This window comes from Bacillus sp. BPN334 (genome assembly GCF_008368885.1).
Lineage (GTDB): Bacteria > Bacillota > Bacilli > Bacillales > Bacillaceae_G > Bacillus_A > Bacillus_A wiedmannii.
The window spans coordinates 1-44055 of sequence record NZ_QOZW01000017.1; the positions used below are offsets into that span (position 1 = coordinate 1).

At 33.3% G+C, this 44055-nt stretch carries 52 protein-coding genes and 2 pseudogenes; 15 read left to right on the top strand and 39 right to left on the bottom strand.

The window, feature by feature from the left end:
* The 11 genes and pseudogenes from DN393_RS24395 to DN393_RS24440 form a co-directional block, all read right to left on the bottom strand.
* A partial coding sequence (locus DN393_RS24395) for a hemagglutinin (RefSeq protein ID WP_149174010.1) occupies window positions 1-695 on the bottom strand: 695 nt, incomplete at its 3' end.
* A gap of 15 nt (window positions 696-710) precedes the next feature.
* Window positions 711-1796, bottom strand: a complete 1086-nt coding sequence (locus DN393_RS24400) for a hypothetical protein (RefSeq protein WP_149174011.1) — start codon at window positions 1794-1796, stop codon at window positions 711-713.
* Window positions 1797-1899: 103 nt separating this feature from the next.
* Window positions 1900-2208, bottom strand: coding sequence for a hypothetical protein (locus DN393_RS24405; protein WP_098412986.1), 309 nt, complete (start codon window positions 2206-2208; stop codon window positions 1900-1902).
* A gap of 31 nt (window positions 2209-2239) precedes the next feature.
* The gene (locus DN393_RS24410; RefSeq protein ID WP_137077194.1) at window positions 2240-2464 is read right to left on the bottom strand and encodes a hypothetical protein; all 225 of its coding nucleotides are present in this window, start codon (window positions 2462-2464) and stop codon (window positions 2240-2242) included.
* A gap of 29 nt (window positions 2465-2493) precedes the next feature.
* Window positions 2494-2937, bottom strand: coding sequence for a hypothetical protein (locus DN393_RS24415; protein ID WP_137077195.1), 444 nt, complete (start codon window positions 2935-2937; stop codon window positions 2494-2496).
* A 561-nt stretch (window positions 2938-3498) separates the two neighbouring features.
* The gene (locus tag DN393_RS24420; RefSeq protein WP_033728777.1) at window positions 3499-3747 is read right to left on the bottom strand and encodes a hypothetical protein; all 249 of its coding nucleotides are present in this window, start codon (window positions 3745-3747) and stop codon (window positions 3499-3501) included.
* A 103-nt stretch (window positions 3748-3850) separates the two neighbouring features.
* Entirely contained in the window at window positions 3851-4426 is a 576-nt protein-coding gene (locus tag DN393_RS24425; protein ID WP_149174012.1) for a TraM recognition domain-containing protein, read from the bottom strand.
* 40 nt (window positions 4427-4466) lie between these two features.
* Window positions 4467-4925 (bottom strand): type IV secretory system conjugative DNA transfer family protein, encoded by a 459-nt coding sequence (locus tag DN393_RS24430; protein WP_149174013.1) that lies wholly within the window; start codon window positions 4923-4925, stop codon window positions 4467-4469.
* Window positions 4926-4950: 25 nt separating this feature from the next.
* Window positions 4951-5082, bottom strand: a complete 132-nt coding sequence (locus tag DN393_RS32200; protein WP_255449837.1) for a hypothetical protein — start codon at window positions 5080-5082, stop codon at window positions 4951-4953.
* A gap of 18 nt (window positions 5083-5100) precedes the next feature.
* A pseudogene (locus DN393_RS32205) lies at window positions 5101-5382 on the bottom strand (SpaA isopeptide-forming pilin-related protein); the annotation flags it as partial.
* Window positions 5383-5568: 186 nt separating this feature from the next.
* Window positions 5569-5769 (bottom strand): helix-turn-helix transcriptional regulator, encoded by a 201-nt coding sequence (locus DN393_RS24440; RefSeq protein WP_149174014.1) that lies wholly within the window; start codon window positions 5767-5769, stop codon window positions 5569-5571.
* A gap of 198 nt (window positions 5770-5967) precedes the next feature.
* On the opposite strand from DN393_RS24440, the gene DN393_RS24445 reads away from it, so the two are divergent.
* Window positions 5968-6483, top strand: coding sequence for a helix-turn-helix domain-containing protein (locus tag DN393_RS24445; RefSeq protein WP_179958535.1), 516 nt, complete (start codon window positions 5968-5970; stop codon window positions 6481-6483).
* A gap of 373 nt (window positions 6484-6856) precedes the next feature.
* Window positions 6857-7798 carry a Replicase RepFR55 gene (locus tag DN393_RS24450; RefSeq protein ID WP_149174016.1) on the top strand — a complete coding sequence of 314 codons (942 nt, stop codon included), beginning with the start codon at window positions 6857-6859 and terminating at the stop codon, window positions 7796-7798.
* A gap of 470 nt (window positions 7799-8268) precedes the next feature.
* Here DN393_RS24450 and DN393_RS24455 read toward each other — a convergent pair whose 3' ends face one another.
* Complete coding sequence (locus DN393_RS24455) at window positions 8269-8889, bottom strand: DUF3967 domain-containing protein (RefSeq protein WP_149174017.1); 621 nt, start codon at window positions 8887-8889, stop codon at window positions 8269-8271.
* Between the two features lie 279 nt (window positions 8890-9168).
* On the opposite strand from DN393_RS24455, the gene DN393_RS24460 reads away from it, so the two are divergent.
* From DN393_RS24460 to DN393_RS24475, 4 genes are all read left to right on the top strand, one after another.
* Window positions 9169-10392, top strand: a complete 1224-nt coding sequence (locus DN393_RS24460; RefSeq protein ID WP_149174018.1) for a ParM/StbA family protein — start codon at window positions 9169-9171, stop codon at window positions 10390-10392.
* A gap of 21 nt (window positions 10393-10413) precedes the next feature.
* A complete protein-coding gene (locus DN393_RS24465) occupies window positions 10414-10770 on the top strand; it encodes a hypothetical protein (RefSeq protein WP_149174019.1) in 357 nt (118 codons plus the stop codon).
* 123 nt (window positions 10771-10893) lie between these two features.
* Entirely contained in the window at window positions 10894-11145 is a 252-nt protein-coding gene (locus DN393_RS24470) for a hypothetical protein (protein ID WP_106383579.1), read from the top strand.
* A 28-nt stretch (window positions 11146-11173) separates the two neighbouring features.
* A complete protein-coding gene (locus DN393_RS24475; protein WP_149174020.1) occupies window positions 11174-11377 on the top strand; it encodes a hypothetical protein in 204 nt (67 codons plus the stop codon).
* A gap of 209 nt (window positions 11378-11586) precedes the next feature.
* Here DN393_RS24475 and DN393_RS24480 read toward each other — a convergent pair whose 3' ends face one another.
* Window positions 11587-12660: a RapH N-terminal domain-containing protein gene (locus DN393_RS24480; protein ID WP_179958536.1), complete on the bottom strand. Its 1074-nt coding sequence runs from the start codon at window positions 12658-12660 to the stop codon at window positions 11587-11589.
* A 372-nt stretch (window positions 12661-13032) separates the two neighbouring features.
* On the opposite strand from DN393_RS24480, the gene DN393_RS24485 reads away from it, so the two are divergent.
* The 4 genes from DN393_RS24485 (at window position 13033) to DN393_RS24500 (ending at window position 15361) form a co-directional block, all read left to right on the top strand.
* Complete coding sequence (locus DN393_RS24485) at window positions 13033-13329, top strand: hypothetical protein (protein WP_149174021.1); 297 nt, start codon at window positions 13033-13035, stop codon at window positions 13327-13329.
* 1 nt (window position 13330) lies between these two features.
* A complete protein-coding gene (locus DN393_RS24490; protein ID WP_149174022.1) occupies window positions 13331-13516 on the top strand; it encodes a hypothetical protein in 186 nt (61 codons plus the stop codon).
* A gap of 104 nt (window positions 13517-13620) precedes the next feature.
* Window positions 13621-14805, top strand: coding sequence for an FtsK/SpoIIIE domain-containing protein (locus DN393_RS24495; protein WP_149174023.1), 1185 nt, complete (start codon window positions 13621-13623; stop codon window positions 14803-14805).
* Complete coding sequence (locus DN393_RS24500) at window positions 14744-15361, top strand: replication-relaxation family protein (RefSeq protein ID WP_149174024.1); 618 nt, start codon at window positions 14744-14746, stop codon at window positions 15359-15361. The genes DN393_RS24495 and DN393_RS24500 overlap by 62 nt, the downstream gene beginning before the upstream one ends.
* An 85-nt stretch (window positions 15362-15446) precedes the next feature.
* Here the strand turns inward: DN393_RS24500 and DN393_RS24505 are convergent, their stop codons facing one another.
* Entirely contained in the window at window positions 15447-15674 is a 228-nt protein-coding gene (locus tag DN393_RS24505; RefSeq protein WP_149174025.1) for a helix-turn-helix domain-containing protein, read from the bottom strand.
* Window positions 15675-16142: 468 nt separating this feature from the next.
* Here DN393_RS24505 and DN393_RS24510 point away from each other — a divergent pair, with 468 nt between their 5' ends.
* Window positions 16143-17414 (top strand): Y-family DNA polymerase, encoded by a 1272-nt coding sequence (locus DN393_RS24510; protein WP_149174026.1) that lies wholly within the window; start codon window positions 16143-16145, stop codon window positions 17412-17414.
* Window positions 17415-17429: 15 nt separating this feature from the next.
* Window positions 17430-17759: a YolD-like family protein gene (locus tag DN393_RS24515; RefSeq protein WP_149174027.1), complete on the top strand. Its 330-nt coding sequence runs from the start codon at window positions 17430-17432 to the stop codon at window positions 17757-17759.
* A gap of 94 nt (window positions 17760-17853) precedes the next feature.
* On the opposite strand, the gene DN393_RS24520 is transcribed toward DN393_RS24515, so the two are convergent.
* The 6 genes from DN393_RS24520 to DN393_RS24555 all read right to left on the bottom strand — a co-directional run bounded on the left by DN393_RS24520 (window position 17854) and on the right by DN393_RS24555 (window position 21562).
* Entirely contained in the window at window positions 17854-18090 is a 237-nt protein-coding gene (locus DN393_RS24520; protein WP_149174028.1) for a DUF2187 family protein, read from the bottom strand.
* A 25-nt stretch (window positions 18091-18115) separates the two neighbouring features.
* On the bottom strand, window positions 18116-18355 hold the full coding sequence (locus DN393_RS24525; RefSeq protein WP_100063597.1) for a hypothetical protein: 240 nt from the start codon (window positions 18353-18355) through the stop codon (window positions 18116-18118).
* Window positions 18356-18381: 26 nt separating this feature from the next.
* A complete protein-coding gene (locus DN393_RS24530; RefSeq protein WP_149174029.1) occupies window positions 18382-18621 on the bottom strand; it encodes a hypothetical protein in 240 nt (79 codons plus the stop codon).
* A gap of 80 nt (window positions 18622-18701) precedes the next feature.
* A complete protein-coding gene (locus tag DN393_RS24535) occupies window positions 18702-18995 on the bottom strand; it encodes a helix-turn-helix domain-containing protein (protein WP_255449839.1) in 294 nt (97 codons plus the stop codon).
* A gap of 65 nt (window positions 18996-19060) precedes the next feature.
* Complete coding sequence (locus DN393_RS32210; protein ID WP_255449840.1) at window positions 19061-20941, bottom strand: zinc-ribbon domain-containing protein; 1881 nt, start codon at window positions 20939-20941, stop codon at window positions 19061-19063.
* 48 nt (window positions 20942-20989) lie between these two features.
* Entirely contained in the window at window positions 20990-21562 is a 573-nt protein-coding gene (locus DN393_RS24555; RefSeq protein ID WP_149174030.1) for a tyrosine-type recombinase/integrase, read from the bottom strand.
* Between the two features lie 960 nt (window positions 21563-22522).
* On the opposite strand from DN393_RS24555, the gene nrdI reads away from it, so the two are divergent.
* A complete protein-coding gene (gene nrdI, locus DN393_RS24565) occupies window positions 22523-22876 on the top strand; it encodes a class Ib ribonucleoside-diphosphate reductase assembly flavoprotein NrdI (protein WP_016093919.1) in 354 nt (117 codons plus the stop codon).
* Window positions 22877-24172: 1296 nt separating this feature from the next.
* The gene (locus tag DN393_RS24575) at window positions 24173-24370 is read left to right on the top strand and encodes a hypothetical protein (protein ID WP_179958537.1); all 198 of its coding nucleotides are present in this window, start codon (window positions 24173-24175) and stop codon (window positions 24368-24370) included.
* A gap of 217 nt (window positions 24371-24587) precedes the next feature.
* Here DN393_RS24575 and DN393_RS24580 read toward each other — a convergent pair whose 3' ends face one another.
* The 3 genes from DN393_RS24580 to DN393_RS24590 all read right to left on the bottom strand — a co-directional run bounded on the left by DN393_RS24580 (window position 24588) and on the right by DN393_RS24590 (window position 26810).
* Window positions 24588-25643, bottom strand: a complete 1056-nt coding sequence (locus DN393_RS24580; RefSeq protein ID WP_149174032.1) for a hypothetical protein — start codon at window positions 25641-25643, stop codon at window positions 24588-24590.
* A 688-nt stretch (window positions 25644-26331) separates the two neighbouring features.
* Window positions 26332-26595, bottom strand: a complete 264-nt coding sequence (locus DN393_RS24585) for a hypothetical protein (RefSeq protein ID WP_149174033.1) — start codon at window positions 26593-26595, stop codon at window positions 26332-26334.
* Window positions 26596-26621: 26 nt separating this feature from the next.
* Window positions 26622-26810: a hypothetical protein gene (locus DN393_RS24590; protein ID WP_149174034.1), complete on the bottom strand. Its 189-nt coding sequence runs from the start codon at window positions 26808-26810 to the stop codon at window positions 26622-26624.
* A 115-nt stretch (window positions 26811-26925) separates the two neighbouring features.
* On the opposite strand from DN393_RS24590, the gene DN393_RS31710 reads away from it, so the two are divergent.
* Window positions 26926-27078 (top strand): ribbon-helix-helix domain-containing protein, encoded by a 153-nt coding sequence (locus tag DN393_RS31710; protein WP_000290205.1) that lies wholly within the window; start codon window positions 26926-26928, stop codon window positions 27076-27078.
* 213 nt (window positions 27079-27291) lie between these two features.
* Here the strand turns inward: DN393_RS31710 and DN393_RS24595 are convergent, their stop codons facing one another.
* The 16 genes and pseudogenes from DN393_RS24595 to DN393_RS24670 all read right to left on the bottom strand — a co-directional run.
* On the bottom strand, window positions 27292-27954 hold the full coding sequence (locus tag DN393_RS24595) for a restriction endonuclease (RefSeq protein WP_149174035.1): 663 nt from the start codon (window positions 27952-27954) through the stop codon (window positions 27292-27294).
* Complete coding sequence (locus DN393_RS24600; RefSeq protein ID WP_149174036.1) at window positions 27947-28924, bottom strand: DUF3991 and TOPRIM domain-containing protein; 978 nt, start codon at window positions 28922-28924, stop codon at window positions 27947-27949. The genes DN393_RS24595 and DN393_RS24600 overlap by 8 nt, the downstream gene beginning before the upstream one ends.
* A gap of 97 nt (window positions 28925-29021) precedes the next feature.
* On the bottom strand, window positions 29022-31679 hold the full coding sequence (locus DN393_RS24605) for a type IA DNA topoisomerase (protein WP_149174037.1): 2658 nt from the start codon (window positions 31677-31679) through the stop codon (window positions 29022-29024).
* A gap of 295 nt (window positions 31680-31974) precedes the next feature.
* Window positions 31975-35208 (bottom strand): LPD25 domain-containing protein, encoded by a 3234-nt coding sequence (locus DN393_RS24610; RefSeq protein ID WP_149174038.1) that lies wholly within the window; start codon window positions 35206-35208, stop codon window positions 31975-31977.
* Entirely contained in the window at window positions 35201-35476 is a 276-nt protein-coding gene (locus DN393_RS24615) for a hypothetical protein (protein WP_016093911.1), read from the bottom strand. The genes DN393_RS24610 and DN393_RS24615 overlap by 8 nt, the downstream gene beginning before the upstream one ends.
* Before the next feature lie 42 nt (window positions 35477-35518).
* The gene (locus DN393_RS24620) at window positions 35519-35956 is read right to left on the bottom strand and encodes a hypothetical protein (protein WP_088290975.1); all 438 of its coding nucleotides are present in this window, start codon (window positions 35954-35956) and stop codon (window positions 35519-35521) included.
* 3 nt (window positions 35957-35959) lie between these two features.
* Window positions 35960-37150: a MobP2 family relaxase gene (gene mobP2, locus DN393_RS24625; protein ID WP_149174039.1), complete on the bottom strand. Its 1191-nt coding sequence runs from the start codon at window positions 37148-37150 to the stop codon at window positions 35960-35962.
* Window positions 37143-37403, bottom strand: a complete 261-nt coding sequence (locus tag DN393_RS24630; RefSeq protein ID WP_002089984.1) for a hypothetical protein — start codon at window positions 37401-37403, stop codon at window positions 37143-37145. Before DN393_RS24630 ends, mobP2 begins: the two co-directional genes overlap by 8 nt.
* A gap of 259 nt (window positions 37404-37662) precedes the next feature.
* A complete protein-coding gene (locus DN393_RS24635; protein WP_149174040.1) occupies window positions 37663-38559 on the bottom strand; it encodes a hypothetical protein in 897 nt (298 codons plus the stop codon).
* A gap of 21 nt (window positions 38560-38580) precedes the next feature.
* Window positions 38581-39159, bottom strand: a complete 579-nt coding sequence (locus DN393_RS24640; protein ID WP_149174041.1) for a MerR family transcriptional regulator — start codon at window positions 39157-39159, stop codon at window positions 38581-38583.
* 13 nt (window positions 39160-39172) lie between these two features.
* Window positions 39173-39412, bottom strand: a complete 240-nt coding sequence (locus DN393_RS24645; RefSeq protein ID WP_179958538.1) for a hypothetical protein — start codon at window positions 39410-39412, stop codon at window positions 39173-39175.
* Between the two features lie 65 nt (window positions 39413-39477).
* Window positions 39478-40611 (bottom strand): bifunctional lytic transglycosylase/C40 family peptidase, encoded by a 1134-nt coding sequence (locus tag DN393_RS24650; protein ID WP_149174043.1) that lies wholly within the window; start codon window positions 40609-40611, stop codon window positions 39478-39480.
* A gap of 4 nt (window positions 40612-40615) precedes the next feature.
* Window positions 40616-42553: a VirB4 family type IV secretion system protein gene (locus DN393_RS24655; RefSeq protein WP_149174044.1), complete on the bottom strand. Its 1938-nt coding sequence runs from the start codon at window positions 42551-42553 to the stop codon at window positions 40616-40618.
* 15 nt (window positions 42554-42568) lie between these two features.
* Window positions 42569-43390 carry a hypothetical protein gene (locus DN393_RS24660; protein ID WP_149174045.1) on the bottom strand — a complete coding sequence of 274 codons (822 nt, stop codon included), beginning with the start codon at window positions 43388-43390 and terminating at the stop codon, window positions 42569-42571.
* Window positions 43391-43404: 14 nt separating this feature from the next.
* On the bottom strand, window positions 43405-43692 hold the full coding sequence (locus DN393_RS24665) for a DUF5592 family protein (protein ID WP_002130425.1): 288 nt from the start codon (window positions 43690-43692) through the stop codon (window positions 43405-43407).
* Window positions 43693-43739: 47 nt separating this feature from the next.
* A pseudogene (locus tag DN393_RS24670) lies at window positions 43740-44055 on the bottom strand (hypothetical protein); the annotation flags it as partial.

Genomic DNA, 44055 nt, shown 5'->3' on the forward strand with positions numbered 1-44055 from the left:
TTCTCTGGATCTGTTGGTTTACCTGGTTCTGTTGGTTTTTCCGATTCTGTCGGTTTCTCTGAATTTGTTGGTTTTTCCGGCTCTATAGGTGGCTTTGGTTTTTCTGTCCCTGTATTTTCCGTATTACCATTCTCACCCTCCGTTATAATCGGTGGGTTCACAATTGCATCTGGTTTCTTCTCTGGTGGAAGAATATCTCCTATACTCGCTACTGAAGAATCAATATTTTGATCGCCAAATGCAAAATGATCTCCATTCACGCTGACTTGTGGCTTATTATCCGTAATAGCTGCAATCACATTATCTTTTGTTGTATCTTGAAGTGATTTATCTGTCGTTTCTTTATCAAAGAGTGCTAGAACACGGGAAGTGGTTTCATCTCCATTTTGAAGATTACTTACAATAGATTTTTCTTTAAAATTAATTTTTGATTTATCCAGCTCTTCGAGTACATAAGCAACTTCATTATCCTTACTTTGAATTGCGTTCTCTGTAATTGCTTCGAAATCTTGTTTGTTCAGATTTTCTTTCTTTTCCTCCGGCTTATTCTTATCTACCTTTTTTGTAATAGCTGTTTTACTTTTTGATGATTCCTTACTTCCAAACCAACTGCAACCTGTCGTACCTAATATCAATGAACCACCAAGAAAAACAATTCCCATTTTTTTGTACAGATTCTCATAATTTAAAGGCATGTTATTCTCTCCCCCTTAGATGTTCTGTAGATCTTTATCAATTTTTTCAATCTTAGCTTTCTTTTCTTCTTCACTTATCGTAGATTGTTGAACATCTCGTTTCTCTATTTCTTTAACCTCTTTCATTACGTTTTTATTTCCTTGCGTTTTGGCAAAAGAATAACAATCTTCATATTTTTTTAGATTTACAAAAGCTTCAACAATGAGTTTTTCACGTCTACCGTCCATATTGACTTTCCCCTTAAGCTTAATTACCTCCTCATATTTCTTATTAAGCGCTGCCTTTTCAAAGTCGATTACATCATTTTTGACATCAATTTCATTGATTTTATTCATGTTGTCTATCCCAATAAAATAAGCAACCACACTTTCTGCAAATTTCGGCTCATATTGTAATGCCTTATTTGCCTTTCCATTTAATAAATAAGTAAATAAAACTGCCTTCTGACTATCTTTATCTAATTCTGTGTAATTGACCTTATCGAAGTATTTAACGGCTTCTCCATACTGTTGAATGGCTGCCTGTTGTAATCCTTTTACTACATATTGTTCAGAGCCTGCATTTGCACTCGAAACCGGTTCGGAAGAGAATAACTTAAAGGCAAATATGGCACCAGCTCCAATTAACACCACGCTTCCTATGACACTCGCAATAATCTTGAATCCTTTTCTATTTTCCTTTCCAGGCTTTATTTGTGTTTTTACTTCATCCGTTGGACTATAAGAGGCTTCTTCCTTCCTTTCTGATGATTCTTCTTGATATTCATATTCTTCATGAAAAGGAGAATCATTGATTTCTTTTTCTAATGTTTCTAACAGCTCCTTCTTTTGTTCCTCTTGTTCCGGATCTAATTGCATCACATTCATTTTTTTAGAAATGTGATCAAAAATGTGATCTGCATATCTCGAACCAAGTGATAATGTACCGTTATAAATTTCATTAGAATGACCATCTAACAAATCGAAATCAATATGTTCTTGCCGCCCTGCCTCTCTATAAACTCGTTCTAATCGTTTCGTTAAGATATAAGCTTCATGAAACGAATATTGCTTACCCGACTCAATTTCTGTTCCATTGCTACTCTTAAAAATGACAAACATAGCTTCTCCTCTCTCACATTTACTTTAAATTCCATGAAAAAAGGCAACAAAAAAAGCCATACCCTTTGCATAGCTCCCTCATTGCCTTATTTATATTTGTTCACTATTTCATCCAAAGAAACGGGAACATGATTTGACCAAATTTAACATTAGTATTTACGCTTTCTGCTAAGTATTGGCATCCCATTACAATAACGAGTCCGACTGCCCCACCAATAAACCACCAAACACATTTATGTCTTCCTCGTTCGCCGCCCCATATTAATAGATAAGCGCCAAAACAGAAAACAATTGCTGTACTAACGATTGCTCCTCTTTGCATCCATGTAATAAATGAAGTACCCGTATTAATTAGACCGTCCATCGCATCACCTAACACTAACATTTGAGATACTGTTTCCAACATTGACATATACATTCACTCCCTTTTCATTTTTAGATGCTTATACATTACTAAGCTGACTTGATTCATTCGCCTTGCTGTCTTCTTTTACTTCTGTTGGTGTTGCCTTATAAGCTTGTAAAGCTTTCATTACTAAATCTTGATTTTCTTCAATACATTTCTGATGATGTAAATGAAGCCAATGGTTATAATCTTGACCATTGGCTTTTAATAGATTTGCTACCATATCTTTTTCTTTTTTTAATTCCTTTTGTGTAATCGCCACTGTATCACCACCTTTCAATGATTATGTGATTACTTCTGATATTGTTCTTTGCAATTTTTAACAAAAAAACTAATTTCTTTTTCAAGCTCTGATGCTTTAATTTCTGACAGTTTAATATCTTTTTTCGGCTTTCCTTTTTCATAGTACGCAAGAGAACTTCGTCTTTGAGATAGCCCCCAATTATGAGGATTGCTGGTACCTGGTATATCCTCACGTTCTTCATCTAACTCGTGTACTTCAACATTTTCTTGTTTAGCTACTTTTTTTACAAAATGAAGCCAATCTTCTCGCTTTTTCTTGTCAGCACTTAACATAACAAAACCTGTGCCATCCTCACTCATGAACTTCTTCATTTCTAACGGACTAAGTTCCATTACTTCCCCTTTTCCCGAACTAAAGACAAATGTTGAACCAATACCAATTGCAATTAACAGTCCAACAACAGCGGAAATGATCCACCCTTTACGACTCATGCATGTTCCTCCCTATGTCATATTTTTATAAGCGATTTTGAAGTGTGATGAGACACATCTAAACTTCAACATCTGTCTTTATTTTATAACATTTAAAGGAAAGTGGGATAGAAAATGGAAATATCATTTATGGCTGGAATGACGAACCCTGTATTGGTATGCGTATAGAAACTAACCCCGACCTAGCTTCTATAGGCCCAATACCGCACTACGTATTTTGGCATGAACGTAGAACCTTATGTATCTACTGTTTGTATGGTTTATCGCTTCTTTAGAATGTCAAAATGGGATATTCCTCACGATCACTAGCGCAAACAGATTATTGATACAATGCATTTCCAATGGTCACAGATATGAGTTTTACGTACGCACTCTTCTAACGATAATCGTATACCTAACCCCTCTAGTGACCGTTTCAAGGGAGGCACGCATATATATTGAAAGCCGTATATCATCCTTCTACATCATTACTGAAAGGAAGATATACGCAATATATATCTAAATTGTCAAAGAGCAAATTACTTTGTGCTATGTTCTCAGCACACTTCAAAATCGCTTTTTTTATTTACACTTTTGTTTTACAGCTACTAATTCCGCTTGTTTATGTTTCCTTTTTGCGATCAAGTTTTGATGTTCGTCTCTGACAGAACGCACTTGATAATAAATTTGAGCTACATTTTCAATGCTTCCTGTGCTATTTTCAATTGCGATGGTACCTTTCAGTTCGTATGTTTTTCCATCAAAAGTTTTAACACTATGAGCTTGTGATGCGGCAATATCATAAAATGTGAGTCTTTGTTCTTTTCCCATATGATCGCCTCCTATTTTTGATTAAGAAGGGAGAAAAACGTCCCTCCCTTGTATAGTTTTCTAGCCATCTAGATAAGATGAAATAGTGAACGAGTGCTTTATATCATGCTAGGATTGTTGTGTTATACGAGGTTATGATGCGTTGTGCTGCCTCTTTTCCGTATATGTGCTGTAATGCGGATTGAGATTCAACTACGATTGAATGCTGAATGTGGTATGTTGCGCTTTCTTTTAAAAACTGCTCCATATGAGGGATTGGGTACAAATCATATTGATGAAATACCAGGTGAATCGGTCTTATATTCTTGCATTCTGTTAGATATTGAAGAAAATTTGATAATGCTTCCCCTCTCTCTTGATACGTACTCGTTTCCGTTTCTACACTGATGTACACAACGGATTTTTGTTTTAAATCCATTTGTAGTGTTTCATAACCAGTTAGTAAATCATGTTTGATGATGTGATATCCTTGTTTTCGTTTTTCTTGATGGGTATCTTCATAAAAGATGCCTTTCGGATCAAAAATGAAAATAAAATCATCTGTTGTTTTCTTCACACCTTCTATGACCGTTTTATAAGCTCCAAAACGAGCTTTTATGACACCTGCAACCTTTTCCCCTTCATTCAGTTCTTTCAACGCTCTAATCACCTTTGTATACTTCTTAGCTACGCCTAACATGTATTGCACTCCTTTCTATTTCATTTCCCTCTTCTGACTACTACTGAAACCAAAAATACTCTTTTTGTTCCTCTTGCTTTTCACGTTGATGTTTTTCAAGAATGTATAGCAAAGTGATAGCTATCGCATCCCTTGTTTCTTTTGAATAAAGACCTAGCTCATGGAAGATATGATAAGCTGGATGCTCATTCTCAAGCGAATGTACTACTTCTACCAAGTTCGCTTCACTTTCATATATTTTTTCAGTGAACTCAATAACTTTTTTCACATCTAGGTAATATAGGTTTTTATGCCGTTGATTCAGATACAAAATACTTCCTGCCAATAATTTTGTAGCGGATTCTATCCAATAATCATGTTGCTTTAATGGTTTAATTACAGTTTGAGCGATTGAAATTGCTTGCATCAATTCTTCAGGTAACCAAGCACTCTTGCGCCGCATAACGCCTTCCCCAGGTTTCCCTAAATTTTTCATTTTACCGACGTAGATTTCTGACATTTCATTTCATCTCCCTCTCGGTTTCTTATATCTTGCTCCCTATCCAAAAAACAACTGTCCAAATGGGAATTACGAGTATACATGCATTACGAAATCCAATAGCAAAACCAAGCGGATTTTCATCTGTTTTACTAAAATGAGCTTGGTATTTTGTCATATACTCTTAGTCCTTTCTTTATTGAACTTTCTTACGGTTTCTTGCTGCAAATACGGCTCCAATTAAGCCAAGTGCGACACATACATGACCAATCCATCTTATGTATGGATTTTCGGCTTTACCGCCCGTTGTTGAAAGATAAGTTTCGATTTTCTTTGGTGTTTGTTCTAGTTGTGGTGCTTCTGATTTTTGTGGTATTTGTGGTATTTGTGGTTGTTCTGGTTGTGGTGTCTCTGGTGTAGGTGGTGTCGGTTTCTTCTAATCCTTCACCGAATGCTTAATGATTTGACCATTAAATTTCGCAATGCCTTTTTAATCCGTTTTTCCTTTTACAAATTTTTACTAACAGATCCCTCAAATGATATACAGTTTTCAAAGATCCATTTTTGAATCATTAATTCTATTTGAATTACTAGTTTTTTTTACTATAATTAAACTTATATGGTTACTTTGGAACTTTATTTAGTAACTTTAACTTTTTTTAAGTTATTCACGAACTCGGTAGTACGTTGGTATAAAAAAGTATTCGACCGGTTTATTAAAAAACTTAGCAATTTTTTCTGCTCTTTCGGAATTAACACTTGTTTTTCCTTTCTCGATGGCATGAAGAACTTGAGGTTTAATATTAATTTTTTGACCGAGTTGTGTTAAAGAGTAATCTTTTGATTGCCGTTCACTTAATAGCATAAGTATTAAATACCTCCTCTCGTTTAGTATAAATTAAGTATACATCACTTTTAAAGTGAAAAACAAGTAAAATTTACTAAAAAATAAAATATTTTAGTTTCATTTACTTAAATATATACAAAACAATATGTATTTTATACTGATTTTTGGTATTTTTAACACAATAAGAATATGACTTTATATGAAAGGACTAAAAATATGAATATTTTTAGCGAGCGTTTACGGAAATTACGCCAAGAACGTAGTTGGTCAATGAAGGAGTTAGGAGAAAAATTAAGTGAAGTTGTAGGATCTTCTTTTAGTTCTGCCTCCGTATCGAATTGGGAAAAGAAAGGATCAGAGCCCCCATACAATATCTTAGCTGCAATAGCACAAATTTTTGATGTTAGCGCTGACTATTTAATAGGAATAAGTGACACACCTACTCTAAATAATGAAATAGTTACAGAAAAAATTGAGCATAAACAAGACATAATTAATAATGTAGAATTATATTTGACAATAAGCGAACATGAAAAGAAACAAGACATATATACAAAAGTAAAAGAGTTACATCAAGAAATTCTTTTGTTGCCAGATAAAAAACAAGAACAATTAGAAAAAGAACTGACTGAATACCTTAAGTTTTTTGGATATAAGTACGATCAGTTACATGTAGATTTCGTTAATTTCACGAATTACCTGCAACATGAACTACAAAAAAAAGGTCTCTAAACATTAGAGACCTTTTTTGAAGATTACACGCCATAATTTAATTCAATTAATCTATAAACAAACTGTTTAAGTAAAAAATACTAATTATTAGATTGATATTCTATCTTAATAGTTATAAAATTAATGCATAAATAAATTTATCGTTTAAATTATTACAAATAAAAAAACCCTACCACAAGCCATTTTTAATTGATCTTTCAGTTTGGCCGCTGAATCAATTAAAAATCCTAAGAGAGTAGGGGTTTTATCCATATCAAAATATATATTATCTAGAACCATTATAGCACCTAATATATATAATGTGAATAAAAACCTCTACTTTTCCAGCATTTTTCTGTTTCTTTGTGGTGGAAAAAAATAGGAGGTTTTTTCCGTGTTATTAAACAACTTTTTGCTTAGTCGAGCAAAAGCTGAATTAAGTCCTCGAATTAAACATTTATCAAAAACACCAGGAACTATTAATCAATCAATCAAGAAAGTTACTACTTATATTGATAATATTGTCCATGATAATGAAGGTGTTACCACAAAAGATTACCTTACCAAAAGACAATTTGAAGCCTTTGAGACTATCTTATCTTATTTAGTACAAGAAGGTTATACCCAAGTAAGGCAAGAACACATTTGTAAAAAATCAGGTATTTCTAAACCAATTATTAATTACGTGTTGAATTGGCTGCAAGATTTAGGAGTATGCCAACAAATAAAGGTAAGACGGCACGGAAAGATTGCTCCTTCCGTTTACATCTTGACTATACATAACAATTATTTAAAAATCATTGAATACTTCAAGGTAAAATGGGCTTTAGCTATTGATATATGCTCTACTTTTACAGAGTTTTTAAAGAAGAAAACTTCACGAGAAAAAAGTGAATCTGAAGAGGAAAATCAAATATCTGTTGCTTCTAATGGATTAGATATTTTTGATATTAAAACAGAGCGAGAAGAAGACTTAAACACTTACTTAAGTGAAGATCAGAAAAGAGCTTACCACCATATAATGAGTCAACGTGTAACAAATTTAACTGAAAATGATGCTTATGTCATTGCTTTAAGATTACCACCAGATTTAGATAACTTAGAAACGTCTGGTGAGTGGGCTTTTGAAGAATCTGTTAAATGGTTTAGAGATAACAAAGCTGATTATAGCGCTCCGGCTCATTTTATGAAAATGTTTAGTGAGAAATTAAAGTTTTATCAAAAACAAAGAATAAATGAATCTCAAAAACGTCTTGCAAATATGGGGATAGATAAAAAGAATAATAGTCCAATCCCATTCGATTTATTCAAAAAAATGCTTGTTCCGAACCCGTAAACCTTATTTTTCAAAAAATAATTATCATTTAGCCTTGCTTGAAAAAAATCACACATAGCAAGGCTATTTGTCATGTCATTATCTATCCTCCACTTTCTTCAAGTCTCTTCAAATGCTTAAAGAAAAAAATATCCGGATTTTGCATCGAGAACTTTCATTTTCCCCTTAAAATTCTAGTAAAAAAACCTTCCCATTTAAAAATGAAGATTCCAAAATTTACCCACATATTAACTTAGAAATTTACTAAGCTAAAATTCTAAATCGCTTGTAAGAGTAAGAGTCAAAGGCTATATTTTATTTCTAATGTTTTTATTGGTTTTATTTTTTCAAAACAAGATTTAATAAATAAGGTATTCTAATAAAAATTTGTAATTATTTAGCGAGGCTTATCAAACTTATAAAATACAAAGGGAAGATTGTAGGTTTATTACAATCTTCCCTAAATTTCTATACTACACTTTGAATCACAATTACTTTTTAAATAATTTAGTAAACCAGGATTTTTCCTGTTGACTAGATGCTATTAGTTTTTTTGTTTCTTGCACCTCTCGAATTAGTTCTAACAATTTTTGATCCTTACTACTTATTTTAGAATCAAAAACCTTCTGTTGTTCCTCAATTTTGGTAAGAAGTTTTTTATTCGTTCCCTCTACTTCTTTCATATGTTGAATGAGCTGTATATTTAGTGCTTCTTGATTTTGGAGATGTACAGCAACTTCTTTCATATTCTCGTACATCATTTGAAGAATGGGTTTATTCATAAGATCGTCCTGGCTAGTTTCTTCTTCAATCACAATATAGTTTACAGTACCCTTTAATACGTTCTCAATTACATCTGGTGGTTCTTGTGCATCCTTCATGTTGGCTATTAGTTTAAAAAGCTCTAGGGACTCCCTTTGGTATCTTAGAGTTCTTCCTTTTGTTCCTGGTACTGTTGCTAAGTATGGTTTGAATTGATCTCTCCAAGCTTGAATGGTTGTACGGGGTTTTTGAAGTATCCTTGCAATATCAGCAAGAGAATAAGTTTTTTTATACGCACTGTCCTGGCTGCCGTGCCACGATTCCTCTGTGTGACCTTCCCCTGTCGTCATTAGTCGTCACCACCTCGTTTTATGTCTTTAATACGTTATTTCAAGTTGGCATTTAATCGTTAATGGTTAAAATCCATGTTCGTCATGTTGTTGAATGTTCGTTATTCGTCTAATTCGATTAATAATAAGTATTTTCCTTTCAATTAAAGTTTCTAAAAATAAGTGCGACTTAAGTCGTACTTATTTTTAGAAAACGGTTGTTTTTTTGGTTAAATGTGCTAAAATAAGATTATAAGTAACACTTAAGTCGTACTTAGATACGAAAGGGAGGAATTTTTAATGAAGATTGGAAGAAAAGTAGCTGATTTCGGAAACAGTTTTAATAATTTCACAGTGGATGGTTATTACTTTGAATTAGCAACGAATGTAGTAAAAGTTTCTAAGAAAAAAGCGGAAGATTTACTTGTTGAACGTATTTCAAATCCAGAGGATTTGTTAAATAGTTTATTAATTTCAACTGAAATTGACGGAGAAGAATCTTATTATGTATTGGGACGCTTAGCTGAAGATAATCAGTTAGCAAATTCTCACGTAAATAAAATGCACGATAAAATTAAAAGCCCGATCCCTTATATAAGCTTTTTAGGAGCAATGGCATATTATCATGCACTTAATGCTGATAAAGACGATAATGAAGTTGAAATCGAATATATGAGCATGATGTTACCAATATGGTTGTTAAAACGTGAAGAGAAATTTAGCATTGCTCACAAGATGATGGAGCAAAGATTTATAGGTGAACATAAGGTTAAAGTTTTAACACCAGGTATGGAAAGAGAGTTAACTATTACTGTTAACACAGCAAAATGCCGAAATGAATCAGAAATTGCTAGACATTCATTGAAATACAAAATGGTAGCAAAAGATAAAAATTCAGATGTAATCAGTATTGAGAAACGTTTGGAAGCTGAAAAATTTGATGATTTCGAAGTTGTACTTACTGATATTGGTGGAGGATCAACGGATGCTGTACGTTTAGGAAAAGGGCTTACTACGCCTAAACACAGAGACTCATTCCAGGTAATCGATATTGAACCATTTTTAGGGTATATTGACCGATTTAGAAAAGAAAAAGTACTTCAATATTTTAAAGATTTAAGAACATTAGAAACATTTATTGTTAAGAATTATAAGGATCAAGAGTATGTATTAACAGATGAAAATACAGGTCAAGAGCATGATTTTACTTCTGAAATTGTAGAAGCACTACAAGAATATGCAAAAATTTTAGTTGCTAAAGTACTAGATGTGTTTATTCCATCAAGTACAAATACAGTCTTAAAATTCATCTATATTGGTGGAGAAGCGCCAGTTTTAGAACCATATATTAGATTGGCGTTATTAGAACATATGAACGAAACGGCTGCAAAGAATAATCATTTCTTCTTAAGTGATATCATCAAGCGTGATGAAAAAGAAATATTCGCTCCAACATCCAGAACAATTAACCTAGCTGCTTTAGAGTTAAAAGCAATTGATGAAACAAAAGAACAGTTAGCTTAGAACAAAAGGACGTGCTAATATATGGCTAAAAGGAGAAAAATGGCATTAGGTGCTGAAAACATGCCCGATGACGTATATGAAATCCTTAATGAAAAGTCTAATAGTAGGCAATTAACAAGCTATGTTGTCGAGTTAGTACAAAATGAGCAACGATATGAACAACTAATGCAAAAATTAGAAAGTGTAGAAGAGAGATTGAATCTTTTAGACACAGTTGAAAATAAATTAGATCAGTTACTTTCTAATGGGTTTGTTACTACACCAAAACAACCAGATCTTAAAGGTGAAGAACCAGATCTTAAAGAAGGTAAAATTATAAATGCTAAAGAGGTAATTGGTGGAATTGCTAAAGAAGATAATGAAGAAGCGGATTTTTAAAATTCGAAAAGCAAAAGACAACAATGCATATTAACATGGTGGAGTGCTTACTTTTTATAAAGGCACTCCATTTCTTTATATTTTAAGGAAATGAGCTACTACAACAATAAAAGAGGTGAGCAAATGGAAACTCAAGTGAATAAATCAAAAAAAAGAGCTGGATTTTTAAAGTCCGTTTGGTTTTGGATGGTACTTATCGGTATATTATATTTATGTAAAGCATTTATTTTACAAATTCTCGGTATTTTATTAATTATTGCTTTTACCTGTTTGGGATTTTATTATCTTGGTTATTTGTTGTTTGGAATAATATCTTTAATTATAGTTGTAGGTAGCGTCATATGTGCGATATGCATTTTAGGATATCTTTTATAATATCGAATTGTAAGAAGGAATGAGGATTATGGAAAAGTACCCAGTGGAATTTACAATTATATCTCCAAACAGTGAAGTGTATGAACCGGATATTGTATACATTACAGCAAATAACCCTGATGCTGCTATCAAACAAGTGGAAAAAGAGATCGAGTCCAGAATGGGAAAGTATTATACATATAAAGTTAAAATTAGTATTCAAAATGAGGAAGAGCAACTGTCCTTATTTTAAAATATTTTAATAAGGTAAATTAAATCTAAAATTTATTTTGTGTGTAAATTAAAATAGAGGGGATTATCCCCCTCCGTTTCCATGTGCATATTGAACAATCAAGTCTTTGACAACTTTGCTTACCGGAGTTTGTACACTAAATATTAAAGCCACAGCTATTAACAGTCCAATAGATTTATGATGTAGTTTCTTCATTTAAATCACCCTTTTTAAAATATATTCTTCGTTTTCCTGGACAACTCGAAATATTCGCACGATTTAAGGTAGTTCTTTTGCTCATAATACTTATGCGCTAAATGCTCTTGATATTCCTTAGTATACTCTGATATTTTTCGTTTTTCAAAATATTCAATACCTTCCAAAATGATAATTTCTAATTGTGAAGCATCTACATTATCATTTAATGCTTGTAAGATGCGAAAATGATGTAAATACTCTTCAATACCAAGATTTTTACAGATATTTATGCCTCGCTCGATCCGCTCACAAGCTACTTCTTTTTCGAGTAATTTTACGTATTCTCTTGCTTCTACGAATAAAGCTTTATAGTTGTTTAACATTTTTTTATTAACTTCTGAAAGATATTGAATTGCTAAATCTGGACGTTCCTGTTTGGCATGCATTAAAGCTATATTTTGTTTTACCATTAGTATGAAGGTTTCTTCTTTTATCGTTTCGAAAGTGTTTAATGCTAAAGTATAATGCTTATTCGCAAGTTCAAATTCATCTAACTCTGCATAAGTTAACCCCAAGAGATTATTACAAAAAGCAAGGTTAGTTTCACATTCAGCATATTTAGAAAATATTTCTTTAGCCTTTGATAATTCTTCTAAGGCTAAAAAGCCATTGTATGAATCATACAATGTATATCCTAGCATATAGTGAAATTCAGCAACCTCTAATTCGTTATTAATATATTTTAACAAAGGTTTCGCTTTATCATAGAATTTTCTTGAAGATGGATAATTACCGACTGCATTATAGTAAATCGCTTTGAAAAAATGGTAATAATATGTTAAAAAATTATCCTGTGGTATAGAAAATGTATTAATAATATCGAAACTATCCGTAGAAATGCCTAGGTTGTTAAGTAAATAATTATGACGATAATCCATGAGGTAGTAATGTAGCATCAAATTTTGGTCTTCTTTAAATTCATTTATAACTAAGTCGATCTCATCTTTTAAATAAATTGCTTCATCAAGATCTCTCGCTCGAATTTTAAAGTACCATTCATTTAAATTCTGAATCAATTGTTCATTCCCTTTCACATGAACGTTCATATCTTTCTCCCCCATCATCCCATATCTCGTAAAATAATGGGAATATTCTCATAATAAAATAATAACAGAAAAGCAATCATATATTTTATTAAAGTCTATGTTTCAATATTATTCTGAATATTCTGAGTTCGGGCGCAAGACTGTAGTGTAGTGAAATTTTTGGTTTGTTTGAACAGAATAATATAAATTTATCCAATTATAGTATAACATTTACAAAGTTTTTACAAAATGCATTTTTACATTTCGTTAATATTGAATAAAGTGAAATATTAATAATGTATTTTTGTACTTTTTTTAGGTACAAATTCAAAAAGTGGAGCTTTCATCATATTTATTAATGTTCCTAGAATTTTATATGGATGGTGAGGAAATATGAATCATTATCAAGTGTTATATAGTACTCCGTATCTTTATTCTTCAAATACGCTTAAACAAATGTATAACGAAACGAAGAAGGAAGAAAATGTTTGTGCTATAAGAGATCATATGTTGCGCCATGATGTTTACCTAGATCGGCAATACAAATATTATTATTATTTAAGTCAAAAAATCGAAGAAGATCTATATGGTGATGATTATCCAGTTTCATGGAATGAGTTGCTAGATGATTATCAATTATTTAGAGATCGTGAAGGCAAATTATCTATTAAACCGAGAGGATGGAACTAAAATGACCATCATTGGAGAATTAGGAATTGTTTATGCTGCTACTGGTGTATCAGTTTTAGCAATCAAATTATTGAAAAAGAAAGGTCTTTATCTTCCGGATTGGATGCTATATGCGGGTCTAAAATGCTTGTTGATCGGGAGCGTTTGGTATGTGCTATGTGATATTCTGGATGTATTTCTACGTTAGACTTTGACCTGGTAGTTAAGGATTGCTACTGCTATGCATATTGGTCATACTTTGTTCCTCTTCCACTTTTCCTCAACTACCTCCATATAAGGAGGTAAAGACATATGTTAGAGCTTTTAACAATTCCTATTGTTATGGTTACAACTGCTATTCTTAACAAAAATCATAAACAAAGTGATAAAAAAAAGATTGCAAGGTTTTTTGAAATCGCAAATATATGCGTAAAAGAAAAAAATAAGTTAGAGTATCCTAGGTTCAAGAGACAAGAAGAAACAGAAACAAACGTGGTCTATATATATGAGCTGCCATTAGGTGTACCATCGCAACTTATAAAAAAATTAGATGAGGTTATTGCTGAAGGATTAAATAAACCTGTTAGGATTCATTACAAATCACCATTCTTAAGGGTTCAGGTTTTTAAGGAAAACATTCCGAATAAATGGGAATGGAATCAAGATTTAATAAAGCCGGGAAGTTGGAAAGTGGCAATCGGAAAAACATTGGATAAAACTTTATATCATGATTTTGACCAAACTCCACATTTGCTTATGGGTGGTTTAACCAGAATGGGAAAAACAGTTTTTCTAAAAGTACTTGTTACCTCGTTAATCAAATCAAATCCCAATCATACTCATTTTTTTATTATAGATCTTAAAGAGGAAGGTTTAGAGTTTAGTGAATATCAAGATTTAAAGCAAGTTGTAGAGGTTGCTGATAGCCCCGAAAAAGCACATGAGGTATTAATGAAGGTTATGGCATTAATGCACCAGAGGGGCAAATACATGAAGGAAAACAGGATGAAAAATATTGTTGAAACAAAAGAAAAGGATCGCTATTTTGTAATAGTGGATGAAGGTGCGGTTTTGGCACCAGCAAAGGGCTTACCTAAACCTGTAAACAGGATGCTCGAAGAATGCCAGTATATGCTAAGTCACATATCACGAATCGGTGGAGCATTAGGTGTAAGATTAATACTGGCGACTCAATATCCAACTGTAATGTCTGTACCTTCTGTTGTGAAACAAATGAGTGATGCGAAGCTAGGTTTTCGCTTACCTACAACTGTAGCGTCACAAGTTGTGTTAGATGAGCCTGGATTGGAGAATTTGCCATCTTTACCAGGAAGAGCGTTATTTAAGACAGACCGTATATATGAATTACAAGTCCCTTATTTATCTGATGAAGTGATGAGAGAGCTTTTAAGCGAATATGAGGTGGTTAAACAGCATGAGACATCAGAAACTCAAACAGAAAGCACGACAAATCGAGATTTTATCGAGTTTAAATAAGCTGGAATTTGCTTCTAGGAGGCAATTGCAAGCTATTCATGCTTTAGGTAGTATTCGAAATGCAAATCGTATTTTGAAGGATCTACGGCAATATTGCCATGTTACCTCGCATAACCGGGAGTATGTTTATTATCTCAACAAAAAAGGTTGTGCCTTACTAGGATTAGAACCAAATGAACGAAAAAAGAAACATCAACTTGAACATATACTTTTAAGGAATGAAGCCTGGATGTGGCTTGGATTTCCCGATTGGAAAACAGAACAAGTTATAAAATTTAGATATCAAAATGAAGAAAAAGTAATTGTGCCAGATGCTTACTATCTAATAGATCAAGTACCACATTTTGTAGAAATTGATAGGCTACAGCATATGACGACCAATGAAGAAAAAATAAAATATTATGGTTTAATTGCAAAGCTATATAAAAAACAAAGTAATATCGTACCAAACATTTTATTTTTTACAATATCAGACTATCGTGAACAGAAGTTAGAGAGTTATGGAATAAAATATAATGTATATGTACGTACATTTCTCTTAAAGGAAGTTTTGTAGTTCATTCTTTGCAACTGAATTACAAAAAATATAGATTTTTGGCAACTAAATTGTTAAAAAGGACTACATAGTTTAGTAGCCCTTATTAAGTCCAGAAATCTGTATGATTAATATTTTCACCTGTTAACTTCCGTAATGTATTAATAAGCTTGTTTTGATTTTTAAATGAAGGATGAAAGGCATTCCCTTTACAAAGACGACTTAATGTACTTTTACTTACACCACTAACTTTTGAAACTTCTTCTTGCGTTAGATCATGACGATCTAAAAATTTGCCTAGCTTACTCCTGGGCTTTATAACAAACCATTCCAATTTCTTCACCTCTAGATAGGATTTTGTAGTAATAGTTTGTCCAAAAGTCCCATTGTTAAAACAGTTTCACTTTTAAGGAATGTATAGAAATATGTAAGCATAAGATATAGAAACTAATAAATTAAAAATATATGTAATAATTTCGGGGAATCTAGCATTCATATAAGTAGCTACAAGTTGCTGATACACTATTCTAATGGCAACTTGTTGCAAAGGGTATTCCTATAAAATTAAAAGCTTGAACCTATTGATACACAAGGGTTTAGGCTTTTTTAAATTTATGGAGCAATGAAAACAAGTTTAATAAATTAAGAGATATCATATTGTTGAGTCGTCGAATATTGAAGAATCATATATATAATTTCACGTACCATATTGATAATAAAAAAATATTTTCTAAATGGTTGTATAAGGCAAAACAATAGGTTTATAATAAGAACAAACGTTCTGTTCTTGGGGGCTAAAACGATGTTTGATTATTCAAAGTGTATGAATCGAATGATTTACTGCATTGATCTATGTTCATTTTTTGCTAGTTGTGCGTGTGTCATGAGAGGATTAGATCCATTAAAAGTAAAATTGGCTGTTGTTGGTGACGTAAATAGAAAAGGATCTATCGTGCTTGCTGCCACTCCCGAACTGAAAAAATTAGGCATTTCTACGGCAACCAGATTATATGAAATGCCAAAAGATCCAAATATAATTATCGTAAATGCAACAATGAGAAGATTTGTTGAAATTTCAAATCAAATCACAGAAATTTATACAAAGTATGTAGCATTAGAGGATCTACACGTTTATTCAATAGATGAATGCTTTTTAGACATGCAACAAACAGCGCACCTTTTCGGACGTGATCCAATTGTAATTGCTAAAAGAATTCAAAAAGAGATATATGATACAACGGGTATAACTGCATCTATTGGAATTGCACCAAACCTATTTCTCTCGAAGGTTGCTCTAGATGTGGAAAGTAAGCATTCAAGCTCTAGGATTGCCATGTGGTCATACGAGGATGTTTCGAAAAAATTATGGGAAATCAAGCCTCTACACAAAGTATGGGGAATCGGAACGGCTACTGAAGAGGCATTACACGGCATGGGGCTATTTTCCTTAAAGGATGTTGCAAAAACGCCTAAAGAGCATTTAATTAAGCGGTTTGGCAAAGTAAAAGGGGAAGAGTTATATCGCTTCTCATATGGTATTGATGAGAGTCGGATTGCAAATAAATACATTCCTAAAAGTACCTCTATAACAAAAGGACAAATATTGTTAGAAGACTGTTTTAGCCCCAAAAAATTAAAAATGCTTCTTCTAGAACAAATAGAAGAAACCTGTTTTCGCTTACGATCTATAGATAAATGCTGTCGTACGGTTGAGCTTTCTATAGGCTATAGCAAATACATCGGTGGAGGTTTTAAACGAGCGATTACCTTAGATCAACCGACATGTTTAACGGAGGATGTCTACGCTGCTTGTTTAAGCTTATTAAAAAAGTTTCACTCTGGTCATCCGGTGCGCCAAATACACATCACACTAAAGAATTTGACCAGGGACGATGCAATTCAAATGTCACTGTTCGAAGATACTTCCCAAAAAGATACTAAAAGGAAATTAGCAAAGACAATGGACGGAATCCGGCATAGATATGGTAAAAATTCAATTATGCGTGGGATTAGCTATATTAAAGGGGCTACACAAAGAGAAAGAAATGGAAAAATAGGTGGGCATAAAGCATAAGGAGGAATACAGATTATGATTGATAGAGGTATGATGCGTTGGGTTCCATTTTCAGCAATAAAAGAGCAATTTGAAGGATTACATGAATTGTATGAAAAACAAATCCATATCCCAATGCCAATTTTAGATGAACAAAAATTAGAACTTATAAATGAAATAGTGTGTTGTGCAATGGCTGAAAATAAGCAAGTAAGTATTTCATACCAAAAACAGAACAAGGTATATTCCGAAGTGGGTTATATTCATTACTACGATATGGTCTGTAATGAATTAAGATTTAGGAACCAACATGATAATGTACTATATATAAAAATTAATCATGTAACAGATATAAGATATACATAAGAAATAGAGTCCTTTATTATTAGGACTCTATTTTTATGATCGCTCATGTATTTTTTCATGAGATCCACACTTCTATTAGCAATTGTTTAAGATTTTAGGAAGCCTGGTTTTTACGAGAATGAATTTTTCTATACCGACCGTGTTTTACAACATGACGAACGTCTAATTCTTTATACCCCTTATTTTGGATAGTTTCTGAAACATCTACGATAATCGTGTTAGTTAAAATATTTACTACATAACCATTTAATTTTAAAGAAGGATTCTTGCGATCTGAAAATTGTACATAGTCACCAATTTTAATTGTTGGAACTGAAATAGTCTTTTCCATAAAAATACCTCCAAAATTTGTAATGTTATAAACTAACTTTCAAATTATTAAGTATGTTTTTTGTTTTTAAGAATTTATTCGCTTTTATATAAAGCTCGAAAAGTTCAGCGCTTAAAGTAACGGTCATATTATCCCTCATACATTTAAGGATTATGATATCTTGTTCTTCATGTTCAAACATTTTTGCATATCCTAATACTTGATATACCCGACCATTTTTTTTATGAACATAAAATTCTCCACGTTTTACTTTAGCTGCTTTCATATTTGTTCCTCCTCTGATTTTGAATTTTAAAACCCATAGAGAAATCCAGCAATCAAATATGTAGTAAATAGCATCGCTATAGCAATCCCAAACGTTCCGAAGAACCAAATTTGAGAATTAATACAGTCCTCAATCCCAAACCATTCACATAAGAATCTATAACTCTTTGAAGCACGTTGATTGAAACTTATATGCTCTGATTCCTTTGATGGATTCTGTGTTATAATGGAGTTACAATTGTTAATTTTAGATAAGGTATTTGTCAATAGAATCACCTTCCTATAGTTAATGATGTAGGAGAAAAAGTCCTGACTATCTGGCGGTGGTAAGGGCTTTTTCTTATTTGCTATTTACGGGTTAGTCTGTTCATGCCATTACGTGTGACTAACCAAACTTTCCCGCTTTTTCTTGCTTCATTCTCATAGAACTTTCCTCGGTTGCACCATTTATTAACAGTGTTTTCCGCAAGTCCCCATATATGTTCAGCTTCTCTTGTTGTATAAACGGAAAATAGAGCTTCCTCTAGTTCTCCATTTTTAATTTCATCCATTATTTGTAGTTGATCCCTCCTTTGCTTTCTTATATTTATTATAATGTCCATCCGTCTTGTTTGCAAGACAAAATCTGAAATATTAATCATTATTTAATCGACATGTTTTCGACAAATGAAAAAGCATCTAAATTAAATTAGATGCGAAATGTACTTTATTTTTCTAACTTATTTTTCCTTGAGCAATAAAGACAGCCACTACCATAGGCACGATTATTAACTGAAGTTTCCCATTCATGTCCTTCATTGCATTTCCACCATACTCTTTTACTTGAACTCCTCGTGACATCATAAGGAGTTAATGTTCCATTTTTAGTGGGATGCCATTCTTTAGCTAGGTCTGAATTTAATGTAGCTAGACAATTATCAATGCATATTTTTCTGTTAGTGCAATAAGGACATCCACTACCTTGTGCACGATTATGTACTTTAGTTTCCCATTCGTGTCCTTTCTCACACATCCACCATACTTTTGTATAACTTCCTACAATTACATCATAAGGAGTCAATATTCCATTTTTAGTAGGGTGCCATTGTTTAGCTAGTTCTGGATTCAATGTAGCTAAACAATTATCTATACATACTCTTTTGTTAGCACAATAAGGACAGCCTACTCCAGTTGTTCTGGAATATATAGCACTTTCCCATTCATGCCCTTTTTCACATTTCCACCATACCTTTAAGTGAGCCCCTTTTTTAAAATGTTCTGGTTTTAACTCGTTGTTTTTAGTGGGATGCCATTCTTTGACTAGTTGAGGATAATGAAATGCTATAGAGTTTTCAATGTTTTTTTTCTTAAATAATTTAGTGATCTCATATTTTTTATTTTCAGTATCAATATTAACCTTTTCACAACAGAGGTTATTATGTTGAAAAATAAGCTTGAATATTTCAGAAATGGCATTGTTTAATTCATTAAAACTTGGAGGATTTCCAACGGAAATATTTATTGTGGAATTATTGTTTATTCTTTGTAAGCCTTCTTCCCTAACTCGTATTAACAAAAAACCTTTTTGAGCAACATATTCACTTTTCTTTACATCTTGTTCATAGCGCTTTCTATGCCAATAGTATCCATCGTATTCAATTACAAACGATAGCTCACTATTAAAGATATCAAATTCTACGCCATCTTCTGTAAGATGTTGACTTAATGTATTTTTAAATCTTTTATTTATAAAATAGAAAATTGTTTGTTCTGGAAAAGAAGTTCTAGGTTTGCAAAAAGGACAATTTGTTCCTACAACTCTTTGATAAGCATTTGTTTTCCATTCATGCCCTTTTTCGCACATCCACCATACTTTTCTCCCCGATTTTGGAGTAACATCATTTGGAGTAAGTAATCCATTTTTAATTGGATGCCATTCTTTTGATATTTCCGGATGTACTTTAGCCAAACAGTTATCAATAGTAGCATTACGTCCTGAACAGTAGGGACAGCCCGTTTTTTTTCTTGTACGACTGTATACTGAAATTTTCCATTCATGTCCTTTCTTACATTTCCACCAAACCTTTCTTTCTGAACCAAAAGAAATTGTTGAAGGGTCTACAGATGTATTCTTTGATGGATGCCATTCTTTTAATAATTCCGGATGTGTAACCGTAATAGATTTCTCAAAAAGAGTCTTTTGTCCACAACAATACAGACAGCCAGAACCGTTTTTTGTACGATAACTTACTTTAGTTTCCCATTCGTGTCCTTCCTCACACATCCACCATACTTTTTTATAACTTCCTACAACTACATCATAAGGAGTCAATGTTCCATTTTTAGTAGGATGCCATTGTTTAGCTATCTCTGGATTCAATGTAGCAAGACAATTATCTATACAAGCTTTTTTATTGGAACAATACGGACATCCTCTTCCTTTGTGTCGATTCCATATAGGTGATTCCCATTCGTGTCCTTTCTCACATTTCCACCATGCTTTTTTATTGGAACCAACTGTAACATGAAAAGGAGTTAATTTTTCATTTTTAGTTTCATGCCACTGTTTAGCTAGTTCGGGGTTTCTTATTGCTAAGCTATTATCCATAAAGTCTTACCTCCTCTCTAGGGGGATATATCTCAGTTTAGAGTTAAATTAAATCCGGAATGTATCTAGTACATTATCTTTTTCTTCTTTATTAATACCGATGTATCTTAGTGTAATTTGTGGTGTACTATGATTCAATATTTCTTGTAACATAGCAATATCCTTTGTTTGCTTGTAAAACCAATATCCAAATGTTTTACGCATGGTATGAGTACCTAATGATTCTACCCCGGCAAAATCCCCAGCTTTTTGTAACTGTCGATATGCTTGAATTTTACTAATAGGTTTATCACCTTTTCGAGAAGGAAATAACCAGGTACTTTTTAGATCCTCAGCGTATGGAAATACTTCTTCAAAAATAGATGTAATATTTATGATACGCTCTTTTTTTGTTTTTCCTTCTTTTACTTTAAATTCTTTTCGTTTTTTTCGCTTCAGTTTTAAAATTTCATTTGTTTCCATTTTAAGTAAATCACTGACACGTAATCCTGTATTGATCCCAATAAGGAATAAAATGTAATCACGATCTGAACAATGACGTTTGAGTGACCATTTCATATCATTAAGCTGTTCAATACTCCGAATTGGTTGTACATCAATTAAATGTTGCTTTTTATCCATCTGTTTTTCAATCCCTTTATTTTCAATGATTTGAATGTATACTTTTTTTTCTTTTTTTATAATATCAATTAAAATGGATGAAAGTCAATGTTTACGGGGAAATGAATGTAAACTTTTGGCTAAAAGTTTACATTCGCTTTTTGAATCATTTATAGCTAATTTTGTAATAAATTTCTCAATATTGATATACTTGTTAATTATGGTTTTAATATTAAAAATTTACATAAAATAAATTATAATAAAAATATGATGGTTATCCTTTTGTTTACTCCTTGTGCTAAAGATAAGATCGTGTTCGCCGATCTTATCTTTTTTATTTGTGGATTTTTCATACAAAAAAAAGAATCCTTATGATAAGGATTCTGCAACAGGAAATAACAAAATATAAACACTTGTAGCTTTGGTATGCACGATAATTGATAAAGAAGAGAATCCACATCATATATTTATAAAAGATATTTTGCGTATTGAGCACCCGTAATAATTTTTTTCATAAATAAATTGAAGTTCCATAATAATAATCTTTTTCTATAATAGTTATCTTTTAGGACGTAACGAGGAACGAAAAAGTATGTATAATATTTAATAAAGTAAAATTGATAAATGTAATCGTTTTTTAGAACAGATTATCGTTTAATGTCTGTTCTTTTTTGCGTGATGCTGGAGAAATATAATCCTCCAGCATTTACTGTTTTATGACAAAAAATATTGTTAACTTTTTTAAAATGAGGTTAAATGCGTTGACACCTTTTTTGAAAAACACTTTATTGACATGAGTTTTAGAATGTTGTTTCATAGTCTTTGTATTGAAAAAAATCGACGGTCATGTCGAAAAGTAAAAGTTAAAAAAAGAAAGAATTTATACATATATCTTGTGTCTTATTTTGAAACGTAATACAATATATAGAGAATTCAAGAAACGACATACAGAGAATATAGATTGGAGAGGGAGGGTCGGAAATGTTAGTTGCATATGATTCTATGACAGGAAACGTGAAGCGTTTCATTCACAAATTAAATATGCCGGCCGTTCAAATTGATGAAGCTCTAGTATTAGATGAAGACTTTATTCTTATTACGTATACAACAGGTTTTGGCAATGTACCGGAACGTGTTTTAGACTTTTTAGAACGCAATAATGAAAAATTAAAAGGCGTATCTGCAAGCGGCAATCGTAATTGGGGAGACATGTTCGGTGCAAGTGCTGACAAAATTTCTAATAAATATGAAGTGCCTATTGTATCAAAATTTGAGTTATCTGGAACAAATAATGATGTAGAATATTTTAAAGAAAGGGTGCGTGAGATTGATTAAAAGAGATAAAATCTAAAATATGGACGTTTTTACACGCTTCTCGATTAACCTCCTGTTTTTGTCCGTAAAGAAGTAGAGGCATTATTTTACTCTGAACATATGTGCGCTTCTAGATCGGGTGTATTTCAATTGTACGGTATAATTAATATATGGGGTATTACCCTAATCAAAAAAAATAACCCTATACCAGGGTTGTCCGTAAAGAAGTAGAGGTATTGCATCTTACTTTAAACATATGTGTGCTCCTAGACCAGGTGTATTTCAATTATATGGTATGATTAATATATGGGGTATTACTTAACAAAAAAAACAACCCTATACCAGGGTTGTCCGTAAAGAAGTAGAGGTATTGCATCTTACTTTAAACATATGTGCGCTCCTAGACCAGGTGTATTTCAATTATATGGTATGATTAATATATGGGGTATTACTTAACAAAAAAAATAACCCTATACCAGGGTTGTCCGTAAAGAAGTAGAGGTATTGCATCTTACTTTAAACATATGTGCGCTCCTAGACCAGGTGTATTTCAATTATATGGTATGATTAATATATGGGGTATTACTTAACAAAAAAAAATAACCCTATACCAGGGGTTAGCTAAATTCAACATACTCAATATTGCAAATTAAGTACATATATATTTGTTTTTAAATATATTCAAAAATACTCTTTAGAAAAACTAGTTCTCTTAAGTGTTTTTTGTTTTGCTAAAATTCACGGGTGGCTCCCGTTTAATATAAATACTTTACATACGGAAAGGATGTATAAGACAATAATTCACTAACTTATGTAAGAACGTAGTCATTTAAAAATGAAAAACGAAAGGATAGATTAAAATGTTAACTACAAGTATAATTACATTTCTTCTTAAGAATGCAATCCCAGGACTGCTTCTTAATATATTCATAGTATTATGTCCCTCTTTGAATGCAGGGATTCCGATTACACCTTTTCTAATTTGGAAAAATGCAAGATTCCAAATTTCAGCTGTGATATTTTTTTTAACAGTAGTGTTACTTTTAAGTCTTTATGTGTATTTGAGTATGCCTGCTACGTTAATGATTCAACTTTTTTTATTTCTATGTCAATTTGGGTTATTTCTTTCGGGACAGCTGGCTGGCTATTTCCAAAAGAAAAGAGAAGAAAACACTAATAGTAACAAGTTAAGTGCTTAAGGTTGGCTGACCTTTTTGCAAGATTAACTCCTTCCTTGGCTGGGAAGGGGTTTTTACTTATATACTAATTATTCTACATAACCAATGTTATCATACACGTTAATAAATAACAATAATTATGTGTCACAGAATTGCATCAGAAATGTGTCACAGAATTGCACCAGAAATACGTCACAGAATTGCATCAGAAATGCGTCACAGAATTGCATCAGAAATGCGTCACAGAATTGCATCAGAAATGCGTCACAGAATTGCATCATTTTGTACTGAAGAAATTCTATTGATTGCTCTAGGAGTAATCCAAATTTGTGCTTAATTTAAGGAATTGGGCATTTTTGTCCCTCACCCGAATTCCAAACAGTTCTACTTTTCAATTGATAAACGTTATAGATTTACTATTAAGGGTAGCACTACATGCCCATCAAGCTAATGTTTTGAAGTACCTGGGGTTCGACCGAGATACTTGTAAAAGTAAGCCTATGACTCAAAATTACATGTATATCGGCTGTATCCTTATAATAGCTTTCTTTCAATTAATGCAATGATGACTTCTCTCTCTTTTCTCGCATATACACTGCAAATTGCATCATTTCTTCTTGGGTAAATTGTTTTCCTTCAATTGTCCCTTGTTTAGCCGTCCCAATAAATACTAAATCATCCCATTTGGAAAATGGTTCCTCTCCTTTAAAAACCATTTCACTATATCTTTTCCATTCCCCGTTAATGTTCACTACATTATATCTTCCCTCATTTGCTAAGAAACTCATTGCAAACATTTTATCAGAGTAATAGAAATCACATTCATTATTCGGATCTCTTAATTCTTTCCAGCTAATATTAGGCATTAATTCTTCTTCCGGAATCTCACGTTTCTCTGTTTCAATTAGCTCATAAGATGAAATTGGTAAATTTTCTAACTCATCATCATAAACTTCTTTCATTATCCAACAGTCTTTACTAGCGTCTGCTGCATAATATTGATACCATTCATTGTCATGCGTTTTAAACACATAAATAAATCTATTTGTAACTGTCTTACGATAAGTTTCAACGATATAACTATGATTAAAATTCCCTGTTTGGTCATATAGTGTGTCATCATTATGATAAGTTTCAGTTTCAACAAAAAGTTTCGTTTTCTGTCCCTCAATTATATATTCATAGCCGTCTACTACTGGAAAGTCTTCTGGATATTCATTCATACACTCTTTTTCTAATAAACAGTCCTTCACTTTGCTTATAGCTGCTTTTGGAATCTCTTTTAACTTTACGAACTCTTCAAATTCATTATTAATATCTATTCCATAAGGCTCTAATATTTGATGCAATTTTCTAGCAACCCTTGTTTCTTCGTAAATCATATATTCATACTCTTCAGGATTGAATTCTGTTACTAAAACATATCTATCCAATGGGTTGATCGTATACGTATTTACCCATTTATTAGGCTGATTGAAAACTCCGTGTGGGATTAAATATCCCCATAGCACCACATACTTCTGAAATTTCGCTTCTGGTACTACAAAATAGGATGAACCTTCGTTTGTTTCCCTTTCTAGTACACGTTTTCCACTGAATAATTTACGCATATACATACCCCCATGATTAGTACAATATAATAAAATATAAGGCTCATACTAAGTGTAATACTATCATATTTAAATTGAAATACTGCTTTTGATACATATTTCGCAAGAAATCTATCCAATACAAATAATACATTATCCATTTATCGGATAAATTCAACATAAAGTTAAATGTAGACTATTACTTTGGATTTTTATCTTTTATTAATTAATACGGTACGTGAAATTATTACATATTGTAATGAAAAAAGCCCCCATAGATCTTACACCTATGAGGGCTACCTAAGGGTATTTAGACTTTCGACTCCATTCTATTGTAACAGGCTTTCTCCATACATGAGAAACATAATGAACCAAAAACAGACGAACATAACAAGAACTTCTTTAAACCTTTGCTGAAAGGAAATACGACCTTCTTCCATTCTACATGCCCCTTTTCTCTACAACTTTTTATATGTTAAAATATAGAGGAAAGAAATCTGCTAATTTCTTTCCTCTACGGTCACTCAGACTTTTGCTCTTTGTTTGCTTTTGCAAATGAAGAGCTTTTATTTTACATACTTATACTTACTTTCTAACATCGCATAGCGCAATAGCTTTAACTTTGTCTCTTTTTTCAATGCTTTCCACTCAGATACACCAATTTTCATTTTTCATTCCTCCATTAATTAAATTTGTTATTTATATAGACTTATAAGTTCCAGTTATATATTTTTCTAATTTGTTTATCGCTAAATCCTTTATGAATAGCGAAGATTTCTGGAAAATCAGAGATACACAAATCAATAATTGTATTATCAGTTGTTCTTATATAGTAATATTGAACAGCTCCCTCATAATTCGAATATAAATAGTATTTATGAATTTTATAAGTTAATCCATTTTTCTCTAATACCTCATAAAGCTTATTTTTAGTTTCATCCATTACGTCAAAAATAGTTAACTGCTCCACTATTAACAGCTCCTCATTGCGTAAATTTACTAAACTAACTCTAAGAACAAGGTTGTTTCATTATGTTCATTGGTATGCACATTGAACTGTTTTCCCGTAGCTTCTAATGCACTAAAAAGCATTCTTTTATATCCTAGATCCATAAAATCTACACTTATTTGACCATGATTCATAATAAATTGAAGATCAGCCATGATCTTTTTAACTTTCCGTTCCATGTAATAACCTCCTCAATAAAGTTATATAACTTATATAACCATTCTATTACTCATTTTTCTGGTTGTCAATATAAGTTATATAACTTATAATATTTTTTATAGAGGAGGTTGTTATATGGCTGTTAATAAAGACAAGTACACTCAAATTTTAGTTACTTTTACAAAAGAACAAGTAGAACAAATAGAAAATTATTGGCATGAAAATAAGCTGAAGAATCGAAATGAAGCAATTCGTCAGATCGTAGACAAAGGGTTAAGTCGTAAATAATGACTGCCCTTTTTATTTTCCCTAAAAAACCTAAAAACGCATTTAAAGTCCGTTTCTCCCTTTACATACGTTTTTATGACAAATACGACTTATTATATTAACAACTAATTAAAAATCTCATACAATCAAATCTGAAGAGTCATTTTTGTGTTAAACTGATTTTTCTCATGTATTCTTTAAACAAATGAAAAAGAGCCGGATTTTCATCACAGCTCATGTATTAATTGGTTCTGTATGTGTACATGTAGGATATTGAGAACAACCAAAAAACTTATTTCCTGTTTTATTTGAATCACGAACCACTAAATCATGTTTACATGTTGGACATTTCCGTTCTGCAGGTGTTACCCCTTGATATACATCTTCAGCCGAATATTCGGGATTAATTTTATTAATCAATTTCTGAAGTTCTACACGATCTATTAGTTTTACATTACAAGCTTCCGCTAATTCCTTTGCTTGTCTTGTATATACACTGTTTGTTACAACCCAGCCCTCATGTGCTTTGTAATAGGCTTGTGCTGCATATATCTCTTGTACGGCACTGATGCCGACTCTATTTTTCATCCCGTAGCGTTTCGCCTGGATTACAATACGATTTTTTCCCTTTAATACAAGATCCGCTCCGAAATCATTTGACTGCTTTGTTACTGTTGGAGAATAACCCAACTCTCGAAAGAGAGCTTTTAGATATACTTCAAATTGATGTCCGTCCATTTTGTCTATATAGCGAATACCAGACCTTGCTATTCGCTTCAGTATTCTCCGCTCCTGGATCTTTCGGTACACAAATTTACAAATACGTAAAAGAACATAAATGATAAAACCGTAAATCAAAATCTGTAGTATGTTTGGCATAGATGGTATATTAGACACTTCTTTCCACCTCTTTGATTGGTTTCATTTTCTTTGGTTGTGCTGTTTCTTTTGGCTGTTGTTCATTCACTTGTTTCTTCCGGACATCGTTCCAATCTTTTTCATGCGTTGGGATATCCTCTTTAAGATCTACAAAGCATTTCATCGTCTGAATGAAGTCTTTCCCAGCCTTATCATTATCAACTGCCATAATGACCTCTTTAATATCGTGCCCTTCTTTTTTCGCATCCATTAAAGATTGAATCACCGTTTTTGACTTCAATCCATGCATAGAGACCAGGCGAGCGTTTTGTATTTTATTTTGCTTGATACTCCAATGTGATAACATGTCGATTGGATCTTCATAAAAATAAATCTTATCCGGTTTACCTACATCAACCGTAAAACCGGCATTGATTTTTTCATAATTCGGGACAATTTGCTTAAAACTACCCCTTTTATTCTCCATTTTGACCGTACCTTGACGGTTCATTCCAATGACTTGCCCTTTGCCTCCTTCTTCCCTCCATTTGAACACCACATTATTTTTCTTATCTTGGGCGATGAGATCCTTTTTAATTAGCCAATTCACTAAGCGAGGATCTATTTTCCGTTCATGAATTAGATATTCTTTAATCTCTGTTTGCTTATTTACTTCCAGGTGTTTGGGATAACTAAAAGGCTGCTGCTCTTTTTTGCGTTCCTCTTCAGCTTTTGAACGATCAAACTCTTTGTAATCCCCTTTATTGATGTCTAATACAGCTTGCGGAAATGTCATTTCATAGTACATCATCGCAAAGCTAATCGCTCCATAGCCCTTTTCGCCACGACTATTCCAGGCGTATTGATTCCCTTTAACGATGAGACTGTCATGTTCCGTATGACGGTAATAGTTTCCCTCTTTCTTAAACGTTTCTCCTTTTGCTTCCAGATATGAAATCAAGTCAACTTTTCTTGCTTTCATCGCATCCTCCGTACTGACATGTGCCATTACGGAATCCCCCCTTTACTCTATAAAATGAAATAAAAAAGAGGACTATTCCGTTTCCTAGTCCTCTTTTGCTACTTATAGTTGATACATTTCATTTTTATTTGCCGAATAAGAATTTTAATCGCTTCTCCTGTACGCTGTATGATAAACGAGCATCAAATTTCTTCCCGTTTTTGTTGGAGATAAACCCTTTGATCTGATCCGTTACATTCTTCTCTAATAATTTTTTCACATGGTTACTACTTAGATTTTTACCAGAGAATGTACCAAAAATAATGAAGTCACAGCCTTTTTTGTATTTCTCACATAAGTAGTTACTTTTCCCTACAAGAACTCTACTCTTACATAATGGACATTTGCCAATTGTACGATCTTCAGTCGTTGGAAAACGGAATTTCAAACTTCCGTCCGCTTCCATATATATAGCTGCTGTAAATTCTCCCTTTTCTCCTTGAAAGCCGTTGATAAAATCCGTTGTTTTATACTGAATTAACTTTTTCATCTGATTACCAGGGATTGCTTTCCCTTTCATCTTGGCTGGTAACATAAAATCACATCCATTTTTATGCTCCGTGCATCCATAAAACGTTTTACGATGAAGCATATCCCCTTTTTTACATTTTGGACATTTACCAAATGACAGCTCCTCTTGTGTTGGGAACTGAAATTTAACTTTCCCTTCATGTAACACTAGATAAGCGGAAAACTCCTTCTCATTGGACTTAAACCCTTTTAAAAGATCTGTTTTCTTATCCTCAAACAGCTTTTTCGCTTGCGCTTCCGGAATCGCTTTTTCTTTAATTTTTTTCGGTAAGGAGATTTCACATTCTGGATAATTACTGCACCCATAAAAATTGCCTTTATGAAGGATTTTTCCTTTTCTACAAGGGCATTTACACACCTCAATTTGCTGATTCCAAGTATTAATAATGCTATCCGACACTTTATCATCCATTGCGCCTAATTGTTCCACTGTATCTTTTACAAACGTATTTGTTTTCTCTACAAATTCCTCATATTTCATTTCTTTCTTTTCGATCATGTAGATCATCCCTTCCATTTCAGCCGTATAAGCTGGATTTTTGATTTCATCTACCGGAAAAGCATCTATAAACGCACGACCAATATTAGTGGTTCGAATCTGACTGTTGGTAACATCAATATAGCTTCGCTCTAACAGTTTCGGAATAAACGTTTCTTCCGTAGCGACTGTCCCAATCCGTTTTCCCTTCATAAGTTCTTTCAAATGTTCATCATCCAATTTACGTCCTGCCGTCTCCATAAAGGTTAAAATGGAACTTTCCGTATGAAAGGCTGGTTTCTTTGTTCGAGACTCAATCAAGTCATACTGAACGATTCTGAAAGAATCTCCTTCTCGTAAAATAGGTATCTGAAATGCTTCAACTGATCCCTCTTCTATATCCTCTTGAAACACACTTAGAAACCCTTTCTCTTGTAGGATCTTTTCTTTTGTACTGTATGTGTTGCCCTCTTGATCTATAAAATGCACTTCTCTTACCAGGTAGATTGCTGGTTTCATAAAATTCCCGATAAATCGTTTTACAATTAAGTCATATAACTGTTTTTCTAATGGATTTCGGTTGGTCCCGACATATAATTTTGTTGTTGGGATGATGGCAAAGTGACTACTGACTAACTCATCATTAAATGTAGTGTGTTTTTTTGTAATAGAAGATGGGGCTACTTGTTGTACGAGATTTGCATACGAGCTTTTTTCTAATGCTGCCATTACTTCCTTCACTCGTTCCACTTGCTCTGTAGGTAAATGCCTGGATGAAGAACGAGGATAAGTAATAAAGCCTTCTTCATACAAACTCTGAATATATTTTTTTGCTGTTTCTGCATTTATCTTCATCTTAGCGTGAGCATCTTTGTAGATATCCGTTAAGTTATATAATAATTTTGGTTTCTTTTTTCTCGTACTTTCTTTAAATTCCGTTACGATTACATTCGTTTCTTTCAAGCTATCTCCAAGCTTTTGTAGTGGCGATGGATCTATCAGTTGCTCTTCGGTTTTCATTACTGGTGATAAACCATTTTCCGTTAGTAGCTTTAAATTGTAATAGGTTTGTTCTTTATAGTTTTGGATAGCAATTTCCCTTTGACGGATTTCATTCAAGATACACATTTGAACACGACCAGAAGCCAATAAGAATTGGTTTCTTGCTAGTTTTGATGTACAGCCCCTTGTAACATTAATTCCTAGAATATAGTCCAGGTATTGCCGTGCTTTAGCGGATTGTGCAAGCCCGTCATAGTCTGTTCCTGGTTCTAATCGGTTCAAGGCTCCCTCTAGTTCTGCGGCTTCATAAGAAGAGATAAATAGGCGTGATTCTCGCTTGTTAGCACCTGCATATTCATATAATTCACGATAGATAAGCTCGCCCTCTCTATCTGCATCACAGGAGTTGACCACATGTTCTACATCGGGACGATTCAACAACTTAACTAATATTTGAATTTGTTCGAGACTATCCGATTTCTCTTTATATTCCGGCTCTAAAATAATAGGCAAGTGATCAAATTTAAATTCTTTGTATCTCTCGTCCATCTCCTCCGGATGTTTTAGTTCTAATAAATGCCCCCGGCACCAACTAATAATGTAATTTTCATTTTCATAGTAGCCATAATACGGCTTGCTTCCTGGATGCTTTTGCGAGTTTCTAAATCTAGGTGATTTTAATAATTCAACAGCTACCTTCGGCTTTTCTGCAATAAATAATGTTTTCCCCATAAGTAGTACCTCCTATTAATCTATAATTTCAGTTTTACGCTTCCATTTCTTGTTTCTCCGCTTTTTTATCATTCTGTGACTAAATAATAGAAACATGTTCAAAAAGACCGCTACAAGGAACATACAGCCTGCAAACAGCCATATATTCATAACATTCACTCCTTTCGTTCTATAAATAAGAAAGAGGGCTTTTCCTTTTACCCTCTTTCATTTCTAGATATAAAAAAATCACTTTCCGTTTCCTCAATTGAGTAACAAAAAATGATTTAATCTGGTTTTCCTGCTATACAATTTTTCATCGTTCCATTTCCATTGTTTCTTTTTTTCTACTCGATTTCTTTGTAGCCTTTGACTGCTCTACATTACCAGGCTCTGGCTCCTTGTCTTTTTCTTTATGATTCGTTTGTTTTCCGTTCAATGGCTGAAATTTTTTATCAAAATCCATTTCCTTTGAAGATGTAGACTGATTGATCGTTATTCCTTCTTTCCCAATCTTCTCATCCACCTGGTTTTCTAATTTCACTACGTGTTCCTGGCTTACCAGCTCATTATCAATCGAAACATACTTTGTTGTATAATACCGCTCTTCAGCTTTTACACGAGTAACAATACTATCAATATTATCTGGTGTTTCTTCATATTGTGAACGTCTGTATGCTTCGTATTTCCGGCTTAAATCCTTATCTAACGTAGTTGGCTCTTTTTCTTTTGAAGGCTGAATTTGTTGATCTAAAGAGGCAATAGGTGCATAGCCCTCTTTCTTCATTTCTTTATACAATTCCACTTCTTTTTCACTAAATGAAGGATCTTTTTGTTCCTCTGCCTTATCAACTAAAATTCCATATCGTTCATCTTTTACGATTTCATCCAGGCTCATATTCGCATCCTTTTCATGAATTACAAATGATTGATTCCCTTTTCCATCAAAAATAGAGTCTTGAACTTTTTCATATAAATCTGATTTCAAAATATTATCCAAATAGACATTTTCTCGTTCTCCATTTTTCTCCATTAAGGAAACATATAAATCTTCTGGATTTGTTTTATCTCCGTTCCATACCGATAAATAATTAATATCTTTCGTAACGCCATCCATCATGTGGATTCTTGCAACTTCTTCATCTTGCATATCATTTGCTAATACTTCAATTGTAACTAAGTGATTGGGTGTGTCTTTCGATTTTTCTAATGTACTTTCCTGTGCTTTTTCCATCGGTATTTCTTTGTTATTTCTATGATTCACTACCTCATCTCGTAACGATTGTTTCACTTCATCCGATAGATACCTTTTCTCGTTTAATACTTGTTCATACGGTGTCTTGTAGTCCCCATCTCCCATATTCATACGATCCATACTCACAAGCTCCATTCTCCCAAAATCCCTATCAACTTCTTTTGGAATGGCAATATGATAACGAGCTTGATCGTAAGGGATAGTTTGACCTCTTTCTTTAGCTTCTTCTCTTGCTTTTTCAATACTTAAAATAGCTTCAGCCATTTTTTCATTGGCTTCTCCAAATGGGATCAGTTGATTACTCTTAAAATTTTCGTTGTCGCTCCATTGAACTAGCATAGTTGGTCGATTAATTTCATTCTGATTTAGTGCTGCATACTTTTCTTGATTTGCTTCGTTAAATGCATCAATAAATTCTTTATCACTCAATTTTTCTGCACCTTCTACAGGTTCAAACGCTCGATTTCTATCTGCTTGTTCCCTTAACTCTGCAACAGAGACAAGTTCTTGTGTCGTGTTACTTAAACTCATGTATTCCACCAATAAGATATTTTTTTCATCCTGTTTTTCATTTACAAGACTAGGTTGATCGTTTTTTTCTAGTCCAATTGGTGCAAGTATTTTTTCTTCTAGATGTTCATATTCAATCGTTGTATAATACCCATCCTCTTTATCTAGACCTTTAAAACTTGCCTCTTCTGCTACTGTATATCCATGACCCTCAACATGAAAAACTTCTTCATTTTGCTGTAATGGCTTACCTGTTTCTTGGCAATAAATCACTTCTGATTCGTCTTTTGGATATAGTCCTTTATATTCAATATCATTATTCATTACTTCTTTATGCGCTGTTGAAATTCGGTGATTAATTACATTCAAAGCTAGGCTCACTGAATTTTGAAACCAAAAATCCTTATGGTTTTCTTTCACATACTCATTGACACAATCGACTTTTAAACTCTTTTCACGATCTAACGAAACCCTAGCAAGTGGTATATCATTGAAACTATCTCCTAACAAATCAGCTTCATAATATGGCTCTAACGTATCTGTAATTTTTTTAAGTGTATTTTGTTCTCTGTTTGTACCAAATTCATAAACGATCTGTTCCATCTCCCTTAAATTCAAACGAACATTAGGGTTTATTTCTTCTAATACACGACTATCTTCTGAAAGTTGAATTTCATAGTTTTCCCAATGTTTTTCAAAATTTAATCCTAGCCTTTCATCAATAAGTCGCTGTGCATTTTGTTGAATGCCTGTTAAAATTTCGAAATTGTCTCTTACATTTCCATCTTTATTTTCAGACACTTGTTTTGCCATATGATCTACTCCTTTTTCGTTTGTTTTTTCTTTTTCCAACGTGCTTTCAATTGTTTCGATAAATTCAATTGAAGTTTCATGTACTTCTTTCAACAACTTCGTTTTATCTTTCATTTCTTTTCCTTGTGTCCAGCTTGCTAAATACCCTAAGGAATATTCGCTCGTATCAATCCCAAAATAAGAAGAAACTGTATAAGCTGTCATTTCTGCTTGAAACTCTTTCTCTGGTGCTGTGTAATTCATATGTGTCTCTGCTGTATGAAGTTTAGCGTGTGCCAATTCGTGAAGAAGTGTTTTTACATTTTGTAATTCACTGTTTCTAGGATTCAAAGCAACCTCTTTTGTTAGGGGATAGCTCACACCTTTTGCAACACCCAGTTCTGATTTTGGCGCAATAATTTTCACACCGTTTTTTTCCGCAATGGCTTCCATTCCTTTATACAAACTCTGGTAATCTGTAACGCTCCCTTCTAGCCAACGATTCGGAAAAATACGAGGAAGATCTTCCGCTTTTGCGTTTGTTTGGGACACATCAAACACATGACCGACAGCAAAATATAAGCGACCAGGTATCACTTCTACGCTTTTAGATTCGATTTGTTTTTTCTCTTCCTCACTTGCTTTAGTTATTGTTTTCCATGTGCCTTCTTTGTCTTTGAATTTTGCTATAGTTCTGTTTGGAACAAGGATTTTAATTCCTTTCTCGCCCTTCTTAACCGGAAATCCTTTTTCTTTCCAAAAAGAAAAGGAACCCACTGCCCTGGCTCCCTCGAATTGACTCTGTATTAATGAAATATTAGATGGTGAATAGTGATAAAACTTTGCCATAAACGATAAATAATCTTTCAAATCTCCTGGTGTACGAAAATAACCTTCTATACTTTTTTCCATCTTTTTTGTTAAAGCTTGCACCGCTTCTTTCTTTTCTTCTGGTGATTTTGTTTGATACTTTTTCTTATAACTTTTACTCATGATCTTCTCCTACTCTTTCACTCGCTCTTTGCAATTCCTCCATTTCTTCTTCATTCCATCTCTCAGCTGTATCAAAGAAAAGCTCATGAGTTTTTACATTAACCGGAACTAACATATTTTCTTGATTCATGACATGGATTGCTAGTTCTCTCACTTGTTCTCTTGTAATTTTAATTGTTAGTTCTTCCTCTTTTACAAGTAACACAATTTCATCTTCTCCAATTTCTTTAATGACTCCTAATGCGATATCTTCACGAAATAATAACATCTAAATAACCTCCTGTTTTTTTATAAAAAGAAACAATGTAGCTTACGTTACATTGTTCTTTGATGCCTCATGATCTAAACGTTTTTGTCGTGCATTACTGATGCGTTCCGCTACGACTTCTTTTGCTATCTTCACACTTCCCATCTCTTGTTTATCAGTCGTAATAATGCTATCTACGCTCTCTAAAAAGAAATAACCATTTAATAACTCAATTAAAACTTGTGTATTTCTATCCGCACTATTTGCACCGAGACGAATTTTTGTTAATTCACTTTTCAACACATCGTGTAGATTTTTTGATACAATTTCGGAAATATAATTCAATGACCATTCTGTACTTTTTGATGCTTGATGCTCCATACAAATTTTCGATATAGCATCCCCTGGATGTGTAATATTATTTTCATCCATATAGTCTTGAATGTATTGATGCACATCTTCACTCAACGATAACTTCATTCGAATTTTTTCATTGCCCATGATCTAACCCCTTTCATTTTCATATGCATTTTCCCTTTGCATACGCTCATAATACTTTTGGTTCTTCCAGCTTTCATATTCACTTTTAAAAGCACGTTCCACTTTTCTCATAGAATACTGAATAGATACATTCTGTTGAAATTTTTGAAACGGCTTTGATTTTTTCATGTGATGGATTCTCTTTTGTTCTTTATCATGTGCCTTCATTTCTTGTAAAAAGGCGTTACCCATTCTTTTATACAAGTCATTAATTTTATTCGTCTTGTAATTTTCATATTGCTTCTTATCATACTTGCCTTCCCCATATGCTTCTTTAAAAACTTGCACTTCTTTATCTAACTTTTTGAGAAATTGTTCGTAATCTTTTTTATGATGATGTTGAATATACCGACTGCTTAATTCATCAATTTCCGGCTTTAATGGTTGAATTGTATTGTAGCTATATTGCCACTGTCTTTTATCACTTGGTAACTGTTTATAGATTTGTAAAAACAACGGTTTCAGATGTTGATTGCGCCAATCAAAAACAGAATCCTCTTTTTTACTTCCCACCATATTGTTTCGAATTAGATCATTAATTTGTTTTTGCTCCTGCTTACGATCTAACAGATTATTTACGACTTTCCCCTTCATCGCATCTAATGTTTTTGGCTTTCTTTTACCACGTTCTCTCGTTGGAAACGGTTCAACAGTTGCTACATGAATATGAATATTATCCGTATTAAAGTGAATGGCTGCCGACCAGATAGAGCTTTTTTCCAACCCCTCTCTTTTTTGCATTTCCTTCATTGCAAGCCGTGTTACATCCATTAACTTTTTTTCATCCAACGTCTTTGTTTTTGCATCATAAATGCCTTGTTCCTCTAGCCAAGGGTTATGAAAAGAAATGACATCTTGCCACATGATACTTCCATTCTCATGAGCGGTTTTAAACATTTCCTTTAAGGACTTTTTTTCATTTTCTGTTAAACGATTTGCGTGTTCCGTAAATAGTGCCGATGTCTTTTCTGAATTCCCCATATAGTCTTGATACGTTTCGAACATTTTCGGATTCAGCTTCACTTCACTTTTCGCTTCCTCTCGATCCACATAGTCAATATAGTTCTGAAACGCATCGGAACTTGCTAACACAAATTTCGTTTTTAAAACAACACCCGGTGTGATTGATGATTGAACAGGAACGGCATTACTCATTTTCAACATCCTGCATCATCATTTGAATAAAGCCATTCATTTTTTCCATTGCGCTATAACAATCACTCATCATATGGATGTTCTTTTCAATGAGATTTTCTAATTCCATTTCCCTTTTATTTTGTTGCTGAAAAAATGCCAACATTTCAATTTGAGCTTTCAAAAACTTTTGTCTGGATATTCCCTTTTCCTTTGCAATTTCATCTATTTTCTTTAAGGCAACTGGATCTATATCTCTTATTTTTAGATGCACAATTTCCGCTCCTTTCTGCAATTGTGGGTAGAGAACCAAAAATAGCGAGAAGAGCATAAGGGGTTTCTGCCCCCACCCAAGGTGTGGGGCTAGGCGGAGCCTAGCGAAACGGTGGGGGCAAGAAAAGAAGTTGAATGTCCCCATTACGTCCCTATCTTTATTATTAATGTCTCCACCACGTCCCGTTATTTTTTCTAAATGTCCCCTTCACGTCCCCTCTTTTCGCCTCAATGTCTCCATCACGTCCCTATATTTTTTTTCACTTTTTATTAACTTCCTGTGCTTTTTCTTCTAGCTTTTTGATCTTATCTCGTGCAATTTTTTGTTCTCCTTTAAACAATTCAACGTTCTTTTCTGATGATTTTATTTTAGATTCTAAGGATGCTATTTTCGATTGCGTTTCCGTTTTTTCCGCTTCGGTTTGGTACTTCATTTCATCTTTTAGTTCTTTTACTTTCTCATAAACTGTCTTCGCATTTTCTTCTTCCAGTTTGATTGCTTTCCCATAATTTTTGATCTTTGTTTCTATATCTTTTTTGTCTCTTTCTATAAAATCTAGCTCATATGTTTTTTTATCTTCAGCTAACAATTCATCATTTGCTTTTGTTTTTCTTTGATCGGTAAAAATCGTCTGAACTAATTTATTCGGACTTTTTGTTGATGCATTTTCTTCTTCATATTCGTTAACATCTTGCGTGAATTTACGAATATCCATTTGTTCTTTTTCACCGTTTTTATTGTAAATATCGAAAGCTAACGCTCCCCAATTCGGAGATAACTCTTTTACTTCCACCACATAATTTCCGTTCTCTTCATACAACACTTTGACAGGTAATTGAACACCAGACTTTGCTTTTTCTTGTGCTTTAAACGTAAATCCTGTTTCCTCATACCCTTCTATTCGAAAGCGAATTTGTATAAAGTTTTTGTGTGGATTGTATTCCCTTTGTTCTACAATCAATTTCCCCATACCCGACAACTTAATTACTTTATTTGTCTCTGTATGGAATAGTTTTTCATCGTTTGGCATGTAAATTTTAGATGTCAAGAAAGCGAAAAAACCCAAAAATAGAAAGCTGATAATCGTTAAGTATATCCACGACTTATTTTTTCTTAGATTGATTCTTTCACTCTTCCTACCAATTGCACCTATCACACTCTCACCCCACCTTTTTCGTTATAAAACTTTCATATTGAGTTCTTCTACACTCGTAACTCGCCATGTTTCCTTTTCTTTTTTTATGATGATTCGCAACACATTGTTTACTTTTTCTTCTCGATTTTGCGTTGAATCTGTCGTGACATTTATAAATTCAGCTAACACATGTACCTCCTCTTTATCGGGTTCATTTTCTTGTAAATAAAACTTCATTTCTATTGGTTTCGTTTTATACGTATCTCCTAATTCGTATTTATCAGTTGGATAAAATTGTTGTAATAGTTCTTCACTCATAATGGATTTTGCTTTTTCTTTCCGCTCATTGTAGCCTTCTTTTTCTCGATGAAATGATAATTGAATAAACGTTTCGGCTGTCGATAAGTACGCTCTTCTCTGTTGTTCTTGTGCTGATGGAAGCACCTTATCAAGTCGTTTTTTTAAGTCTTCATTTTGTTTTGTTAGTAATTCATTTGAAAGTTTTAACTGTTTTTCCTTTCCATCACTCATTGATTTTTTGCTCAAATAGATATTAAAAGCTGTCACACCTACAACTAAAATGACAAACACAATAAACATAAATTTTCGTTTATCTTGCATATCCATTCCTCCTTTACATGATTCTATAAATTAAAATACCTGTACAAAAACAAAGAAGACATAACAAGATTAATAGCATTAGTTCTGTCTTCTTTTTAAATAATGTGGTCATTTTCCCTTTTGTAGCTTCCTCTAAAATTTCATCATTAACTGCAATAAATACCGTAAGTGCTAACAACGGAACCGAAACGATTAAATCAAGCCCATAGTTAATATTGCCACTCACAAAACCTAATACTAAATTGACAACCATAACCACTACTAACAGATATACTTTTGATCTATTTAACGACAACATTTTTTCACACTCCTATTTTTTTAGAATCGCCTTACATGACCAGAAAAGACTTTTTGCCAATACGGATTATTTAAATCTTCAATGGCAACCCCTTTATTTGTTTGGCATCCAATGAAAGTATTTTTATCAATTACAATGCCAACGTGTCCGTCATGTTTGTAGGTATCAAAGAAAATAACGTCACCTGGTTTCATATCATTTGCTGATACTTTTGTACCGATTTTATTTAATGTTTCCGTACTTACAGCTCCTATCGGACTGGTATACATCCCTACTTGTTCGAATGCCCAGCGTACAAAACTTGAACAATCAAAAATTCCTCTTGCAATGTCATTTGTGTTACGTCCTCCACCAAATACATACGTAGAACGCCCTATCCATTGGCGACCTACATCGGCAACTTTTGAACCACTACTTCCTCCACTTCCTGGATTTCCTCCTCCACCAGAAACAACAGAACCCGGCTGATAATACTTTAAAACTGCGTCAACGTACAATATATCGCCATAACACGCGTCAAATGGAACGGCTTCTGGTCTTAAACAATGGTACATTCCTGTATGCTTCACTTTTTGATACTGTTGTTGTGAAAATTTGATTGCTAATTCTTTCGTATACTTGCCACCATTTGCACCAACAAAATCAAAAAATCCTGTTCCAAAATTGTAAGCTTGAAGTGCTGTTTTGATATGATCCATGTCCCCTGGACTCGTTACTCCGGCTCTTTCTATCGCATGTTTAAACTCCTGTACACCAGCCCAAATACTGTAATCTGGATCTGTAATACAGTTTGGTGATTTACAATATTTCGTATTAAAAGCACCCTCTGATGATTGCATCGGATCGCTGCCACGCCCTCCGCTTTCCTGCATCATTTGTGCAAGCATTAAAGCGACAAACGGTTCTACGCCAAAGGCTTTCGCATGCTTCCGAATCGTAGGTTCCCATTTTAAAACTTCGGGTGAAACATTCATGACTTGCCCTTCACCTGTATACGTAATATCGCCTGCGTCTGCGTCCGTTCCACTCTCTCCACCCATTGCCGCAATAAAAATACTCATAACTCCAAGTAAAAGAAAAGAAAAAAGACCCATCACAATTAGAGCTAAAGTGATGAGCCATTTCCTTGGTATAATCTTTAAAACTAGATGCATGGTATTAAGCACCTCCCCCGAATAACATCAATTCTTCGTCTGTTACTTCTACATGAAAATGAATGTTTTTTACAGCCCCAATACTTAAAATGACATCCCCTGTTGGCAAATGTGGAATGGCTGCAATCTCACTTTCACTTAACTGTCCTGCAAATACTTTTCGTAACATGTCTAAACTGTTATTATCTTGTTGCATGATAAATTTGTACTGTGTAAGTTCAAATAGCTTTTTAATTTCATCAATCATTTCTTGTGAAGATCCTTCCGGTACAAAATCTCGAATCGTGTGACTTGCATATAAAAGACCAGCAAAATATTTTCGGTCTTCTCGGCTAAATTTAATTAAAAATTGTAAAGCGTGAGCACTCTCTTTTCGCGTGTTGATAATATGATGTGCTTCGTCAATAATAATGAAATATCGAATGACATCTTCAAAAGCAATTTGCTTTTTGTTAAAGGCTCTTAATTGAGGAGCACCATTTGAAATCATTTCATCCCAAAGAAGATTTAACACATTAAAGATTTGCGCCTGAAACACTTCTGGTTTAGAACTGGATATATTCCGTAAGGAAAAAGATACAACTTGTTCTTTCTTGAAATCTTCAATTGTAGAATGTCCATCGAATAATTGTGCATACACTTCTACTAGGTTCATAAGATTTAATTCAATTAATTCTAAACGATGGATTCTACTGTCTCCTAAATTTTCATGGTGTTTTTTACTTTCTACATCTTGATATAATTCGTTACGAACAAAATTTAAAAAATCAGAGAAGATAGGGTATTCTTTCGGTTTTCTTGTTGTAATTTCATTTGTTACTCCCTTTTTATCATTCCATAATCCCATACGAATATATAATTTTCGAAGCAAATTTTCATACTCTTTAATTTCATCATCTTTTGCTTCTGGTGCAATAAAGCGATAAAAAGTTGTCACTTTGGATAAATGCTGAATGAAACTAACTTCCTCACTTTCTGCTGTCTTATACACTTGAAGTGGGTTAATTTGACCTTGCGATCCATCTAATGCAATTGTTTTTCCATTCAAGTCACGTACTGTTTCCTCAAATTCACCTACAATATCAAAAATACGGATAAAATGTCCCTTACTTGCATAATCCACAGCTTTCTTTTTTAGTAAGGTGGATTTTCCAGCACCAGGCTTTCCAACCATTACACCGTTATAACTCTTTCTTTGTTTGTCTTTATGAAAAATATCAAAAATAACATTTCCTTTTGTTTTCGTTGTTCCATAATACGTACCGTATGGATCGTTCAAATAAGAATAGTGAAATGGACACCCACCAGCTAAACTGACTGCCGGAATTTCTTTTCCTTTTCTTCGGTTCACATAATTTTTTTGTGTATCAAAGCTCGTTACGAGTGCATCCCATTCATACTCTTGTTCATTTAAAAAGACAGCTCCTCGAAAGTTATAAGATTCTAATGTTTCCATGATTTCTTTTACCTGTTTTTCTAACTCATCTAACGTTCTAGCGGAAACATAGATACGGATATGAATACGTTTCATGACCTCACCTTGTTTCAAATCCGTATAGAGAGCTTCCAGCTCTAAAAATTCATTTTTTGCATCAATCCGATCTATATTATCCTTTGCTGTATCATGCCGAACACTTTGTTCACTCATGGATTTATTAATAGATTCAACGACTTCTTTTCGATCATCACTCATTACATCTAATGTTGTGATCACATTTGGCATATTCATAATTTGCTCTAACCAAAAATCATTTACTTCTGTTGGATAATCATAGACATGAATGCAAGTACCTAATCCCTCACCTGTTTGCACGTAGTTTTCTTTAAAGCTGATTCCCCCTTGTGGCTGAACCCTAGCCACTAAAAAAGGGTTATAACCTTTCTTCTTTTTTAGTTCCTCTTGTTTTTCTTTTTTGGATTTTTTACTTTTGAACGCAAACATATTGTTTCCCCCTTACTACCATATATTTTTCGTTCCTAATTTTGCATTTTGATTAAACAACTTAAACATAAGCTCTAACTTTTTCTCTTCATCCACCTCTAATAGTTCAGTAGAGCGTTTGATATATCGTTTTGCTGCATCTACACGTTCTTTTACGATTAATTCTGTTTCTCCGTAAATAAATAAGAAGGCTTCCCGATTGGTTCTGCCCCATTCTAAAAACTGAAGTTCTTTTAACTTTTGATTTAAAATTCGTTCATACAAAGGACTGGTACATTCTTTAATTTTCTTCTCCATATATCGTTGTTGTTCAGTTGTTTGACATGGGAAGTTTAAAAAAACAAGTTTAATGGACTGTTTGTAGGCTTGATAAAAATAAGCATGTGAAAAAATGACAAATGCTTGTTCGTCGCTATTCTTAGAGAACATATCGTCACCTTCCACTTGAAGAATTTCTAAAAACTCCTCATTTTTCAACTCAAATATGCCATCCTCCGTCATATCTACGATTTGCATAATTTCCGCAATACTTTTCTTTACCTTTGGTGGCGCTTCTTTCTTTTTTCTAGATAAAAAACCTAACAGTTTTGTATTTTTCTTTTTCGAAACATCTTTTTTTGGCTTTTCTTTCTTCTGTTTTTTTACTTTTGGTTCTACTTTTGGTTCTACCTTTGGTTTTTCTTCTTTCTTTTTGTTGGGTACCACCTTCACAATTTCTTTTGGTTCAGAAAGTGATTCTTTTACATTTTTTTCGTTAAATCGAAATGCTGTTTTCTTCGGCACTTCTAGTTGTTTTGGCTCTTCTTTCTCCACATCTTTTTCGCTGAATAACGCCATATGTGATCCCTCCCTTATTGATCGTTATCAATGGCGCAATATGCACCTTTCCTTCTTAACAGTGTAATAATCAAAACTTCATACATTCGTTTTTGAGGATTCGTACTTGGTCGCCAAATCATAATAATTGCAATAGCTGCCATGAAAATAACAAATGGTAACTGAAAGGAATCATGTACGAAATTCCTAAGAATCATCGTTACAACCAATAAACCAATTAATAAAAAGAAATCTATTAAATAAAGCACTTTATTAATCCTTAATTCTGTACTGATTTCCTTCGGAATCCGATAGCTTCTCATCGGGATTCCCTCCTTTTCGACAATAAAAAATAAGCGTACGATTACGCTTATTTTTTATCTGTATCATTTTTATTTTTGCTCACGATATCTCTCCAACTTTTACCTGTATTTTGACCCATCTGATAAAAACGCTTTGTATTCTGTACCGTTTCAGAATTATGAATCCGTTCTTGCACTCCTCTTACCTTTTGTTTCACCGATGATGTAGTATTTTTAACTTTATCCGTTGTATATTGTCCTAATGTCCGTGTTTCTTGATTTCTACTTGCTGCCACTTCTTTATCACTTTCATAAGGAATAATTGGGCTGCTATGTGTCACGGTTACGATGTCGGCTGATGCTGGACTTCCTCCACTTGGCACT

What these genes read in the sequence shown, in the direction of transcription:
- DN393_RS24485 (WP_149174021.1), top strand. Translation starts at nt 13,033, where the DNA reads ATGAATCATTATCAAGTGTTATATAGTACTCCGTATCTTTATTCTTCA.
- DN393_RS24655 (WP_149174044.1), bottom strand. Translation starts at nt 42,553, where the DNA reads ATGTTTGCGTTCAAAAGTAAAAAATCCAAAAAAGAAAAACAAGAGGAA.
- DN393_RS24430 (WP_149174013.1), bottom strand. Translation starts at nt 4,925, where the DNA reads ATGTCAGAAATCTACGTCGGTAAAATGAAAAATTTAGGGAAACCTGGG.
- DN393_RS24620 (WP_088290975.1), bottom strand. Translation starts at nt 35,956, where the DNA reads ATGGGCAATGAAAAAATTCGAATGAAGTTATCGTTGAGTGAAGATGTG.
- DN393_RS24405 (WP_098412986.1), bottom strand. Translation starts at nt 2,208, where the DNA reads ATGTCAATGTTGGAAACAGTATCTCAAATGTTAGTGTTAGGTGATGCG.
- DN393_RS24460 (WP_149174018.1), top strand. Translation starts at nt 9,169, where the DNA reads ATGAAGATTGGAAGAAAAGTAGCTGATTTCGGAAACAGTTTTAATAAT.
- DN393_RS24600 (WP_149174036.1), bottom strand. Translation starts at nt 28,924, where the DNA reads ATGGCACATGTCAGTACGGAGGATGCGATGAAAGCAAGAAAAGTTGAC.
- DN393_RS24495 (WP_149174023.1), top strand. Translation starts at nt 13,621, where the DNA reads ATGTTAGAGCTTTTAACAATTCCTATTGTTATGGTTACAACTGCTATT.
- DN393_RS32200 (WP_255449837.1), bottom strand. Translation starts at nt 5,082, where the DNA reads ATGACAAAATACCAAGCTCATTTTAGTAAAACAGATGAAAATCCGCTT.
- DN393_RS24645 (WP_179958538.1), bottom strand. Translation starts at nt 39,412, where the DNA reads ATGGTTGTCAATTTAGTATTAGGTTTTGTGAGTGGCAATATTAACTAT.
- DN393_RS24445 (WP_179958535.1), top strand. Translation starts at nt 5,968, where the DNA reads ATGAATATTTTTAGCGAGCGTTTACGGAAATTACGCCAAGAACGTAGT.
- DN393_RS24640 (WP_149174041.1), bottom strand. Translation starts at nt 39,159, where the DNA reads ATGCAAGATAAACGAAAATTTATGTTTATTGTGTTTGTCATTTTAGTT.
- DN393_RS24555 (WP_149174030.1), bottom strand. Translation starts at nt 21,562, where the DNA reads ATGGATAAAAAGCAACATTTAATTGATGTACAACCAATTCGGAGTATT.
- DN393_RS24465 (WP_149174019.1), top strand. Translation starts at nt 10,414, where the DNA reads ATGGCTAAAAGGAGAAAAATGGCATTAGGTGCTGAAAACATGCCCGAT.
- DN393_RS24665 (WP_002130425.1), bottom strand. Translation starts at nt 43,692, where the DNA reads ATGAGAAGCTATCGGATTCCGAAGGAAATCAGTACAGAATTAAGGATT.
- DN393_RS24415 (WP_137077195.1), bottom strand. Translation starts at nt 2,937, where the DNA reads ATGAGTCGTAAAGGGTGGATCATTTCCGCTGTTGTTGGACTGTTAATT.
- DN393_RS24650 (WP_149174043.1), bottom strand. Translation starts at nt 40,611, where the DNA reads ATGCATCTAGTTTTAAAGATTATACCAAGGAAATGGCTCATCACTTTA.
- DN393_RS31710 (WP_000290205.1), top strand. Translation starts at nt 26,926, where the DNA reads ATGGCTGTTAATAAAGACAAGTACACTCAAATTTTAGTTACTTTTACA.
- DN393_RS24400 (WP_149174011.1), bottom strand. Translation starts at nt 1,796, where the DNA reads ATGTTTGTCATTTTTAAGAGTAGCAATGGAACAGAAATTGAGTCGGGT.
- DN393_RS24515 (WP_149174027.1), top strand. Translation starts at nt 17,430, where the DNA reads ATGATTGATAGAGGTATGATGCGTTGGGTTCCATTTTCAGCAATAAAA.
- DN393_RS24590 (WP_149174034.1), bottom strand. Translation starts at nt 26,810, where the DNA reads ATGGAACGGAAAGTTAAAAAGATCATGGCTGATCTTCAATTTATTATG.
- DN393_RS24610 (WP_149174038.1), bottom strand. Translation starts at nt 35,208, where the DNA reads ATGAGTAAAAGTTATAAGAAAAAGTATCAAACAAAATCACCAGAAGAA.
- DN393_RS24490 (WP_149174022.1), top strand. Translation starts at nt 13,331, where the DNA reads ATGACCATCATTGGAGAATTAGGAATTGTTTATGCTGCTACTGGTGTA.
- DN393_RS24510 (WP_149174026.1), top strand. Translation starts at nt 16,143, where the DNA reads ATGTTTGATTATTCAAAGTGTATGAATCGAATGATTTACTGCATTGAT.
- DN393_RS24535 (WP_255449839.1), bottom strand. Translation starts at nt 18,995, where the DNA reads ATGATTAATATTTCAGATTTTGTCTTGCAAACAAGACGGATGGACATT.
- DN393_RS24470 (WP_106383579.1), top strand. Translation starts at nt 10,894, where the DNA reads ATGGAAACTCAAGTGAATAAATCAAAAAAAAGAGCTGGATTTTTAAAG.
- DN393_RS24500 (WP_149174024.1), top strand. Translation starts at nt 14,744, where the DNA reads ATGAGACATCAGAAACTCAAACAGAAAGCACGACAAATCGAGATTTTA.
- DN393_RS24580 (WP_149174032.1), bottom strand. Translation starts at nt 25,643, where the DNA reads ATGCGTAAATTATTCAGTGGAAAACGTGTACTAGAAAGGGAAACAAAC.
- DN393_RS24660 (WP_149174045.1), bottom strand. Translation starts at nt 43,390, where the DNA reads ATGGCGTTATTCAGCGAAAAAGATGTGGAGAAAGAAGAGCCAAAACAA.
- DN393_RS24455 (WP_149174017.1), bottom strand. Translation starts at nt 8,889, where the DNA reads ATGACGACAGGGGAAGGTCACACAGAGGAATCGTGGCACGGCAGCCAG.
- DN393_RS24420 (WP_033728777.1), bottom strand. Translation starts at nt 3,747, where the DNA reads ATGGGAAAAGAACAAAGACTCACATTTTATGATATTGCCGCATCACAA.
- DN393_RS24525 (WP_100063597.1), bottom strand. Translation starts at nt 18,355, where the DNA reads ATGAAAGCAGCTAAAGTAAAACGTGGAGAATTTTATGTTCATAAAAAA.
- nrdI (WP_016093919.1), top strand. Translation starts at nt 22,523, where the DNA reads ATGTTAGTTGCATATGATTCTATGACAGGAAACGTGAAGCGTTTCATT.
- mobP2 (WP_149174039.1), bottom strand. Translation starts at nt 37,150, where the DNA reads ATGAGTAATGCCGTTCCTGTTCAATCATCAATCACACCGGGTGTTGTT.
- DN393_RS32210 (WP_255449840.1), bottom strand. Translation starts at nt 20,941, where the DNA reads ATGGATAATAGCTTAGCAATAAGAAACCCCGAACTAGCTAAACAGTGG.
- DN393_RS24425 (WP_149174012.1), bottom strand. Translation starts at nt 4,426, where the DNA reads ATGTTAGGCGTAGCTAAGAAGTATACAAAGGTGATTAGAGCGTTGAAA.
- DN393_RS24520 (WP_149174028.1), bottom strand. Translation starts at nt 18,090, where the DNA reads ATGGAAAAGACTATTTCAGTTCCAACAATTAAAATTGGTGACTATGTA.
- DN393_RS24475 (WP_149174020.1), top strand. Translation starts at nt 11,174, where the DNA reads ATGGAAAAGTACCCAGTGGAATTTACAATTATATCTCCAAACAGTGAA.
- DN393_RS24605 (WP_149174037.1), bottom strand. Translation starts at nt 31,679, where the DNA reads ATGGGGAAAACATTATTTATTGCAGAAAAGCCGAAGGTAGCTGTTGAA.
- DN393_RS24575 (WP_179958537.1), top strand. Translation starts at nt 24,173, where the DNA reads ATGTGTCACAGAATTGCATCAGAAATGTGTCACAGAATTGCACCAGAA.
- DN393_RS24440 (WP_149174014.1), bottom strand. Translation starts at nt 5,769, where the DNA reads ATGCTATTAAGTGAACGGCAATCAAAAGATTACTCTTTAACACAACTC.
- DN393_RS24480 (WP_179958536.1), bottom strand. Translation starts at nt 12,660, where the DNA reads ATGAACGTTCATGTGAAAGGGAATGAACAATTGATTCAGAATTTAAAT.
- DN393_RS24615 (WP_016093911.1), bottom strand. Translation starts at nt 35,476, where the DNA reads ATGTTATTATTTCGTGAAGATATCGCATTAGGAGTCATTAAAGAAATT.